The 57,671-nt window shown below is 63.9% G+C and carries 53 protein-coding genes (2 of these 53 only partly in view); 17 read left to right on the plus strand and 36 right to left on the minus strand.

All coding sequences use genetic code 11. The features are described from left to right. The 21 genes from ACS0VV_RS10270 to ACS0VV_RS10370 form a co-directional block, all read right to left on the minus strand. Positions 1-117 carry the 5' end (the start) of a tetratricopeptide repeat protein gene (locus ACS0VV_RS10270; protein ID WP_483532611.1) on the minus strand. Its footprint begins 1,533 nt before the window's first position, so the window shows 117 of its 1,650 coding nt (coding positions 1-117); its start codon is at positions 115-117; its stop codon lies beyond the left edge, outside the window. Positions 118-192: 75 nt separating this feature from the next. Then, positions 193-1,833, minus strand: coding sequence for a cell division protein FtsZ (ftsZ, locus tag ACS0VV_RS10275; protein ID WP_483532612.1), 1,641 nt, complete (start codon positions 1,831-1,833; stop codon positions 193-195). Positions 1,834-1,957: 124 nt separating this feature from the next. Then, the gene (ftsA, locus tag ACS0VV_RS10280) at positions 1,958-3,253 is read right to left on the minus strand and encodes a cell division protein FtsA (protein WP_483532613.1); all 1,296 of its coding nucleotides are present in this window, start codon (positions 3,251-3,253) and stop codon (positions 1,958-1,960) included. Continuing rightward, a complete protein-coding gene (locus ACS0VV_RS10285) occupies positions 3,253-4,164 on the minus strand; it encodes a cell division protein FtsQ/DivIB (RefSeq protein WP_483532614.1) in 912 nt (303 codons plus the stop codon). The genes ftsA and ACS0VV_RS10285 overlap by 1 nt, the downstream gene beginning before the upstream one ends. Beyond that, the gene (locus ACS0VV_RS10290) at positions 4,164-5,150 is read right to left on the minus strand and encodes a D-alanine--D-alanine ligase (protein ID WP_483532615.1); all 987 of its coding nucleotides are present in this window, start codon (positions 5,148-5,150) and stop codon (positions 4,164-4,166) included. The genes ACS0VV_RS10285 and ACS0VV_RS10290 overlap by 1 nt, the downstream gene beginning before the upstream one ends. Then, complete coding sequence (gene murB / locus ACS0VV_RS10295) at positions 5,120-6,013, minus strand: UDP-N-acetylmuramate dehydrogenase (protein WP_483533527.1); 894 nt, start codon at positions 6,011-6,013, stop codon at positions 5,120-5,122. The genes ACS0VV_RS10290 and murB overlap by 31 nt, the downstream gene beginning before the upstream one ends. Positions 6,014-6,081: 68 nt before the next feature. Next, positions 6,082-7,518, minus strand: a complete 1,437-nt coding sequence (murC, locus tag ACS0VV_RS10300) for a UDP-N-acetylmuramate--L-alanine ligase (protein ID WP_483532616.1) — start codon at positions 7,516-7,518, stop codon at positions 6,082-6,084. Beyond that, on the minus strand, positions 7,515-8,789 hold the full coding sequence (gene murG, locus ACS0VV_RS10305; protein WP_483532617.1) for an undecaprenyldiphospho-muramoylpentapeptide beta-N-acetylglucosaminyltransferase: 1,275 nt from the start codon (positions 8,787-8,789) through the stop codon (positions 7,515-7,517). The genes murC and murG overlap by 4 nt, the downstream gene beginning before the upstream one ends. Continuing rightward, complete coding sequence (locus ACS0VV_RS10310) at positions 8,786-10,015, minus strand: FtsW/RodA/SpoVE family cell cycle protein (RefSeq protein ID WP_483532618.1); 1,230 nt, start codon at positions 10,013-10,015, stop codon at positions 8,786-8,788. Before ACS0VV_RS10310 ends, murG begins: the two co-directional genes overlap by 4 nt. Further along, the gene (gene murD, locus ACS0VV_RS10315) at positions 10,015-11,394 is read right to left on the minus strand and encodes a UDP-N-acetylmuramoyl-L-alanine--D-glutamate ligase (protein WP_483532619.1); all 1,380 of its coding nucleotides are present in this window, start codon (positions 11,392-11,394) and stop codon (positions 10,015-10,017) included. Before murD ends, ACS0VV_RS10310 begins: the two co-directional genes overlap by 1 nt. Next, positions 11,391-12,461 carry a phospho-N-acetylmuramoyl-pentapeptide-transferase gene (gene mraY / locus ACS0VV_RS10320; RefSeq protein ID WP_151972201.1) on the minus strand — a complete coding sequence of 357 codons (1,071 nt, stop codon included), beginning with the start codon at positions 12,459-12,461 and terminating at the stop codon, positions 11,391-11,393. Before mraY ends, murD begins: the two co-directional genes overlap by 4 nt. Before the next feature lie 24 nt (positions 12,462-12,485). Then, positions 12,486-13,943, minus strand: coding sequence for a UDP-N-acetylmuramoyl-tripeptide--D-alanyl-D-alanine ligase (locus tag ACS0VV_RS10325; RefSeq protein WP_483532620.1), 1,458 nt, complete (start codon positions 13,941-13,943; stop codon positions 12,486-12,488). Continuing rightward, entirely contained in the window at positions 13,940-15,409 is a 1,470-nt protein-coding gene (locus tag ACS0VV_RS10330) for a UDP-N-acetylmuramoyl-L-alanyl-D-glutamate--2,6-diaminopimelate ligase (protein WP_483532621.1), read from the minus strand. Before ACS0VV_RS10330 ends, ACS0VV_RS10325 begins: the two co-directional genes overlap by 4 nt. Continuing rightward, on the minus strand, positions 15,409-17,169 hold the full coding sequence (locus ACS0VV_RS10335; protein WP_483532622.1) for a peptidoglycan D,D-transpeptidase FtsI family protein: 1,761 nt from the start codon (positions 17,167-17,169) through the stop codon (positions 15,409-15,411). Before ACS0VV_RS10335 ends, ACS0VV_RS10330 begins: the two co-directional genes overlap by 1 nt. Next, positions 17,166-17,729 (minus strand): hypothetical protein, encoded by a 564-nt coding sequence (locus ACS0VV_RS10340; RefSeq protein WP_483532623.1) that lies wholly within the window; start codon positions 17,727-17,729, stop codon positions 17,166-17,168. Before ACS0VV_RS10340 ends, ACS0VV_RS10335 begins: the two co-directional genes overlap by 4 nt. Continuing rightward, entirely contained in the window at positions 17,726-18,676 is a 951-nt protein-coding gene (gene rsmH, locus ACS0VV_RS10345; protein ID WP_483532624.1) for a 16S rRNA (cytosine(1402)-N(4))-methyltransferase RsmH, read from the minus strand. Before rsmH ends, ACS0VV_RS10340 begins: the two co-directional genes overlap by 4 nt. After that, positions 18,673-19,182: a division/cell wall cluster transcriptional repressor MraZ gene (locus ACS0VV_RS10350; protein WP_483532625.1), complete on the minus strand. Its 510-nt coding sequence runs from the start codon at positions 19,180-19,182 to the stop codon at positions 18,673-18,675. The genes rsmH and ACS0VV_RS10350 overlap by 4 nt, the downstream gene beginning before the upstream one ends. Before the next feature lie 197 nt (positions 19,183-19,379). Continuing rightward, positions 19,380-20,168 carry an ABC transporter gene (locus ACS0VV_RS10355; protein ID WP_483532626.1) on the minus strand — a complete coding sequence of 263 codons (789 nt, stop codon included), beginning with the start codon at positions 20,166-20,168 and terminating at the stop codon, positions 19,380-19,382. A 40-nt stretch (positions 20,169-20,208) separates the two neighbouring features. After that, positions 20,209-20,598, minus strand: coding sequence for a hypothetical protein (locus ACS0VV_RS10360; RefSeq protein ID WP_483532627.1), 390 nt, complete (start codon positions 20,596-20,598; stop codon positions 20,209-20,211). 18 nt (positions 20,599-20,616) lie between these two features. After that, positions 20,617-21,630 (minus strand): cysteine synthase A, encoded by a 1,014-nt coding sequence (locus ACS0VV_RS10365; RefSeq protein WP_483532628.1) that lies wholly within the window; start codon positions 21,628-21,630, stop codon positions 20,617-20,619. A 63-nt stretch (positions 21,631-21,693) separates the two neighbouring features. Further along, positions 21,694-22,011 carry a 2Fe-2S iron-sulfur cluster-binding family protein gene (locus ACS0VV_RS10370; protein ID WP_483532629.1) on the minus strand — a complete coding sequence of 106 codons (318 nt, stop codon included), beginning with the start codon at positions 22,009-22,011 and terminating at the stop codon, positions 21,694-21,696. A 76-nt stretch (positions 22,012-22,087) separates the two neighbouring features. Here ACS0VV_RS10370 and ACS0VV_RS10375 point away from each other — a divergent pair, with 76 nt between their 5' ends. Further along, complete coding sequence (locus ACS0VV_RS10375) at positions 22,088-22,705, plus strand: DNA-3-methyladenine glycosylase family protein (RefSeq protein WP_483532630.1); 618 nt, start codon at positions 22,088-22,090, stop codon at positions 22,703-22,705. Here the strand turns inward: ACS0VV_RS10375 and ACS0VV_RS10380 are convergent. The 3 genes from ACS0VV_RS10380 to ACS0VV_RS10390 are packed head-to-tail and all read right to left on the minus strand — an operon-like array spanning position 22,702 to position 27,209. Next, on the minus strand, positions 22,702-23,985 hold the full coding sequence (locus ACS0VV_RS10380; RefSeq protein WP_483532631.1) for a spinster family MFS transporter: 1,284 nt from the start codon (positions 23,983-23,985) through the stop codon (positions 22,702-22,704). The two genes, ACS0VV_RS10375 and ACS0VV_RS10380, sit on opposite strands and share 4 nt — an antisense overlap. Beyond that, on the minus strand, positions 23,982-24,839 hold the full coding sequence (locus tag ACS0VV_RS10385) for an alpha/beta fold hydrolase (protein ID WP_483532632.1): 858 nt from the start codon (positions 24,837-24,839) through the stop codon (positions 23,982-23,984). The genes ACS0VV_RS10380 and ACS0VV_RS10385 overlap by 4 nt, the downstream gene beginning before the upstream one ends. A gap of 27 nt (positions 24,840-24,866) precedes the next feature. After that, a complete protein-coding gene (locus ACS0VV_RS10390) occupies positions 24,867-27,209 on the minus strand; it encodes a TonB-dependent receptor (protein ID WP_483532633.1) in 2,343 nt (780 codons plus the stop codon). 109 nt (positions 27,210-27,318) lie between these two features. Here ACS0VV_RS10390 and ACS0VV_RS10395 point away from each other — a divergent pair, with 109 nt between their 5' ends. From ACS0VV_RS10395 to ACS0VV_RS10410, 4 genes are all read left to right on the plus strand, one after another. Continuing rightward, complete coding sequence (locus tag ACS0VV_RS10395) at positions 27,319-27,945, plus strand: TetR/AcrR family transcriptional regulator (RefSeq protein WP_483532634.1); 627 nt, start codon at positions 27,319-27,321, stop codon at positions 27,943-27,945. Between the two features lie 158 nt (positions 27,946-28,103). Then, positions 28,104-30,056 (plus strand): S9 family peptidase, encoded by a 1,953-nt coding sequence (locus tag ACS0VV_RS10400; protein WP_483532635.1) that lies wholly within the window; start codon positions 28,104-28,106, stop codon positions 30,054-30,056. A gap of 82 nt (positions 30,057-30,138) precedes the next feature. Next, entirely contained in the window at positions 30,139-31,026 is an 888-nt protein-coding gene (locus ACS0VV_RS10405) for an SDR family oxidoreductase (RefSeq protein WP_483532636.1), read from the plus strand. 161 nt (positions 31,027-31,187) lie between these two features. Continuing rightward, positions 31,188-32,018, plus strand: a complete 831-nt coding sequence (locus ACS0VV_RS10410; protein WP_483532637.1) for an SDR family oxidoreductase — start codon at positions 31,188-31,190, stop codon at positions 32,016-32,018. On the opposite strand, the gene ACS0VV_RS10415 is transcribed toward ACS0VV_RS10410, so the two are convergent. The 3 genes from ACS0VV_RS10415 to ACS0VV_RS10425 are packed head-to-tail and all read right to left on the minus strand — an operon-like array spanning position 32,015 to position 33,956. Further along, a complete protein-coding gene (locus ACS0VV_RS10415; protein WP_483532638.1) occupies positions 32,015-32,521 on the minus strand; it encodes a DUF1697 domain-containing protein in 507 nt (168 codons plus the stop codon). The genes ACS0VV_RS10410 and ACS0VV_RS10415 overlap by 4 nt on opposite strands. Continuing rightward, on the minus strand, positions 32,518-33,666 hold the full coding sequence (locus tag ACS0VV_RS10420; protein WP_483532639.1) for a hypothetical protein: 1,149 nt from the start codon (positions 33,664-33,666) through the stop codon (positions 32,518-32,520). Before ACS0VV_RS10420 ends, ACS0VV_RS10415 begins: the two co-directional genes overlap by 4 nt. After that, entirely contained in the window at positions 33,663-33,956 is a 294-nt protein-coding gene (locus tag ACS0VV_RS10425; RefSeq protein ID WP_483532640.1) for a 4a-hydroxytetrahydrobiopterin dehydratase, read from the minus strand. Before ACS0VV_RS10425 ends, ACS0VV_RS10420 begins: the two co-directional genes overlap by 4 nt. 53 nt (positions 33,957-34,009) lie before the next feature. On the opposite strand from ACS0VV_RS10425, the gene ccmA reads away from it, so the two are divergent. The 3 genes from ccmA (at position 34,010) to ACS0VV_RS10440 (ending at position 37,118) form a co-directional block, all read left to right on the plus strand. Continuing rightward, positions 34,010-34,594, plus strand: coding sequence for a heme ABC exporter ATP-binding protein CcmA (gene ccmA, locus ACS0VV_RS10430; RefSeq protein WP_483532641.1), 585 nt, complete (start codon positions 34,010-34,012; stop codon positions 34,592-34,594). Continuing rightward, positions 34,591-35,253, plus strand: a complete 663-nt coding sequence (locus ACS0VV_RS10435; protein ID WP_483532642.1) for a heme exporter protein CcmB — start codon at positions 34,591-34,593, stop codon at positions 35,251-35,253. The genes ccmA and ACS0VV_RS10435 overlap by 4 nt, the downstream gene beginning before the upstream one ends. 65 nt (positions 35,254-35,318) lie before the next feature. Next, positions 35,319-37,118, plus strand: a complete 1,800-nt coding sequence (locus ACS0VV_RS10440; protein WP_483532643.1) for a DUF885 domain-containing protein — start codon at positions 35,319-35,321, stop codon at positions 37,116-37,118. A gap of 4 nt (positions 37,119-37,122) precedes the next feature. Here the strand turns inward: ACS0VV_RS10440 and ACS0VV_RS10445 are convergent, their stop codons facing one another. The 3 genes from ACS0VV_RS10445 to ACS0VV_RS10455 all read right to left on the minus strand — a co-directional run bounded on the left by ACS0VV_RS10445 (position 37,123) and on the right by ACS0VV_RS10455 (position 39,284). Further along, positions 37,123-37,488: a c-type cytochrome gene (locus tag ACS0VV_RS10445; protein WP_483532644.1), complete on the minus strand. Its 366-nt coding sequence runs from the start codon at positions 37,486-37,488 to the stop codon at positions 37,123-37,125. 68 nt (positions 37,489-37,556) lie between these two features. After that, positions 37,557-38,384, minus strand: a complete 828-nt coding sequence (gene map / locus ACS0VV_RS10450) for a type I methionyl aminopeptidase (RefSeq protein WP_483532645.1) — start codon at positions 38,382-38,384, stop codon at positions 37,557-37,559. A 69-nt stretch (positions 38,385-38,453) separates the two neighbouring features. Continuing rightward, positions 38,454-39,284, minus strand: a complete 831-nt coding sequence (locus ACS0VV_RS10455; protein ID WP_483532646.1) for a DUF4163 domain-containing protein — start codon at positions 39,282-39,284, stop codon at positions 38,454-38,456. 49 nt (positions 39,285-39,333) lie between these two features. Between ACS0VV_RS10455 and ACS0VV_RS10460 the strand changes: the two genes are divergently transcribed. The 6 genes from ACS0VV_RS10460 (at position 39,334) to ACS0VV_RS10485 (ending at position 45,339) form a co-directional block, all read left to right on the plus strand. After that, positions 39,334-40,728, plus strand: coding sequence for a leucyl aminopeptidase family protein (locus ACS0VV_RS10460; RefSeq protein ID WP_483532647.1), 1,395 nt, complete (start codon positions 39,334-39,336; stop codon positions 40,726-40,728). 82 nt (positions 40,729-40,810) lie between these two features. Beyond that, positions 40,811-41,170, plus strand: a complete 360-nt coding sequence (locus ACS0VV_RS10465) for a hypothetical protein (RefSeq protein ID WP_483532648.1) — start codon at positions 40,811-40,813, stop codon at positions 41,168-41,170. Continuing rightward, complete coding sequence (gene argC / locus ACS0VV_RS10470) at positions 41,167-42,093, plus strand: N-acetyl-gamma-glutamyl-phosphate reductase (protein WP_483532649.1); 927 nt, start codon at positions 41,167-41,169, stop codon at positions 42,091-42,093. The genes ACS0VV_RS10465 and argC overlap by 4 nt, the downstream gene beginning before the upstream one ends. Positions 42,094-42,385: 292 nt before the next feature. Beyond that, positions 42,386-42,724, plus strand: coding sequence for a P-II family nitrogen regulator (locus tag ACS0VV_RS10475; RefSeq protein WP_483533528.1), 339 nt, complete (start codon positions 42,386-42,388; stop codon positions 42,722-42,724). Positions 42,725-42,783: 59 nt separating this feature from the next. Next, entirely contained in the window at positions 42,784-44,193 is a 1,410-nt protein-coding gene (gene glnA, locus ACS0VV_RS10480) for a type I glutamate--ammonia ligase (protein ID WP_483532650.1), read from the plus strand. Positions 44,194-44,388: 195 nt separating this feature from the next. Then, the gene (locus ACS0VV_RS10485; protein WP_483532651.1) at positions 44,389-45,339 is read left to right on the plus strand and encodes a calcium/sodium antiporter; all 951 of its coding nucleotides are present in this window, start codon (positions 44,389-44,391) and stop codon (positions 45,337-45,339) included. 80 nt (positions 45,340-45,419) lie between these two features. Here the strand turns inward: ACS0VV_RS10485 and ACS0VV_RS10490 are convergent, their stop codons facing one another. Continuing rightward, positions 45,420-46,085, minus strand: coding sequence for a hypothetical protein (locus ACS0VV_RS10490; RefSeq protein WP_483532652.1), 666 nt, complete (start codon positions 46,083-46,085; stop codon positions 45,420-45,422). Next, positions 46,082-46,303, minus strand: a complete 222-nt coding sequence (locus ACS0VV_RS10495) for a helix-turn-helix transcriptional regulator (RefSeq protein ID WP_483532653.1) — start codon at positions 46,301-46,303, stop codon at positions 46,082-46,084. Before ACS0VV_RS10495 ends, ACS0VV_RS10490 begins: the two co-directional genes overlap by 4 nt. Before the next feature lie 221 nt (positions 46,304-46,524). Between ACS0VV_RS10495 and ACS0VV_RS10500 the strand changes: the two genes are divergently transcribed. Then, positions 46,525-47,064, plus strand: a complete 540-nt coding sequence (locus ACS0VV_RS10500; RefSeq protein WP_483532654.1) for a lysozyme — start codon at positions 46,525-46,527, stop codon at positions 47,062-47,064. Here the strand turns inward: ACS0VV_RS10500 and ACS0VV_RS10505 are convergent. The 4 genes from ACS0VV_RS10505 to ACS0VV_RS10520 form a co-directional block, all read right to left on the minus strand. Further along, positions 47,061-51,293 carry a translocation/assembly module TamB domain-containing protein gene (locus tag ACS0VV_RS10505; RefSeq protein ID WP_483532655.1) on the minus strand — a complete coding sequence of 1,411 codons (4,233 nt, stop codon included), beginning with the start codon at positions 51,291-51,293 and terminating at the stop codon, positions 47,061-47,063. The two genes, ACS0VV_RS10500 and ACS0VV_RS10505, sit on opposite strands and share 4 nt — an antisense overlap. Beyond that, positions 51,293-53,449 carry an autotransporter assembly complex protein TamA gene (locus ACS0VV_RS10510; protein WP_483532656.1) on the minus strand — a complete coding sequence of 719 codons (2,157 nt, stop codon included), beginning with the start codon at positions 53,447-53,449 and terminating at the stop codon, positions 51,293-51,295. Before ACS0VV_RS10510 ends, ACS0VV_RS10505 begins: the two co-directional genes overlap by 1 nt. A gap of 4 nt (positions 53,450-53,453) precedes the next feature. Beyond that, the gene (locus tag ACS0VV_RS10515) at positions 53,454-54,305 is read right to left on the minus strand and encodes an arginyltransferase (protein WP_483532657.1); all 852 of its coding nucleotides are present in this window, start codon (positions 54,303-54,305) and stop codon (positions 53,454-53,456) included. A gap of 189 nt (positions 54,306-54,494) precedes the next feature. Next, entirely contained in the window at positions 54,495-55,715 is a 1,221-nt protein-coding gene (locus ACS0VV_RS10520; RefSeq protein WP_483532658.1) for a threonine ammonia-lyase, read from the minus strand. Between the two features lie 120 nt (positions 55,716-55,835). Between ACS0VV_RS10520 and ACS0VV_RS10525 the strand changes: the two genes are divergently transcribed. Further along, the gene (locus ACS0VV_RS10525; RefSeq protein WP_483532659.1) at positions 55,836-56,729 is read left to right on the plus strand and encodes an NAD(P)-dependent oxidoreductase; all 894 of its coding nucleotides are present in this window, start codon (positions 55,836-55,838) and stop codon (positions 56,727-56,729) included. Further along, positions 56,726-57,671, plus strand: partial view of an amidohydrolase gene (locus ACS0VV_RS10530; protein ID WP_483532660.1) — the 5' portion only. It continues 761 nt past the right edge of the window; 946 of the gene's 1,707 nt are visible here — the first part of the coding sequence; its start codon is at positions 56,726-56,728; its stop codon lies beyond the right edge, outside the window. Before ACS0VV_RS10525 ends, ACS0VV_RS10530 begins: the two co-directional genes overlap by 4 nt.

Genomic DNA, 57,671 nt, shown 5'->3' on the forward strand with positions numbered 1-57,671 from the left:
CTCGGCCGGATCGGGCAGGGCCTGCACCACTTCCTGCGCGCGGACGTCGCCAGAGGTCACGGTGATGGCGGGCATGATCGCCGCAGCAAACGCGATGGTGGGAATAGAAAACCGCATAAGGATGGGCCTATACCGGCACCGTCCGACACGGGCGAGACAGTTTGTGTCCGCCCGTGTCAATAATTGGACAGGTTACTGGTTGTTCTGCCTTCCAAGAAAGCGCGGAATCCGTACCGAGCCCCCGTCACCATCCTCGTCGTCGTCATCATCGTCGCCAGCTTTGCCTTGGCGGGAGAGATTGGCCATGCGTTCGAACAAGGTGCTGCCGCCACCCGATGCCGGAGCACTGGCAGCGGCGCCCGCAGAGCCCGCGCCGGACGCGCTGCCTTCAGCGGCCTCACCATCGCCCGCTTCCTGCGCTGCAGCCGCAGCGCCAAGCATCCGGGCACGGCGGCCACCGGCAGGTTGCACCGGTTCGTCGGCATCGGCGAGGCGTGATGCATCAAGCAGCAGTTCGTCTTCGCCGCCGTCATCCCCATGGTCCGCAGCCGCGGGCTCCTCTGCGGGTTCAGAGGTCGATGCATAGGGTTCGGGGGCAACCGCCTCCTCTCCGAGATCGAGCGCGTCCTCGTCAAAATCTTCGTCCGCAGAACCATAGCCGTCTGCATCATGGGAAGCGTAGTGCTCGTCTGCCGCCGGTTCGGGAAGCGGCTCTTCCTCGGCTGCGATGTCTACCGCGCCAAGATCGAGAGGATCATCCTCTTCATCGAGAATGTCGGGCTCGGCCGGGATCGGGATGGACGGACGCGAAGGCCCTCGCGATGCCGACAGGTCAACCGCACGGGCGGGTTCCGCCATCTGCTCGCCCGAAGACTCGATGCCGGTGGCGACCACGCTGACGCGGATCTTGCCGTCGAGTTCGGGATTGAAGGCGCTACCCCAGATAATGTTCGCCTCGGTGTCGACCATTTCGCGAATGTGGTTCGCGGCCTCGTCCACTTCGAGCAGCTTCATGTCCTCGCCGCCGATGATTGAGATGATGACGCCCTTCGCGCCATGCATCGACACACCGTCGAGCAGCGGGTTGGCGATGGCACGTTCGGCCGCTTCCAGAGCGCGGTTCTCGCCCTCGCCCTCGCCCGTGCCCATCATCGCCTTGCCCATTTCGCCCATCACCGAACGCACGTCGGCAAAGTCGAGATTGATGAGGCCCGGCATAACCATCAGATCGGTGATCGAGCGGACACCCTGTTGCAGCACTTCGTCAGCCAGCAAGAAGGCTTCCTTGAAGGTCGTTTCCGCTTTGGCGACAAGGAACAGGTTCTGGTTGGGAATGACGATCAGCGTGTCGACATTCTTTTGGAGTTCATCAATCCCTGCCTCCGCGCTGCGCATCCGGCGCGTGCCTTCGAACAGGAACGGCTTGGTCACCACGCCAACGGTCAGAATACCTTTATCGCGCGCGATCTTGGCAATGACCGGAGCCGCGCCCGTACCCGTACCGCCGCCCATGCCGGCGGCGATGAAGCACATATTCACGCCTTCCAGCGCGCGCTCGATCTCCTCCACCGTTTCTTCGGCAGCCGCGCGGCCGACTTCCGGACGCGAACCTGCGCCCAGACCCTGCGTGATATCGGGCCCCAGCTGGATGCGGTGCTCCGCCGCAGAGGTGTTCAATGCCTGCGCATCGGTATTGGCGACAATGAAATCTACGCCTTCGATTTCGGCATCGATCATGTTGGCGATGGCGTTTCCGCCCGCGCCGCCCACGCCGATAACCGTGATGCGGGGACGCAGTTCCTCCACCGAAGGCGGGCCGATATTGATGCTCATTGGTCAGTTCCCCCAGGGAGACGCGCGAAGTGCGGAGACAAAATTGTGATTACCATATGTTTTGCCATAAAGTTTCCCGCTGCGTGAACGCATTTATGACACTATCCACAACTGTGCATAAGTGTCAGAAATACTCCTTCATCGCAGTCCACACACGCATTACCGTGGCAATCGGCCCGAAACTGCCGGTTTGGGTGTAGCGCGAGCCGACCGAACGGATATCGATCGGGTCTTCGGCGGCATATAGAACAAGGCCCAGTAGCGTGGCGAAACCGGGGGCGGAATGCGCTTCGGGCAATCCGCGCAAGGCCACCGGACGGCCGATGCGCACCGGCACTCCCAGCGTGCTTTGCGCGTAATCGGCAAGGTCGGACAATTCTGCCCCGCCGCCGGTAATCACGATCTGCCGCGCGCCCGATCCGGCATTGCGGCTGATATAGCCCATATCCTCCAGCGCACTGGCGATCTCGCGCAGCAGCAGGTCGAGCTCGCCCGAGATGATCCCGATCAGTTCTGCACGCGGCACCTGGTTGCGGTCATCCGCACCGCGCGCCACCGGCCCGCGTCCTTCTTCGCCGGGGGCCGTCACCGCAATCATCTCGCGCGTGTCGCTCGCCCGCGAAATCGCTGAACCGTTGACGCATTTGAGCCGTTCGGCCTGGAACCGGCGGATGGAAAAGGCGCTGGCGATGGCGTCGGTAATGTCGCTCGACCCGCGCGGAATGGCCCGCAAGCCCACCAGCATTCCGGCGGCATAGACCGAGACGTTGGTCACTTCGCCGCCAAATTCCACCATTGCGACGCCCAGATCGCGTTCCTCTGCCGTGAGGCAGGCAAAACCCGTCGCCAGCGGGCTGGCGACCACGCCTTCGACATCGAAATGCGCGTTCTGCACCGCTTCGGTGACATTGCGGATCGGCGCGCCATCGGCCTGCATCACATGGACATCGACACCCAACCGGTCGGCATGAAGCCCCTTGGGATTGGCGACGCCATGCGCGCCGTCGAGGAAATAGCAGGCGGGCTGCGCGTGCAGGACGGTGCGGCCATCGGGCTGAATGGTATCGCGCGCGGCCACCAGCAGCGCCTCGATATCCTCCTCTTCAATCCGCCGCCCACCAATGGCGATTTCAATGGGGCGGATTTCGCTGGCGAGCCCTGCTCCCGAACAACCGATCCACACGCTGTCTACACGCGTGTTGGCGAGCTTTTCCGCACGGTCGAGCGCGTCGCGCACGGCATAGGTCGCCGCTGCCATATCCACCACATAGCCCCGGCTGATGCCCTGGCTGGCGCGGTGGCCGCTGCCAAGCACCTGCATCTCCCCATTTTCCATCAGCGCCGCGATCATCGCGGAAATGCGGAAAGAGCCGATATTGACCGCGCCAAAGACACGGGTGATGCGTTGCTGGCTGCTCATCAGCTTTCCTCCTCCATGGCGACTTCCTGCGCCTCCGACCGGCCCGGAATCGACATATACATACGCGGCGCATTGCGCAGATCGAAGCTGGCCGCCTCCCCGCCGATCAGGCGGTGCACACCATCGGCCTGTGCGAAGCTGATCAGCGCGGCGGCGGCGCGATCATCGCCCTCGGGCAGGGCGAGGCGCTGGTCGGTGGAAAAGGTGAGGTTCCAGCGGCGGTTACCGACCCATTCGGCGCCAGTGATCTGGCTTTGCAGAGCGGGGGCCGCATCAAGCAGGCGGGTGAGATCCTCGACCCGGTCTTGCGCGCCCGGCCCCTCGATACGAAGATATTCGGACGCGGCTTCGCGCGATATCGGCTCCAGCTCTACGCCGGTAGGATCAATCAGCATCAGCCGGTCGGGCCGCGCCAGCACGGCGTGCGGTTCGCGTTCGATAATGTCGATCACCAGCGTATCGGGCAATTGCCGCGACACGCGCGCATCGCGCACCCACGGCAGCTCCATCAATTCTTCGCGCAGGCCCCGCAGGTCGACATGGGTCATCGCCAGATTCTGCTGCCCGAGCGCCCGTTCGTACACGGTCTGCACATTCATCCGCTCGACCCCGCGCGGCTGGATATGCTGCACCTTGTATCCGGCATTGGACGCGATATGGGCAAAGCGTTCGGAAACAACCGTGGTGGCCCCCGAAATATTGGCGATAAACAAAGCCAGTGCTGCGGCGGCAGCCAGGATCAGGACGGTAAAGGTCTTCTGCAATTGCGCGTCGGTGAAGGGCAGCAGAGCCAGCCCGCGCCCGATGATCGACTGGCTGGTGCTGCGCACCCGGCGCGCGCGCTGGCGGGTGTCCTGTGCCCGCGCCTGTCGTCGCACGCCCTTGGTATTGCGGGTGACCTTGCGCGCCATCAGACCTTACCAAAATGCCGAAGCGCGTCGGCGACGATCATTTCGCACAATGCCGGATAGTCGATGCCGCAATACTTCGCCTGTTCGGGCACGAGGCTGAGCGGCGTCATCCCCGGCTGCGTGTTTGTCTCCAGCACGAACAGCCCCGCCTCGCCCTGCTCGTCATCCCAACGGAAATCCGTCCGGCTCGCGCCGCGACAACCCAGGACGCGGTGCGCCTGCTCCGCATAGTGGCGGCACAGCGCGGCGATGTTCTCGGGAATATCGGCGGGGAAGACGTGCGTCGTGCGCCCGTCGGTGTATTTGTGTTCAAAATCGTAGAAACCGCTGTCGATGATAAGCTCGGTCACGCCCAGCGCACGCAGCCCATCCTCGGTGGCGATCACCGCCGTCGTCAGCTCGCGCCCGCGAATATAAGGCTCTGCCAGCAGCTGCTCGAATTGCTGCCAAGGCCCCGTGGCATCGCGGCTGATCGGATTGCCGTAATTGCTCTCGTCCGTGACAATCGCGACGCCGACCGAGGAGCCTTCATTGACCGGTTTGAGCACATAGGGCCGTGCAATCGGATCGGCAGTGTAGAGTTCCTCCGACTTCACAACACGCCCGCCCGGCATCGGCACGCCGTGCGGGACGAGCGCCTGCTTGGTCAGTTCCTTGTCGATGGCAACCACCGATGTGGCAAGGCCCGAATGCGTGTAGGGCACGCCCATCAGATCGAGCATTCCCTGCACCGTCCCGTCCTCGCCCGGCACGCCGTGCAGCGCGTTGAACACGACATCGGGCGCAGCCTCGGCGATGCGCGCGGCAACATCGCGGCCCATATCGAGCCGTGTCACGCGGTGGCCCGCGCTTTCGAGCGCATCCGCCACCCCCTTGCCGGAGGCGAGCGAGACTTCGCGCTCATTCGCCCAGCCGCCCATCAGGACGAGGATGTGATATTTCTGCGAAAGTATGCTCACGGCCGGCCCACCCGCTTGATTTCCCATTCGAGGCTCACGCCCGTTTTCTCGCTCACGCGCCGCCGCACTTCTTCGCCCAGCCCTTCGATATCGGCGCTTGTCGCATCGCCGGTGTTGATAAGGAAATTGGTGTGCTTCTCGCTCACCTGCGCACCGCCCATGGTAAGGCCGCGGCATCCCGCTTCATCGACCAATTGCCACGCCTTCTGCCCCGGCGGGTTTTTGAACGTCGATCCGCCCGTTTTGGTGCGGAGCGGCTGCGATGTCTCGCGCGCTTCGGCGATGCGGTCCATTTCCGCGCCGATTGCGGCAGGATCGCCGGGTTCGCCCTTGAACCGCGCTGCAACCACCACCGCGCCATCGGTCAACCGCGAGTGGCGGTAGGAATAGTCTAGATCGCCAACCGGCAAGGTCAGCAGCGCGCCATTGGGCATCACCACGTCGCAATCGACCAGAATGTCGGCCACCTCGCGCCCGTAAGCGCCGCCATTCATGCGCACGAAGCCGCCGACCGTGCCCGGAATGCCGCGCAGGAATTCCAGCCCCGCAATCCCCGCATCGCGCGCCTTGCTCGATACCAGAATGCCCGGCGCGCCGCCGCCGCATTCGATCACGCAGTCGCGCTTAACCTCGACCGTGCTGAACGCCTTGCCGAGCCGGATCACGACGCCCGGAACCCCGCCATCGCGGATGATGAGATTGCTGCCCAGCCCCAGCGCCATTACCGGCGTGCCGGGTTCCAGCTGTGCAAGGAAAGCGCGCAAATCCTGCAAGTCAGCAGGTTCGAACAGCCAGTCCGCCGCGCCGCCGCTTTTGAACCAGACCAGCTTGGCGAGCGGCGCGTCCTTCTTCAGATCGCCGCGCACATCGGTGGGGATAAGGCCGCCCATCGAAGGCTCCTCGCCTCCACCGGGAGCGCCATTCACCCGCCGCCCTTCGCCAAATTGCAATCCGCCGCTCACGCGCCATTCTCCGCGGCCCGCCGTGCGGCGATATCGGCGGCAAGGCCGGCTGCCCATTTGGTGATATCGCCCGCGCCGAGGCACACGACCATGTCGCCGGGTGCAAGCTCTTGGACGAGTTTTTGTGCCAGATCGGCAGGGCCATCCACAGTTTCCGCATGGCGATGCCCGCGCGCCTTCAATCCGGCGAGCAGCGCATTGGAATCGATCCCCTCGATAGGGTCTTCACCAGCGGCATAGACAGGCGCTGCATAAACGAGGTCAGCGTCGCTGAAGGCACCCTGAAAGTCTTCCAGATGATCGCGCAGACGGGTGTAGCGGTGCGGTTGCGCGACCGCGATCACGCGGCCCTGTGCAGCGTCTCTGGCAGCGGAAAGCACGGCGCGGATTTCGACCGGGTGGTGCGCGTAATCGTCGATCACGATGGCCGGAGCGTCCTCGCCAAATGCGATTTCGCCCACGCGGGTGAAGCGCCGCTTCACCCCGCCGAAGCGGGCAAAGCCTTCGCGGATCGCATCGGGTGTGCAGCCCATTTCCAGCGCCACGGCAATCGCGGCGCAGGCGTTCTGCACATTGTGCCGCCCCGGCATGGGGAGCGCGATATTGTCGATGCGGGTTTCGGTTCCGTCACGGTCGCGCGACACGGCATCGAAATGCGTGACGCCGCCTTTGGGCTCGATATTCTCCGCGCGCAAATCGGCATGGGTTGAAAAGCCGTAGGTTATCACCCGCCGGTCGCGCACTTTGGCGATGACATTGCGCACTTCGTCATGGTCGAGGCACAGCACCGCCGCGCCGTAGAACGGCACGTTTTCGATGAACTGGACAAAGGCGTCCTTCACCTTCTCGAAATCGCCATAATGGTCGAGATGTTCGGGATCGATATTGGTGACGACAGCGATGGTGCCGTCGAGGCGGAGGAAGCTGCCATCGCTTTCATCGGCTTCGACCACCATCCAGTCCGACGCGCCGAGCCGCGCGTTGGAGCCGTAACTTTCGATAATCCCGCCATTGATGACCGTGGGATCAACCCCGCCCGCATCGAGCAGCGCGGCGACCATGCTGGTGGTTGTCGTCTTCCCATGCGTCCCCGCCACCGCGACGGTGCGCTTCAAACGCATCAGCTCGGCGAGCATTTCGGCACGGCGCACCACGGGGATGCGGTTTTCCAGCGCGGCGGCGACTTCGGGATTGGTGCGCTTCACAGCGGTCGATGTCACCACCACCGCCGCATCGCCCAGATTGGCGGCATCGTGGCCGATGGCGACTTTCATCCCCGCTTCGCGCAAAGCGAGCACGCGGGCGCTCTCGGCCATATCGCTGCCCTGCACCGTATAGCCGAGATTGTGCATCACTTCGGCAATGCCGGACATACCGATCCCGCCGATACCGACGAAATGGATCGTCCCGATATCGGTGCCGATGGCCTTCATTCGCTGCGTTCCTTGGCCGAGCCGTTGACGGCGGCTTCCTGCGCCTTGGCGCGCTGCGCGCCCTCGCCCACGCGGATGACGTCCATCATATCCGCACCGCCAAAGCTCTCGATCAGATCGGCCAGATCGCTCGCCGCATCGGGACGGCCGCAATTCCACGCCGCGTGCGCCGCATTGGCGAGCGTGTCCGGACGCTGCGCCATAGCTTGAATCTGGCGGCTAACATCGCGCGCCATTTTTTCCAGCGTATCGGATTGCTTCAAGCGTTCGGCATTAGCCTTCGTCGATCCATCCGCCAGATCGAGATCGGCCACCGTGCTCATCGGCTGCTTGATCGCCCGCGCGCCGCCCGCTTTCACCATTTCGCGCGCATTGGCGGTCTGGTGGTCGTCAGTTGCAATGGGAAGCGGGATGAGGATCGCGGGGCGCCCTACAGCGGTCAGCTCGGCAATGGTGGAGGCACCCGCACGCCCGATAAACAGATGCGCATCGGCAAGGCGCGCGGCCATATCTTCGAAATACGTGCCCAGCTCTGCCGGAATGTCATATTGCGCATAAGTTGCGCGCACGCCTTCCAAGTCTTCGGGACGGCATTGCTGCGTCACCTGCAAGCGGCTGCGCAAAGCGGTGGGGAGCATCGAAAGGCCAAGCGGCACAATCTGCGAGAGCACGCGCGCACCCTGGCTGCCGCCGGTCACCAGCACGCGGAACAATCCGTCCTCGGTGAAGGGCGGGAACGGCTCTTCGCGCAAAGACAGCACGCCGGGGCGCACCGGATTTCCCACCAGATGGGTCTTGCGCGAATACTTGGCATCCAATCGGCTGACTTCGGGATAGGCGGTGGCGATGGCATCTACCCGGCCCGCCATCAGCCGGTTGACGCGGCCCAGCACCGCGTTCTGTTCGTGAATGACGGTGGGGATTTTCATCGACTGCGCGCCGAACAGGGCGGGCATTGCGGGATAGCCGCCAAAGCCGATCACTGCGCTCGGCTCGAACGTCTCGAACAGGCGCTTGGCCATGCTCCGGCCCTTGAGCACCGCCTTGATCCCCGCAGGCCAGCGCAGCGGGTTCTTGCCGAAGCGGCCTGCGGGCAGAACGTGCGCGGTGAGGAAATCGGGCTTGCCCGGTATCGCTGCTCCACGATCATCGGTGATCAGCGCGACATGGTGCCCGCGCCGCTCCAGCTCATGCGCCAAAGCAAAAGCGGGCGTCAGATGCCCGCCGGTGCCGCCTGCTGCCAAGACAAAATGGCGCGATGATCCGGTCATTTCCCATCCTCACTCTCAAACGATGCTTTCAGATCGAAAGGTTCTCGTTGGAGATAGGGATTTCGGCGAGTCACTGCCAGCAGCAGTCCCACGGTGAAACAGATCGCCAATGTCGACGACCCGCCATAGCTGATCAGCGGCAAAGTCATGCCTTTGGAGGGGAAGAGCTGCAGGTTAACCAACATATTGATGAAAGCCTGCCCGCCGAACAGCGCCGTCAGCCCGCTCGCGGCGAGGATGATGAAGAGCCGGTCTTCCTCCACCATGCGCACCAGCACGCGCAGGATGATGGCGAGATACAGGATCACGATAAGCGCGCACACCACGAGACCGAATTCCTCGCCGATCACGCTGAAAATATAGTCGGTATGCGCTTCGGGCAGGCGCATTTTCTGCTCGCCGAGCCAGAAGCCGCTGCCGAACCAGCCCCCTGCTTGCAAAGTGCGGCTGGCAAGATCGACATGGTCATACGCGGTCGGTCCGCCCAGAAACGCGTCGATGCGGTTGCGGGCATTGTCGTAGAACATATAGGCAGCCGCGAGCAGCGCCACACCGCCGCCCACGAGCATACCGATGCGCTGGAGCGGCAATCCCGCCAGCATCACCATCACGAACCACGCGCCGATAAACAGGATCGCATCGCCCAAATTGGGCTGGAGCATCAGCAGCGCGCCGATCATCGCCACATAAGCGCCCGATGCGCCGATCACCGGAATCTTCGGATCGCGCACTTTCCACGAAAGGATCCACGCCATGCTGATGGCGAAAGCGGGTTTCAGGAATTCGCTCGGTTGCAGTGACATCCCGATGTTGAGCCAGCGCTTGGCACCGTTCACTTCGCTGCCGATCAAGGGCACCAGGCACATCAGGAACAGCATGATCGCCGCCAGCACGATGGAGCCGCGCCGCAAGAGGTTGAGCGGCATGAGCGAGGTGACGAGCAGAACGCACAAACCCATCAGCTGCAAGACGATGTGCGCCTGAAAGAAATACAATTCGGGCAAGGTCGTGTCGGCAGTCGACAGGCGGGCGGCACTGGCCGGAGAAGCCGCCGCAACCGCCAGCGTACCAACCAGCATCAGCGCGATGACCAGCGCCAGCAGCACGCGGTCCACCTCGCGCCACCACACGCGCAATTCGTGCTGCCAGTCGAAATTCTTGCCAGGACCGCGCGGCAGGGAAAGTTTTTCGCCGGGACGCGGAATGTAGATTTCGCCGCCACTCATCAGCCCTTGCTCCCCACATCGCCCGCCGGATCGTCCAGCCCGCACGCTTCCCTGTCCCCGTCGCAGCACAATTGCGCGACCAGTTCCTTGAAGGTGTCCCCGCGGATTTCATAATCGCGGAACTGGTCAAAACTGGCGCAGGCCGGGCTCAGCATAACGACATCGCCGGGCACCGCGTTCTGGCGCGCCTTGTTGACCGCCTGCGCCAGCAATTCGCACGGCTCTACCGGCATATGCGGTTCGAGCAGGCGGGTGAACAGCGCCCCCGCCTCACCGATCGTGTAGGCGCGCGCGACATTGCCGAAATGCGGCGCGCAATCGTTCAGATTGTCTTCCTTTGCCAGCCCGCCGCAAATCCAGTGGATGCGCCGGTGGCCCTCTTCCGGTGGGAACGCGGCGAGCGCAGGCGCGGTGGAGGCGGGATTGGTCGCCTTGCTGTCGTTCACGTAGAGCACGCCGTCGCGCGTGGTCACGCGCTCCATCCGGTGCGGGAGGCCGGGATAGGTGCGCAGGCCATTTGCGATCTGCCCGTTGGAGAGGAACAGCTCCCCGCAAATCCGTTCGGCGAAGGCGGCGTTTTCCAGATTGTGCGGGCCTTGTAGCGTCGGCCAATCCGCTTGCTGGCCATCATCAAAGTCGGGGCCGAGCCATTCGAACGGCGCTTGCACGCCTTTAAGCGCAGCGATCGGCGGCAGATGGGCGGCAGACTCGGGGAGCAGGGCGACACCGAACGTGTCGAGCATCCTCATCAGCCGCGCCTTGGCGGCGGCGTAGGCGGCGAAATTCTCGTAGCGATCCAGATGGTCGGGCGTGATGTTGAGCAGCGCGGCCACTTTGCATTTGAGCGAGTAGGTGAGGTCGATCTGGTAACTCGACAGTTCGAGCACGTACACGGGCAAGCCCGCGTCGTTAGCCTCCAGCGGCTGCTGCGCCATGATCGGCAGGCCGATATTCCCGCCCATGATCGTGGACACACCCGCCGACTTCAAAATATGGTGCACCAACGCGGTGGTGGTCGATTTGCCATTCGTGCCGGTAATGCCGACGACGTAGTGTTCGGGCAATTCCGGCTGCGCCTGCGCGAACAGCTCGATATCGCCGATCACCGGCACGCCCGCCGCCTTTGCGCGCGGCACCAGCGGATGGGTGTTGAGCGGCACGCCGGGGGAGACGACAATCGCGTCAAACCCTTCCAGCGGTATCTCCAGCGGGTCGGCGATCTCCGCGCGGCCCGCGAGCGCCTCGCGCGGTTCGAGCTGGCGATCCCATGCAGTCACCCGCGCCCCGCTCGCCAGCAGGCTTTCCACCACGGCCATGCCGCTGCGCGCCAGCCCGAGCACCATGTAGTGCTTGCCGGAAAAGGCGCGCGCGGTGATCATCGCACCTTCAACGTCGCAAGACCGATAACGGCGAGCACGATGGCGATGATCCAGAAGCGGATCACGACCTTGCTTTCGCTCCAGCCCAATTGTTCGAAATGGTGATGGATGGGGGCCATGCGGAAGATGCGCTTGCCGGTCCGCTTGAACCAGAAGACCTGCACGATCACGCTGACGGCTTCGAGGACGAACAGCCCGCCGATAATGCCGAGCACGACCTCATGGTGGCTCGCCACCGCAATCGCGCCAAGCGCGCCGCCCAGCGCGAGCGAGCCGGTGTCACCCATGAACACAGCAGCAGGCGGGGCGTTATACCACAGGAAGGCAAGGCCTGCGCCCATGATGGCTGCGCACAAAATGGCCAGTTCCCCCGCGCCCGGCACGTGCGGAATGCCGAGATATTCGGAAAAGTCGACGCGGCCCACCAGATAGCAGATCACAAGAAAAGCGCCCGCCGCGATCACCACCGGCATGGTGGCAAGCCCGTCCAGCCCGTCGGTCAGGTTCACCGCGTTGCCAGCACCCACGATCACGAAGGCGGCGAAGACGTAATAGAACGGCCCCAGCGGAATCTGCACATCGCTGAAGAATGGCACATACAGATCGGTGTTGATCTGGCTGACGATCAGATAGCTGGCGATACCCGCCACGATAAATTCGCCCAGCAGCCGGATACGGCCCGAAAGCCCGGCATGGCTGCGCTTGGTCACCTTGTCGTAATCGTCGAGAAAGCCGATCAGGCCGAAGCCCATGGTCACTGCGAGACACGCCCAGACAAAGGGGCTCGACAAGTCCATCCACAGCAGCATGGAAATCGTCAGCGCGATAAGGATCATCAGCCCGCCCATAGTCGGCGTGCCGACCTTGGCCTGGTGGCTGGCGGGGCCGTCCGCGCGGATCGGCTGGCCCTTGCCCTGCCGTACGCGGAGCATATTGATGAATTTGGGGCCGATAATCAGACCGATCAGCAAGGCCGTCATCATCGCCGCACCGGCGCGGAAAGTCTGATAGCGGATGAGGTTGAAAAGCCCCTCGAATTCAAGCATTTCGGCGAAGAAATAGAACATGGGTTAGCGCACTGGCCTTTGCTGTCAGCTTGTCCTTGCGGTGAAGTGTTCCACCACGCGGGCAAGCCCCACCGAATTGGAGCCTTTCACCAGCACCGCATCGCCGCCCGTCAGTCCGTATTCCTGCAACGCTGCGATAGCCTCACCCGCATTGGCGCAATGCGCAAAGTGGGGGGCGTTGCCAAGCGATTCCGTGTGTGCTTTCCCCATTTCCCTTGCCAGCGCGGTCATCTCCTCGCCCACCAGCACGGCGTAATCGACCTTTGCCGCGGTGACCGGCTCCAGCAATTGCGCGTGGAAAGCGGGTGCAAAATCGCCCAGTTCCTTCATGCTGCCGAGCACCGCGATGCGGCGGCTGGCGGGTGTCTGGCCGAGCTGTTGCAGGGTCGCGCGCATCGATGCGGGATTGGCGTTGTAGCTTTCGTCGATCAGCAGCGCATGGCCGCCCGGAGCCGCCACGCGGAACCGCGCGCCGCGGCCTTTCAGACCGCCCATCTCGGCCAGCGCAAGCCCCGCCGCGCCCAGATCGCCGCCTGCCGCTTGGACAGCGGCCATGACGCAGAGCGAATTGTCGATCCAGTGCTCGCCGGGTTCGGAGACGGTGTAGCACAGGCCGATTGATCCCATGCTCGCTGTAACCAGTGCGCCGCCATTGGCCTGCGGGATCGCATCGAGCAGGCGCATATCGGCGTCCGGCTTGCGCCCGAAGGAGAGCACTTTCGCCCCCTGCGCCAGCGCCGCATCGCGCAGCTGTTCGAAGTGGTCGCTATCGGCAGGGATAACCGCGATGCCGCCCTTTTCCAGCCCTTCGAAGATCTCTGCCTTGGCATCGGCAATCGCTTCCATGCTGCCGAGATTCTCGATGTGCGCGGGCGCGATGGTGGTGACGACCGCGACATGGGGTTTCACCTGCGCGGTCAGCCCGCGAATTTCGTTGGCGTGGTTCATCCCCATTTCGAACACGCCATATCGGCTGCGCGAAGGCATCCGCGACAAGCTCAAAGGCACGCCGACATGGTTGTTGTAGCTGCGCACCGAGCGATGCGCCGCGCCCCTGCTGGTGCGTTCCAGCGCGGTAAAGATCGCTTCCTTCACGCCCGTCTTGCCGACCGAGCCGGTAACGCCAATGATCCGCGCCGAAACCCGCTGGCGCGCGGCAGCAGCAAGCGCGTGGAGCGCGGCGGTGGTGTCTTCGACCAGAACGTGCGGGTAATCCACGGGGCGGTCTGTAATCGCCGCGGCGGCGCCGTTGCGGAAAGCGGCATCAAGGAAGCGGTGGCCGTCCATCGCCTCGCCCTTCAAGGCGACGAACAAATCGCCCGCCTGCACGTCGCGGCTGTCCATTTCTACGCCGCTGACCTGGAACGCGCCCGAGGCCTTGCCGCCGGTGGCCGCAGCAATCTCGTCCGAAGTCCAAAGCGCGAGGCGCGCGTTATCCGATGCGGCGCGCGGCCAGCGCAGCGTTTGCGCAAGCGCGTTCACTGTGCGCCTCCGGCCAGTTCCGCCGCGCATTCGCGGGCTACAGTCACATCGTCAAACGGCAACACCCGCATAGTCTCTCCTGCACCCACAATCTGTCCCTGTTCGTGGCCCTTGCCCGCGACCAGCACGATATCGTCCTTGCCCGCCTGCGCGATGGCAGCGCGGATGGCATCGCGCCGCCCGCCCACTTCCTGCGCGCCAGGTGCGCCTGCGAGCACGGCGACGCGAATGGCTGCCGGGTCTTCGCCGCGCGGATTGTCGTCGGTGACGATCACCACATCGCTCGCTGCCATGGCGGCTTCGCCCATAGGCGCGCGCTTGCCTGTATCGCGATCCCCGCCCGCGCCAAAAACGGTGATAAGCCTGCCCGCGACGTGCGGACGCAGTGCGGCAATCGCGGCGGTGAGCGCATCGGGCGTGTGAGCATAGTCGATATAGACCGGCGCGCCGCTGGCGGTAATTACAGCCCGTTCGAGCCGCCCGCGCACGGGTTGCAGCCGCGCTACCGCGTCGAACACTTGCGAAGGGTTCGAACCTGTCGCTAGCGCCAGACCCGCCGAAGTGAGCGCGTTCGCCACCTGATAGGCACCGATCAGCGGCAGGCGGAAGCGGTGCTCCTGCCCGTCATGCTCCAGCGTCAGTTCCTGCCCCAATGGCGTGGCAGAGCGCGCGGTCAAACGGATGTCCGCCCCGGACTCGCCCACGGTGAATACCCGCAGGCCGCGCTTTTCCGCGACCGCAATCGCGCGCGCTGACCATTCGTCATCCGCCCAGATCACCGCCGTGCCATCATCGTCGACCACTTCGGTGAACAGCCGCATCTTGGCCGCGAAATAGTCTTCCATATCGGCATGGTAATCGAGATGGTCGCGGCTGAGATTGGTGAAACCGCCCGCCTTTACCGACAGGCCTTCATTGCGGAACTGGCTGAGGCCGTGGCTCGACGCTTCGTAAGCGACATGGCTCACCCCTTCGCGCGCAAGGCCGGTCATGTTGGAAAGGAAAGTGACGATATCGGGTGTAGTGAGGCCGGTGGAGACGCTTTCTTCGGGTGTGGTAACGCCCAGCGTGCCGATGCTCGCCGCCCGCTCTCCGCACATCCGCCAGATTTGCCGCGTCATCTCGACGCAGGACGTCTTGCCATTGGTGCCCGTTACCGCGACCACCGTTGCCGGCGTAGGCTTGAAATATGCCGCCGCGATTTGCGCGAACAGGCGGCGGGGATTGTCGCTGGCGAGGTGCAGAGCGCCCTCCACCCGCGCCTCGGGCCGGGCCACCACGGCAACCGCACCGCTGGCGATGGCGGCGGGGATGAAATCCTCGCCATTTACCGCGCTGCCCTGGAACGCACCGAACACATTGCCGGGCGCGATCTTGCGGTTGTCGATGGCAAATCCGGTGATGCGCTCATCGCCGGTATCGCCCGCGTCCGCTCCGGCAATCGCTGCGCAATCGGCCAGCCGCATCAATTGCCTCCTACCAGCGGGCGCAGATCGGTGAGATCGATATCGCGGCTTTCATCGGGATAGATCCCCAGCTGGGGCCCGATGCGCGGCACCAGGCGACCGACGATCGGTGCGGCGTTCCATGCGGCGGTGCGCTGGTACGAGCTGGCAGCCGTGCCCTGCGGTTCGTCGAGCATGGCGATGATGACATAGCGCGGATTGTCCATCGGGAAGGCGGCGGCAAAGGTCGAAACCAGCGTGGTCGTGCGATAGCCGCCAGCGCCCGGCTTCTCGGCACTCCCGGTCTTGCCGCCCACGCGGAAGCCGGGCGCATCGGCATTGCGGCCGGTGCCATAGGCGGTGATCATCCGCAGCAGCTGGTTCATCCGCGCGCTGGTGCTTTCCTTGAACACGCGGCGGCCGCGCGGCGCCTGTCCCGGATCGAGCCGGTTGAGCGTCGCCGGACGCCAGATGCCGCCATTCACCATGGCCGCATAGGCGCTGGCAAGGTGCAGCGGCGTTACCGCAATGCCGTGGCCATAACCGACGGTAATCGCGCGAATACGTTGCCAGTCCCCCGCTTCCCAGATCGGAAAGCCGCGCGCGGGCAGTTCGATATAGGGGCGTTCGTTGAAGCCCAGCTCCACCATATACTGCCGCAAGGTGGCCGCACCCATTTCATCGACGATATGGCCGGTGACGATATTGCTCGAATGCATCAGCATTTCGGGCGTGTTGAGCGTCGCGCCAAGCGGGTGGCTGTCCTGGATCATGTGGCCCTGCACTTCATATGGGGTCGCGCCGAAGCGCCGCCGCATATCCACCACCGCACCGCTATCGATGGCGGCAGCCACGGTGAGCGGCTTGAAGGTGGAGCCGAGTTCATAAACCTGGTTGGTCACGCGGTTGAACGCGGGCGCGGTGATGCCGCGCGCGTGCTGCTCCTCGGTCACCCGCACATCGTCTGCCGTTACCGCATTGGGATCAAATTCGGGAAGCGAGGCCAGCGCCAGCACTTCGCCGGTGTCGACATCGAGCACAATGCCCGCCGCGCCAGTTGCATTGACCGACAGCATCCCGCTGCGCAGCTCTTCCTCGAGCGCGCCCTGCACCCGCATATCGATGCTGAGCGCCACCGGCTCGCCGCGGGTCGCGGGATCGAGCAGGCGATCGTTGAGCACTTCTTCCATGCCGACATGACCGTTTCCGTCCGACCCGACATAGCCGAGCACGTGCGCCGCCATGGAACCTTGCGGGTAATGGCGGTCTTCCTCTTGCGGCAGTTCGAGCGCGAGCTCGCCGATCTGCATCACGCGGTTCGCGTCTTCCGGCAGGATGCGGCGGCGGATATAGGCGGGCCGCCCTGCGGAAAGGATGCGCGCGGTTTCAACTTCGTCGAGATCGGGGAAAATCGCTGCGAGTTCCTGCGCGACCGCTTCGGGCGAACGTACCAGCGGCGGGCCACCATCACCGCCCTCGCTCATCGCATCGGGGTTGTACCACAGCGCATAGGCGGGAAACGCGCGCGCCAGCGGCACGCCGTTGCGGTCGGTGATCTCCCCGCGCGGCGGCAGCAGCGCATCGGCCAGACTATGTTGCGCAGGACCACGCTCGACCGCGCCGATAAAGGTCAGGCGGACCAGCGCCACAACCCCGATCAGGGTGAAGATCAGGATGACCAGCAGCAGCCGCAGCCGCGCTTGCAGCAGCGAACGGCGGCGGAAATCCACCATCCCTGCCTGGGTCGCGATAATCGTGCGGGGGGCGGCGTAGGCGCTCAATTCCCGGCGGCTCCCGCGCTGGCGATAACCGCTCCGCCTTGCGATGCGCGGTTCGCCGGTGCGGTCAGCGGATTGGAAATGACCGTCACCGCAAGGCCGCTGCCATTGTTCTCGTCGGCTTCCGCTCCTTCAAGCACGGCGGGATCAATCGGCTCGCCGGTCAGCGGCGAGACGAGTTGCGGAAATTCGGGGAGGTCCTCACCCGACCGCAGCCCTGCAAGTCGGATCGGTGCTGGTGCATCGGCCGAGCGCGGCACACCGAAGCTCGCCAGTTGCCGCGCATCATCGACGAACTGGTCGGCGCCGGGAGCCTGAAAGCCGAAATCGACGCGGTTCCATGCCGCGAGCTGCACATGGTTTGCACGGGTCAGGAATTCGGTTTCCAGCAGCAGTTTCTGCTCTTCCAGCGCCACGATTTCACGTTCTGCCTGCACCACTTCGGCGTGGACCGCGGTCACCCGCAGATGCAGCATGATATAGAGCACGAAGCAAATGCCCAGCGCGGCGATCCAGCCGATCCGGCGTACAGGTTTGGGCGGAGTGACGGGAAGCTGGCTCATGCGGCGTTCTCCCTGGCAGGAGCGGCGGTGCGGATGGCGGCGCGCAACGTGGCGGAACGCGCGCGCGGATTGCGATCGAGCTCGGCCACAGAGGGCCGGATCGCCTTGGACAGTTGCCCGAAACGCGCCGAGGGGACGGGCTGCGTTTCGGGCAGGTGTCGCGAGCTGCGGGGGTTCTGGTTCGCAGCATCGCGGAGGAAGGTCTTGACCATGCGGTCTTCAAGGCTGTGGAAGCTGACAACGGCGAGCCGCCCGCCCTCTTTGAGCAGCCGCTCGGACGCGGCGAGCGCGGCATCGAGCTCGTCCAGCTCGCCATTCACGTGAATGCGGATGGCCTGGAAGCTGCGGGTCGCCGGGTCCTTCTTGTCGCCGGGGCGGTAACGCAAAGCCTTGCGCACCACTTCGGCCAGTTCGCCCGTCGTCGTGAGCGGGCGAGCCGCCACAATCGCGCGGGCGACACGGCGCGACTGGCGTTCCTCGCCATATCGGTAGAGCACGTCGGCAATGTCGGCTTCGGCAGCTTCGTTGACGAAATCGGCGGCATTGGGGCGCGAACGGCTCATCGTCATGTCGAGCGGGCCATTGCTGCTAAAGGCAAAACCGCGCTCCGCCTGATCGAGCTGCATCGAAGACACGCCGATGTCCATCACGATGCCATCAACCTGCGCGATGCCAACCTCTGCCATTGCCTCGACAATTTCGGAAAAGCGGCGCGGGTGGAGCACGAGGCGCGGCGTATCGCCCTGCGTTTCCGGCCATTCGCTGCCAGCAGCAATCGCATCGGGATCGCGGTCAAACGCGTGCACCGTCGCGCCGCGTTCCAGAATCGCGCGGGTGTATCCGCCCGCACCGAAGGTTGCATCAATTATGCAGTCACCTTGCTGCGGGTTCAGCGCTTCCAGAACTTCATCAAGCAGCACGGGGATATGGGGAGCGGGAGCGGTCATTTGCCCTTCCCCTTGGCCGCTGCTTTCGCGCGCACTTCCTCGGCCTCTGCAAGGCAAAGCTCGTACTGGTCTTCCCAGTCTTCGCCCGCTGCGCCCAACTGGTCGAGATCCCACATGGTGATGAAATTGCCGCCGCCGAGGAAGCAGATATTGTCGCCGATCCCGCCCACTTTGCAGAATTGGGCCGGAAGGACGAAGCGCCCGCTCTTGTCGAACGGCACTTCGGTGAAGACCCACATTTTGGTGGAGCGCACTTCGCGGTTGTAATCCTGACCGCGGCGCACGGCGTTGTCTTCTTCCTTGTCGAGAATGTCCTCGAACATCTCGGTGCGGGAAAGGCCGAAAGCGCGCAGGCATTTGTAGTCGGGGTGCGTGCCGATGCACAAAGTGCCTTCGTCACCCAGTTCGGCAAAGGTTTTGCGGAAGAGCGGAGGCAGGACGAACCGGTCCTTTTCGCCGCGAAGCGAAAAGCCCTGCCCCCTGTATCCTGTCGGCCGCTGCGACACGCCTCAAATCCCCGCTCTGACTTCCCCGTGGACAGACCTCCCCCGCTCCGGGCCGCGCGCAAACGCGACCGGACCGCCCCGAAAACGAGGCGCAACACGGGCTTGTTGTCCGATGAAATGGGTGAATAACGCGGGTTAACGCGGGATGGAAGGGGAAATTGCGGGAAATTGTGGGATAGTCATGTAACTTATTGTTTTTATGGGTGCTGAATGCCTCCCATTATGGTTACCTCATCCAAGATTGAGCGTGATGCTCTATCCGTATCCGACGGGGACTCGCTGGCAAAGTGGGGAATCGGGGGCACAATTCCCGCGCTATCCCCGAATCCCGGGAAAATTGCTGTCGCCAGCGCCAAAAACGCCTCTCGCGCACCATCAATCGGGCCGTGGAAATCAAGGATGGCGGCATCGGCTACGGCCAGCACTTCGCCCTCGCCCAGCCTACAGCGGGCAATCACGGCGTGATGCTCTAGCGTGCAGCTATCTCCGGTCGCGGCGAATTCGCCAGCGAGATTGACCGGCACCCGCGTCCCGTCAAATCCCCGATGCAGCACGCCTTCGGCTTGGCTCTCGTCAAAGCGCAGCTCTAGCCCCCAATGCGCGAGAATGGGTGAGAGCAGCACGGTGTCCTGCGGACGCCTCCGGTCACCAAGGCCGAAGCGTGATTCCCCGGTCATCGCCGGGTCCGCGAACAACAGCACGCGACCACCTGCGCGCACCCAGGCATCCAGCGCCACATTCTCCTCGCCCGTTAGCCCGCGCGGCTGGGCGAGCAAGAGCATGGTGTATGGAGCGAGGGCCTCTTCCGAAAGATAATCGAGCGGTGCCAACGGCGCGTGCGCTTCTATGAGTGCGCGGGCCCAATGCGGTTCCGCCACACCGGACAGAATGTCTTCGATACCAGCAACCTCGCCCCAGACGAGCGGGATGGTGCCCATCACCGCTAGTGGCGGCGCAGCCGTATGCTCCTCCTCCTGTGCTGTCACTGGCGTCGCTGTGCACAACAATGCGGCGGCAAGCAGAAACCTACTGCAATTGCGCATTGGAAGCCGGATCAGGAACATCGCCGGTCGGCTGGGTTTGCGGGGCGGAAGATCCCGAAGGCGTGGGTGTCGCGGGCAAGGCTGGTGCGACCCCGGCTTCTACCAGCGGGTCAGCCGCCGCTGCGGGCGTCGCGCTCGCCTCCACCGTAGGCGCGGCTTCGGGAACGACACTCGCCTCGGTTTCCTGCACCCGGCTGCCGATCACGTCCGCCAGACCAATCAACAGCACCATGCCGAGAATGCCCAGCCCGCCGACCTGCAGCCGCTGCATCCGTTCGGAGCGTGAGCCGCCAAGCGGGCCGCCAGCAGGCACCGGCGCGGCCTGTGCCTGCGCGTTTCGCCGTTTCAGATAGTCTCGCGGATCAAACGCCATCTGCCGGAAGCTACACGATCAAGATGAACCTAGCCAGTCGAATACGGGCAGGTTTTTGCTTGCCAGCCATTCGGCGTTGTAGAGCGTCGAGAGATAACGGAAGCCGGTATCGCACAGGATAGTCGCGACGCGCGCATCCTCGCGCCCTTCGGCGACCAATTGCCGCCCCAATGCCACCGCGCCTGCGACATTGATGCCGCTCGACAGGCCAAGGCACAGCCCCTCCTCGCGCAGCAGCCGCGCGACCCATTCCAGCCCTTCCTCGTCGGAAATGCGGAATTGGGTGTCGATCGGCGCATCTTCCAGATTGGCGGTAATGCGGCCCTGGCCGATACCCTCGGCAACCGAACTGCCTTCGGCCTTCAGTTCACCGCAAGCGAAATAGGAATAGAGCGCCGCGCCGTGCGGATCGGTGAGCGCGATGCGGACATTCTCGTCAAAGGCTTTTAATCCCATGCCGACGCCGGAAATCGTCCCGCCCGTGCCCGCTGCGCAGGTAAAACCGTCCACGCGGCCTTCCAGCTGCTCCCAGATTTCGGGCGCGGTGCTTTCGATATGCGCGCGGCGGTTGGCGACATTGTCGAACTGGTTCGCCCAGAGCGCGTTGTCCATGTCCTCCGCAATGCGGCGGCTGGTGTGGACGAAGTGGTTGGGGTCGGCGAATTTGGTTGGCGGGACGGTGACGAGCTCCGCGCCCAGCGCGCGGAGCGTATCCATCTTCTCGCGCGACTGGTTGTCCGGCATGACGATGATCGTCTTGTAGCCGAGCGCATTGGCCACCAGCGCAATGCCGATGCCGGTATTCCCCGCCGTGCCTTCCACCACCGTGCCGCCCGGCTGCAGCTCGCCCCGCGCCTCGGCATCGCGGATGATCCACAGGGCGGCGCGGTCTTTCACGCTCGCGCCCGGATTGGCGAATTCGCACTTGCCCCAAATCTCGCACCCCGCCGCCTCGCTGGGGCCGGAGAGCAGGACGAGCGGCGTATTGCCGATAAGGTCTAAGGTATCGCTACGGACAGGGGCGTTTATCATGCGGGGAGAAGTAGGCTCCGCGCCGCGATTGCGCAACGCGAGAGGTTCTTGAGGGCGCTAAACTCAATCTTCCTCCGCAATCGTCACTTTCAATCCGCTCAGATCGTCGGTGAACGGTATCTGGCACGACAGGCGCGAGGTCGGCGCGCGGTGGTCGCTGCTGTCGAGCAGATCGTCCTCGTCCTCGCTCATCGCGGGCAGCTTGTCGGCGAAGGCCGGGTCGACATGGATGTGACACGTCGCGCACGAACAGCAGCCACCGCACAGCGCCAGCAGCTCGTCAAAGCCATTGTCGCGGATCGCTTCCATCACGGTCAGGCCGCTTTCGACCTCGATGGTGGATTCCTCGCCTGCGCGGTTGACGACGGTGAGTGTAGGCATGGGCTTGCAATTCCTTTGAAGTAACGCGACGGGGAGCTAGGCAATCGTGCCCGCAATGGCAAGGATGGACGTTGGGATGGGGCTTTCAGCTGCGCAGATCAAGCACGCGCTCGACGAAGTGGCGGCCCGCGAACCGGCTATAGCGGTTGCGCTGGAGAAGGCCGGCTACCCCGAAACGCGCATCCGGCCCACGGGCTACAAGACGCTGCTGCGCACCATTGTCGGTCAGCAAGTGAGCGTCGCTGCGGCGTCATCGATGTGGAACAAGCTGGAGGCGGAACTGGGCGAGGATTTCACCCCGTCATGCCTGCTCGAACGCGATTTCGATACCTTGCGCGCTTGCGGTCTTTCGCGGCAGAAGCAGGGTTATGCTCGCAGCTTGTGCGAGTTGGTGAGCGCGGGCGAAGTGGATTTCGACAACCTTCCTGCAGATGACGAGGAAGCGATTGCCGAGCTCACCAAGATCAAGGGCATCGGGCGCTGGTCCGCCGAGATTTATCTGCTCTTCGCCGAGGGCCGCCCGGATATCTGGCCCGCCGGTGATCTTGCGGTGATGGCAGGGATCGGGAAGATCCTCGGGCTGGAAGAACGCCCCGACGAAAAGGCCACCCGCGCGCTTGCCGAACCATGGCGTCCGCATCGCGGCGCGACGGCGATTTTCACCTGGCACTGCTACAATAATCCCGCGCTTTAGGCGGCTTCGGCCACCCAATCCTTGCGCAGCGACTTGCCAGCGAGCGCCATCAGCAGCGCGGCAATGGCATACAGCACCAGCGAATAGAGCATCGAATAGCGCAAAGCCTCGTCACCATAGGTCGGCGCGAGAAAATCGGAGAGCGCGCCCAGCGCGTAGATGCCACCGCCGAGGCCGATCAGATTGTTGATCAGCAGGAACAGCGCCGATGCGGTCGAGCGGGCGGCGGGCACCACCAGATGCTGGATCGCCGAGAGCACCGGGCCAAGCCAGATATAGGCGAGCGCTTGCGGCAGCAGGAACAGCACGAAGGCAAGTTTCCAGTCGCTGCTCGAAATCCCGGCGGCGAATAGCGGCGCGCCGAGGAAGAACGCGGTCGCGGGCACCCAAGCATAGAACGCCCGGTCGCGCCCGCCCAGCCGGTCGGCCAGCATCCCGCCGGCGAGCACGCCGATCACTCCGCCGATCAGCAAGATCGCGCCGAAGAATTGCGAGGCTTCGACCAGTTCGAAACCGAAGCTGCGCATCAGCAGGCTCGGCAGCCAGAAGGCGATACCGTAGCCGAGCATGGACGACATCGCCGCGCCGAAGGAGAGGAACCAGAAGGAGCGTTTGCGTGCCAGAATGCCAGCGGTCTCCGCCAGCTTGGGCTGGACGGGCAGCGGCGCAGGATTGTCCACGGAGACAACCGGCTTTGCCTTGTCGCGCACCAGAATCTTGAACACCGGAACGATCAGCACGCCGAGCAGACCAACGGTAAAAAAGGCCGTGCGCCAATCGACCGTCGCCGCGATATATCCGCCGAGCAGCACGCCAAGGCCGGAACCGATAGGGATACCCAGCGAATAGACCGACAGCGCGGTCGCCCGCTGCTCGCTGGGGAAATAGTCGCCGATCAGCGCGTAGGACGGGGCCACACCGCCCGCCTCGCCAATCCCGACACCCAGCCGCGCGAGGAAAATGTGCCAGAAGTTTTGCGCCAGCCCGCACAACGCTGTGAACCCGCTCCACGCGAAGAGCGAGACCGCGATCACCCAGCTGCGGCTCGTCCGGTCAGCCAGCGCCGCCAGCGGCACCGCCATGGTCGAATAGAGGATGGCAAAGGCAATGCCGCCCAGCAGCCCCAATTCGCCATCGGTCAGCCCAAGATCGGCCTGCACCGGCGCTGCAAGGATCGAGAGAATCTGCCGGTCGATAAAGTTAAAGATGTAGACCACCAGCAACATTCCCAGCACGACATTGCGGTTGGGATCGGGCCTGACGGCGGTTGCAGTGGTCATTGCGCGTGGTCTTTCAAGAAAGCGCTTATCGCGGCCAGTGCGGCTGGCTCGTCAAGCAAGGGTGCATGGCCGCGGTTCGGGACTTCGACGCTGGCGAAGGGGCCTTGGTGGCGCGTTTGCATTGCCGCCAGCGTATCGCGGCCAAGCAGATCCGACAATGCCCCGCGAATGGCGAGAACGGGCGTTTGCCCCAGCATTTCCCAAAGCGGCCACATATCGGCCTGCGGCTGGCTCTCGTCTTCGGAAAAGCCCTGCGCGATGGCGGGATCATAGGCGAAGGCGATGCCTGCGCCTGTCTCGCGGCAGGTGCGTTGCGCCCATGCGAGCCAGTCCGCCTCGGCAAAATCGGGGAAGGCCGACTGGTTGATTGCCGCACAAGCCTGCGCCGCCGCCTCCCAATCGGCGAAGACCGTCCCGCCGCCGACATAGGTCTTGATGCGATCCAGCCCTTCTTGCGACAGCACCGGGCCGATATCGTTGAACACGATCAGCGGAAACGCGCCCGGCTGCATCGCATTCATCACCATGGCGATCAGCCCGCCCATCGACGTGCCGATAATGCCCGGTGTCTCCACGCCAAGTGAGGCGAGCAGCGCGAACATATCGGCGGCGTAGATATCGGGGCGGTAATTGCCCGGATCGCTATCGTTTGCAGACAGCCCCCGCCCGCGCTGGTCGGGAACGATCAGCCGATACTGTCCCGCCAGATGCTCCGCCAACGGCTCGAAGTCGCCGCTGTTGCGGGTCAGTCCATGCATCAGCAGCAGCGGAGGGCCATCCCCCTGATAGTCGCGGGCGAACAGCTTTAGCCGTCCGTCCGCGCTATCATAATAGTGCTCAAGATAATCCATCATCGCGTTCCTGAACCGGTGCGAACCGAATCAGAATTCGATGGTGGCCGTCACATAAACCTGGCGCGGATTGCCGTAGAAGGCGGTCAGCGTGCCTTCGCGGCCCAGATTACCCGTCGGCTGGCCGCCGGTCAGGATTGGCTCACCCGTGGTCGGATTGACCGCGATGAAGGTGTAGCCCGAGGTGCGGTATTCCTGATCGGTCAGGTTGCGCCCGTACAGGCCGAGGCTCCAGCCGCTGTCATCGGTGTAAAGGATGCTGGCATCCCACAGCGCATAGCCATCCTGATCGAGGAAGGGGCTGGGAATTTCGAACTGCGTCGTGGCGCTGCGGAAGGACAGCGTGCTACCCAGATACAGCTCCCCATTGGCCAGCGGGGTCGCATAGCCAAGCGTTGCCGCGCCGCTCCATTCGGGCGTGTTCTGCACCTCGCGGAATTCGGATACATCGGTCGGTACGCCGCCGATATTGGTGATGAACTGAGTGTATTCGGCATTGATCCAGCCGAGCGCGCCCTGGAAACGTAGCTCGTCCCCGCTGCCCAGCAGATCGCGCGCGAGCACCGCATTGGTTTCGAATTCGAGCCCGTAGAACTCCGCCGCACCGGCATTCGATACCACACCGCAGAACGTCTGGATGCCGCCGACATTACAGGCGACCGAGCCCGGGATTTGCACATCGGTGTAATCGGCATAGAAGGCGGCCAGCGCGACATAGAGATCGCCGTCCAGCAGATCGCCCTTATAGCCCAGCTCGTAACTGTCGACGCTTTCCGGCGCGAAGCTAAGGAAGTCGGCGATCTCGGCATCGGTCGGCGCGCCGGGCGTTGCGGCAGGCGCGTTCACGCCGACACCGCGCGGATCGAAGCCGCCGCCTTTGAAGCCTTGCGAGAAGCTGGCGTAGATATTGTGGTCAGGCGTCGGCTGGAAGCTAAGCGAGACGCGCGGGGTGAACTTGTTGAAGTCCTCCGAACCTTCGAAATTGGTGCTCGGCGCGCCGAAAGCGATGCCCGCACCCCCGAAGACCGGCGAACCGCCGCCGAGGTAATTCTGCCGCAGAATGTCCGCCGTCCGTTCGTCCCACGTATAGCGGCCGCCGACCGAAAGGCTCAGCTGGTCGGTAATGTCGTAGGTGAAGTCGCCGAACACGGCGAAGGTCTGCGTATCGACATTGGCCTGCGTGAAGGCGGTGAAACCGGCAAAGGTGGTGAACAGGCGCACATCGAACTGCGTGTCCGCCCGCGCATCGAGATAATAGGCGCCCAGCAGGCCGGCGAACGGCCCGCCATCGTCCCACACCAGCTGGACTTCCTGGCTCAACTGTTCGTTCGAGTAGAAGGCGGGAACGTCCAGATCGACCGCGGGCAGTGCGTCGAAGTCGATGGGGCTCGCGCTTTCGTCGGCGCGATAGGCGCTGATCGAGCGCAGCGTCAGCGCGTCTGACAGGTCGAAGCGGATATTGGCGGCAATGCCCCATGCTTCCACATCCTGCGCGGGATCGACCAGCCCGCCGCGCGTGTCGAAGACATTGTCCAGCACAGGCGCACCCGAAAGCGCGCCCGGAATAAGGCGGTGGCCGCCGCGCGCATTGCTGCGGTCATGCGTGTAATCGCCCGAGATGCGCACGAAGACAGGCTCGCCGCCTCCGCCGATTTCCAGCGTGCCGCGTGCCGCCCAGATATCCTTGTTGTAGTTGTCCTCGCCCGTGGTGAGGTTTTCGCCGAAGCCCCCGCGCGAAAGGCGCGCAACGCTGGCCCCGATGCGCACCGGATCGGCGAGCGGGGCCGAAACGGACACGACACCCTCGGCCCGGTCGAACGAGCCGTAGGTTGCGCGGGCGCGGACGGTGAATTCGTCGGGCAGTTCGCGGGTCACATATTTCACCGCGCCGCCAATCGTGTTGCGGCCATAGAGCGTGCCCTGCGGCCCGCGCAGCACTTCGATCCGCTCGATGTCATAGATGTCGAGTACGGCAGCCTGCGGGCGGTTCAGATACACATCGTCGAGATAGATGCCGACGCCCTGTTCGAAGCCGGAGACCGGATCCTGCTGGCCGATGCCGCGGATAAATGCCGACAGCGTCGAGTTGGTGCCGCGCGATTCCTCCAACGTGGTGTTGGGCGTGATCTGCGCGATATCGGTGATGTCGGACGAACCGCGACGCTCCAGCTCCTCGGCCCCGAAGGCGGATACGGCGACAGGCACATCGACCAGATTTTCGTCACGGCGACGCGCGGTCACGACAATGCGGCCACCGCTGACCGTATCGTCAGCCTCGGGATCGCCTTGCGCAACCTGCGCATAAGCGGGCGTGGCAAAGGCTGTGAGCACAAGTGCGGCGGCAGTGGACTGCCAAAGAGCGGCTTTCGACATCGATACTCTCCCAAGGTGATTCTGTTCTATCAGGCGCCGATATTGAAAGTTGAACCACCTTTCAACTTTTTTCTTTGCACATAGTTCGCATTGACGGTAGCGCGGTGGTATGCCTGCAACGCCAGCCACCGCCGTTACCGATCACAAACCTCCGCGCACGGCGCGCGGGCGGGAGACTTTGCGCAAGCTGCTGGACGCGGCGGCGAAGGAATTTGGCGAGAAGGGATTTCACGAAGCCTCGATCAGCAGCATCACCCGCCGCGCGGGCACGGCGCTGGGCAGCTTCTACACCTATTTCGACAGCAAGGATGCGCTGTTCCGCGCGCTGGTGAAGGACATGAGCGGGCAAGTCGCGGCGCGAGCGCGGGAGGCGATTGCACAGGAAGACAGCGCCCTCGCCATCGAGCGCGCCGCCTTGCGCGCCTTCCTGCAATTCGCGCATGAAAAGAAGGAAATCTACCGCATCATCGACGAATCCGAATTCGTCGATCCGGCAGGGTATCGCCAGCACTACGAAGCCACCGCCGCGCGCATTCTGGAACGCCTGAAGGGGGGCGAAGCGGCAGGCGAATTCCGCGAAAACCTCGAAGAAGCGCACGCCTGGGCGCTGATGGGCATGAACGTGTTCCTCGGCCTGCGCTACGCCGTGTGGTCGGACGGCGACGAGGCGGAGCGGATTTCGGCGCTTGCTAACGAAATGCTGCGCGCGGGGATTGGTGCTCGCTCTGAAGACTAAATCAGGATACTCCCCTCCCCCTGGGGAGGGGTCGGGGGTGGGGGTTCCACGCCAGTGAGGCCGAACCCCCATCCCAACCCTTCCCCAAGGGGAAGGGCTTATCGGTTGGCAAAACAAGTGGCCCTCCCTACTTGGCAACTCACACCAAGGGAGACACCATGACCACCACCGCCGCCAGCCTCATTGCCGACACTCCGCTCATCACCCGCGATACGCTGTTCGGCAATCCGACGCGCGCCGCCGGGCGGATCAGTCCCGATGGCAAATGGGTGAGCTGGATGGCGCCGTGGGAAGGCGTGATGAACATCTTCATGGCCCCGTTCGACGATCCCGAAAATCCGCGCCGCATGACGAGCGTGACCGATCGCCCGATCCCCACCTATCTCTGGGCCCCCGATAGCCAGAGCCTGCTGTATATCCGTGACAAGGACGGGGACGAGAATTTCCTGCTCTACCAGGTCGATCTCAATGGCGAGAACGAGAAGTGCCTCACCCCCTTCGAAAACACCCGCATCCAGCTGGTGGGCGGTTCGGACACGATCCGCGACAAGATACTGGTAGGCGTAAACAACCGCGATCCGCGCTTCCACGATGTGCACCTGCTCAACCTGACCACGGGCGCGCTGGAGCTGGTGTTCGAGAACAATGAATGGGCAGGCTTCGCCGCCGATGACAGCCTGACATTGCGCTGGGCCATGCGGCAAAATGCAGCGGGCGGCACCGATATGCACGAGATTATCGATGGCGAAGTGGCTGCGACCCCGCGCGAAAGCACCGGCCTCGACGACGCGCTCACCACCGGCATGGCCGGCTACACCACCGATGGCGGCACTCTCTATTGGCTCGATAGCCGCGGGCGTGACACAGCAGCGCTCTATGCCGAGAACACCGCGACGGGCGAACGCACGCTGATTGCCGAGCATGACAAGGCCGATATCGGCGGCACCATGCGCGACACACGGACAGGCGAGGTCCAGGCCTACAGCGTCACCTATCTGCGCACCGAGCATCACGCGATCCACGAAGGCATCGGCGCCTCGCTCGCATGGCTGCGCGAGCGGCTGGAAGGCGATTTCGGCGTGCAATCGCGCACCGATGACGATCTGCGCTGGCTGGTGTGGAACGACCCGCTGACCGGCCCGATCGCCTGCTATCTGTACGACCGCGAGGCGGAATCGCTAACGCTGTTCTTCGTCACCAAGCCGGAGCTGGAAGGTGCGCCGCTCCAGCCGATGTATCCGCGTGAAATCCCCGCGCGCGATGGCTTGACCCTGCCCAGCTATCTCACCCTGCCACCGCAGGTCGATCCCGATGCGGATGGTGTGCCCGATGCGCCCGTCCCGATGGTGCTGCTGGTGCATGGCGGGCCGTGGGCGCGCGACGGATACGGGTTCAACCGCACCCACCAATGGCTCGCCAATCGCGGCTATGCGGTGCTGAGCGTCAACTTCCGCGGCTCGACCGGCTTCGGCAAAAGCTTCATCAGCGCGGGCGACAAGCAATGGTCGGGCAAAATGCACGACGATCTGATCGACGCGGTCGAATGGGCGATTGCCGAGGGCATTGCGATGCGCGACAAGGTGGCGATCATGGGCGGTTCCTATGGCGGCTATGCGACGCTTGTCGGCCTGACCTTCACGCCCGAAGTCTTCGCCTGCGGGGTGGATATTGTCGGCCCGTCCAATCTCGAAACGCTGCTGGAAACGATCCCGCCCTATTGGGAACCGCTGGTGAAGCAATTCCACGAGAGGATGGGCGATCCGACCACGGCGGAAGGCAGGCAGTTCCTGAAGGATATATCGCCCCTTTACCGCGCCAAGGATATCGTGAAGCCGCTGCTGATCGGCCAAGGCGCGAACGATCCGCGTGTGAAGCAGGCGGAAAGCGACCAGATTGTCGAGGCGATGCAGCGCGACGGCGTACCCGTCACCTACGTGCTCTTCCCCGACGAAGGCCATGGCTTTGCTCGCCCGGAAAACAACATCGCCTTCAACGCAATTGCCGAGAATTTTCTGGCCGAAGTGCTGGGAGGGCGGGCGGAGCCGGTGGGCGATGTGCTGGTCGCCTCCACCGCAGATATCCGCGCGGGCAAGGAGTATGTCGGGCTTTAGGGAATTGACAGTAATGTCAGTAGTGGTATCCGCCTAATGTCCGTCATTGCGAGCGCAGCGTAGCAATCCAGTCCCGTAAGTTGTGCTTGGCAATGACCGTTCGGACTGGATTGCCGCGTCGCCTGCGGCTCCTCGCAATGACGAAAGTTGGCAAATGAAAGACTACAAAAGCATCCTCATCACCGGCGGCGGTTCGGGCATTGGCCGTGCCGTTGCGCAGCGTTTCTCGCGCGGGGGCTGGTTCGTCGGGCTGGCCGATATCAACGATGCTAGCATGGCCGAAACCGGCGCGCTGCTGCCTGAAGGCACGTGGTCGGCACACGTGCTCGATGTGCGCGATCCGGCGCAGTGGGACAGCGCGCTGAAGGACTTCCACGCAGCCTGCGGCGGGCGCATAGATGCACTTGCCAACAATGCCGGTGTCCCGCTGGGCGGCGATCTGGCTGACCTCACAATCGAGGAAATCGACCGCACTTTGGCGATCAATCTCAACGGCGTGATCTACGGTGCGAGGGCGGTTTACCCCTATCTCAAAGCGGCAGGGCCCGGCTCCTGCCTCGTCAACACCTGCAGCGCGGCGGGGCTTTACGGCCAAGCAGGCATGACCGTCTATTGCGCCAGCAAATTCGGCGTGCGCGCGATCACCGAAAGCCTTGATGTCGAATGGGCGGCGGACGGCATTCGTGTAACCGACGTGATGCCCAGCTTCATCGACACGCCGCTGCTCGCGCAATCGAGCCATCATGGCGACAACACGCAGATCCGCGACCGCGTGATTGCCGCCAATCTCGAATTCACACCGGTCGAGGACGTCGCCGAGACCTTCTGGCGCGCGGTGCATGGTGACAAGCTCCACAACACGGTGGGCAAGACCGCGAAGAAGATCGAGACAGCGGCGCGCTGGCTTCCCTCCTACATCCGCAACAAATCGCGCGATCTGGCTGAACGCGGGCTCAAACCGATGGGTTGACGCGGAGCTTCTTTCCTCGTCATTGCGAGCGGAGCGGTTGCGAAGCACAGGCGCAGCCTGAACCAATCCAGAGAGATTGCGAACAACGGGACTGGATTGCCGGGTGTGCTCCGCACAGCTTCGCTTCCGCCTGCGGCTCCTCGCAATGACGGGAAATGGCAATGAGAACACGCAAGAGCATATTCATCACCGGTGGCGGCAGCGGGATTGGCCGCGCCATGGCACAGCATTTCGCCGCGCAAGGCTGGATGGTCGGCATTTCCGATCTCAACCAGCAGGGGATGGACGAGACCAAGGCACTGCTGCCCGACGGCCAGTGCAAAACCTACAAGTTCTCCGTCACCGATATCGCTGCGTGGGACGATGCCCTCGCCGATTTCACTCGCATCACCGGCGGCAAGCTGAACGTGCTCGCCAACAATGCCGGCCTGCCATCGGGCGGCCCGCTGACCGAAGTGACGCATGACGAGCTCGACCTGCTGATCGATGTGAACCTGCGCGCGCTGTTCTACGGCGCGAAAGCTGGTTTTCCCTACCTCAAGGCCGCCGCGCCCGATGCGTGCCTGCTCAACACCGCGAGCGCCGCGGCGATTTACGGCATGGCGAACCAGAGCGTCTACGGCGCGACCAAGGCCGGGGTGCGCAGCATGACCGAGAGTCTTGATGCCGAATGGTCGGCCTACGGAATCAAAGCGCGCTCCATTATGCCGAGCTTTATCGATACGCCGCTCCTCCAGAACCCGCCCAACCGCAGCCGCAACACGCCGATCCGCGACAGCGTGGTGAAAGCGGGGCTGGAATTCACGCCGGTCGAGGAAGTCGCGCAGGAAGCGTGGAACGCGGTGCATGGCGACAAGGTGCATATCCTTGTCGGCAAGACCGCGCGCAAAATGGGCTTTATCGGCAAATGGTTCCCCGGCAAGCTGCGCCAGCGCGCCAAGACGCTGGCAAAGGCGCATGAGGCAAGCGAGGGACGGCCGGCGAACGCTTAGGGGGCCGCCGCCGCCATCGCCGCCAGCTTTCGCACCGTATTCATATTGCGGCCCGTTCCCGCCTTTGCCGCAGGCACAACCAGTTTGGACTGGGCCATTCCGCTTGGGTGATTGACGAAAATCTCGCGCTCACCCAGCGCCAGTTCTTCGTCCGACTGATGCCGCACGCCTTCCAGCGACGGCGCTTCATCGGTGAACAGGACCAGCAATTGACTGCCTACCGCATCGGGAAAGGGATTGCGTGCGATCACCGCCGCCATCTCGGCTCCGGTGCGCAACAGGATGGCAGGAGATGCGCCGAACTCTGTCTCAATCGCACCGGTTAGCGTCGCGCGCACCGCCGCCGCATCATCCGGCCCGGTGAACACCAGATTACCGCTGGCGATATAGCTTTGCACATCGTCAAAGCCTGCCGCCGCGACCGCCGCGCGCAGGGGCGCCATCGCGATTTTGCCCGTCCCGCCGACATTCACCGCGCGCAGCAGCGCGATCCAGCGGGTCACTCTGCGCTGGTCATCGACAGCCGCACTGCCTGCCCTTCCAGCGTCAGGAACGGCTCCGCATCGGCCCATGGCAGCACGATGGTTTCCGCGCAGACCGAGACGACGTGTGGCAGGATCGGAATCATCGCGATTCCTTCGCGCGCCAGCCCCACATTCCAGCTGCTTGCGGACAGCTGTACGTCGTCGCATTCCGCGCCAATAGCCGAACCGGCATATGGGCGCAGGGCAGCCAGAAAGCCCTCGGTGGCGGTGCGGTAGACATAGCTATCCGCCCCGCTCTCAACGAGCTCGCTCATCAACGCCGCTTCGTTGAGCCAGGTTTCGGCATCGACCTCTTCGCCCGAATTGCGATCAAACACGCGGCGCTCGTTCCAGTAGGAGCCATGCGCACCGCCGCAATAGACGCCGTTCGATTCCATCGCCACCAACCAGCGGCTGGTCAGCAATTCCGGCTCCAGATGGCGGCCATATTCGCCGTTCATCGCACGGTCGACGACCATCGCCATACATTCGGCATGGGCATCGCCCATATTGCCCGCTGGCAGAACCGCCCGCAAAGCGGCGTTGATCGAATTGTCGTAATAGAGCTGCGGTGCGATGGCGAAGGTTGTGATCTCCACCGCATTATAGCCGCCATTCGCCTCCTCGCGAAGATGCGCGGGAGCGATATAGGTATATTGCACAATGCCGGTGCCTTCGAACACCGCCGCATTTTGCGCGACTGTACCGCCCTGCAAGCGCGGGGCCATGAAGGCCTCGCTCGAACAGGGGCTGGCATATTCGTCTGTCAGGACGACCTCGCGCGGTGATAGGCGTATGTCCCGCCGCGCGCCGCCCTCCCGCCAGCTGCCGGTAAGGCCTCCGTCGGCAGCGGCCGATATCTGCCACACGGGCAGCTGCTCCTCACCGAGTTCGCCGGCGTTCGGCACCATTTCTAACCAGCCGCCATCCTCTTCGATCAGCATGGTCAGGCGCATATCGTCCATGCGGTAGAACACGCCATTGCCGTTAAAGCAGGCGAGGATCGGGCTGTCCCCCAGCGTGCCTTCCCACACGCCATGCAGCGGTTCCCCGTCAGACTGCGCCGCTGCCGGGGTGGAAACCAAAGCGGCCAAGCCGATTGCGGCAACTCTCCAGACGTTCATGCCAGCACCTCCTCGATAGCCTGCGCCAGTTTGATATCCCGCATGGAAAGCCCCCCTGCATCATGTGTTGTCAGTTCGATCTGCACCTTGTTGTACACGTTCGACCATTCGGGATGGTGATCGTGCTTCTCCGCCAGAATCGCCACTTGCGTCATGAAGGCAAAAGCCTTGCTGAAATCGCGGAATTCGAACGTGCGCCCGATCGCCTCGCCGTCGCGAGTGAAGTCCCACCCGTCCAATGCGCCCACCAGCGCTGCGGCCTCGCTCCTGTCCAAAGCTTCAACGGTCATGCTGTGTCCCCCTGCTTGCGTGTTCGCCCCTTCATGCCCTAACGCTTCCCGCAATGGAACCATGTCGATTAGCCGCGAGTGACCTTGCCTGCCGCCGCGGCGACCGTGTGCTGTTTTCCGGCCTCTCGCTGACGTTGCAGGCGGGAGAAGCGTGCCATGTGACCGGCCCGAACGGCATCGGGAAAAGCTCGCTGATCCGCATTCTTGCAGGCCTGATGCGGCCCTTTGCTGGCGCGGTGGAGCGCAGTGGCACGATGGGGTTGGTGGACGAGCGACTGGCGCTGGACGAGCATTTGCCGCTGGGCAAGGCGCTCGGCTTCTGGGAGGCGCTCGACGGCTGTTCGGACGCGAGCCGCGCGCTGGCGGTGATGCAGATCGACCATCTACTCGACGTGCCGGTGCGCTATCTTTCAACTGGACAGAGGAAACGCGCCGCGATTGCGCGGCTGCTCAATGGCGGGCGGCAGATCTGGCTGCTCGACGAGCCGCTCAACGGGCTGGATACCGAGGCAAAGCAGGCGGTCGAGGCGCTGGTTGCGCTGCATTGCGGCGGCGGCGGGATTGCGCTGGTGGCGAGCCATCAGGACTTTGCCGTGCCGGATATCCGCAAGTTGCATCTGCCGGAGTTCACCGCATGAGCGTGCTCGGCACCCTCCTCCGCCGTGACCTCGCCGCGCTGATGCCCGGCAGTTCGCGCGGCAATTCGCTGCTGCCGCTGCTGTTCTTCCTCGCGGTGGCGATGCTCTATCCCTTCGCCGTGGGGCCCGATGCAGAGCTGCTCGGCGCGACCGGCGGCGGGATGATCTGGGTGGCGGCGCTGCTCGCCGCGATCCTGCCGCTTGACCGCCTGCTCGCGCCCGATCTCGAAAGCGGGTTTTTCGACCAATGGGCGCTGCGCGGCGTGACCGAGGAAGTCATCATCGCCGTGCGCCTGCTCGCCCACTGGCTCAGCTTCGGCCCGTTCATCCTGCTGGCGAGCTTTCCGGCAAGCGCACTGCTGGGCATTGACGGGGCGACCTTGCATACCGTGCTGCTCGGCCTGCTGGCGGGAACGCCGGGACTGGCAGCCATCGGCATCATCATCAGCGCGGTGACGGTAGGCCTGCGCAGCGGCGGCGCGGCATTGTCCGGCCTGCTGATGATCCCGCTCGCCGTGCCGCTGCTGATTTTCGGCGCAGGCGCGCTCTCGACCGGCGGCGAAGGCGGCCTCGCACTGACCGGAGCGATCAGCCTGGTGCTCGTGGCAATAGCCCCCTTTGCTGGTGGCGCAGCGATACGGGCTGCGCGGGAGGGGTAAACCCGCTTTACCGTCGGCATTATTGCCCGTAGCCTTCCCGCCGATGGTCTGAGGGAGGAAACGCCATGCTACGTCTCGCACTTGCCGCGCTCGCCGCGACAACCGCTATCACCGCCGTTCAGCCGCAACAAGTCGCCGCGCAGCAGCTCGCTCTGCCGACGGGCCGCGTTGACATGATGATGGCGCAACAGATGCTGATGTTGCTGTCCGAAGACCCTGAAACCATTGCGATGCTCGGCATCATCCCACCCGGCGGCCCCAATTCTCCCTATGCGCAGCTTACCTCGCAAAGCGGCGATCAGGTCGAAAGCTCGCAGGTCATGTTGCGCCGGTTTTACGCGCAGGCGAGCGCGCTCGACCGCAGCACGCTGGACGAAGACCAGCTTCTCTCGCTCGATATCTGGCTCGCTTATCTCGGTGCCGAAATCGCGGTTGCCGATGCGGGATTGAATGGCTCACCCTATGTCGTCGACCAGTTCTGGGTGCAGAATATGCCCAGCCTGTTCCTGCGCACGCACCAGCTCAATTCGCCCTTTATGGCCCGCGCCTGGGTCGAGCGGATGGAGCAGGCAGGCGAAGTCATCGCAGAGCGCGAAGCATTGTTCGAGGAGGAGACGGCGCGCGGCGTGCTGCCACCGCAGATCATCATCGACAATGTCATTGCCGATATCGACGCGGTGCTCGCGCCCTCGCCCGAACAGCATCCGATGTATCTGCGTTTCGTCGCCGAAATGCCTGCGGACGTGCCTGCCGAAGAGGCGGAGGCGCTGCGCGCCCGCGCCCTCGCGGCGATCACCGACGGGTTCTACCCCGCCTACCGCTCGCTACAAGCCGCCTTGCAGCGGCACCGCGACCATGCGCGCACGGAGAATGTCGGCATTCTCGGCCTGCCCGATGGCGAGGCGCAATATATCGCGCTCGCCCGCCGCTGGACGACCGTCGATATCAATCCCGCCGCAGTCCACCAGCGCGGGTTGGAGGAAGTCGCGCGCATCAGGGGCGAGATGGACCGGCGGCTGACCGAACTGGGCTTCACCGAAGGCAGCTTTGCCGAGCGGTTGGCGGCGGCGACACAGGCGGCCAATTACGGCTATCCCAACTCGCCCGAAGGGGCCGCAGCCGTGCTCGCGCGCACCGAGACGATGATCGCCGATGCGCAGCGCATCACCGCACCCTATTTCACCCGCTTCCCCGAATCGCCGGTGGAAACGATTCCCGTGCCCGTGAGCGCGCAATCGAGCGCGCCCAACAGCTATTCTCCGCCCGCCGCCGACGGCACGCGGCCCGGCGTGTTCAACATCAATCTCGTCGATCCGTCGAGCTATGGGGACATTTCCTATCCCAGCCTCGTTTATCACGAGACGATCCCCGGCCATCACTACCAGATCGCGCTGCAGCAGGAGACCGATCTGCCGATTGTCCGGCGCTTCCTGCCCTTCTCCGCCTATTCCGAAGGCTGGGCGCTGTATGTCGAGACGATTGCCGAGGAAATGGGCCTGTACGAGGAAAACCCCATCGGCGTTTTGGGCGCGCTGTCGGGCGAACTTTTCCGCGCGGCGCGGTTGGTGGTCGACACCGGCATCCACCACCAGGGCTGGAGCCGCGAACAGGCGCAGCAATATATGCTGGAAACGGTGGGTGACCCCTCGACCCGCGAGATCGACCGCTACATCGTCATTCCCGGACAGGCGCTCGCCTACAAGACCGGCCAGCTCGTCATCGCCGATCTGCGCGCCGATGCCGAAGCGCGGCTGGGCGCGGATTTCGACATTGCCGCCTTCCACGACGAAATCCTGCGCGAAGGCGCGATGCCACTAAGCGTGCTGGAAGCGCGGCTGGAAAGCTGGGTGGCAGCGCAGGAGTGAGAGCTTACTCCACCGGCCGGTAATCCGCCCGCCGCAACGTCAGCATATAGTCAACCAGCAGTTCCACCTCGTCCTCTTCGAGATAGAAATCCATCTGTTCGGGGTAATTGTGCGCTTCAACCAGCCAGCCGGTCAGGCTCTCGCGCGTCAGGCCCGGCGTGTTGGCGATGGCTGCCCATTCGGGCGCGTTCGGATTGGGCGAGAGGCCATAGGGTTCGACCGAGTGGCACTGCGCACATGCCGCTTGCGCCAAAGCGTGCGCCTCGCTTCGGGCTTGCGGATTTGTCGCCGCTGCGGTTTCGGGCGCGGTGTGCTGGCATGCGGTGAGCACCATTGCGCCAGCTGCAAGAAGTGCGAATCGGTATTGCATCGTCGGTCTCCCTCACCCTGTTGGAAGGGAGCTATACCAGCAGAAGCCGCGCGCGAATTTGCGCCAGATCAAATATAGGGCGGCTGGTGCAGACCCTTGGGCGAAGCGGTGAAAATCTCCGCGCCGTCTTCGGTGATGCCGATCGAGTGTTCGAATTGCGCGGAGAGCGACTTGTCCCGCGTCACCGCAGTCCAGCCGTCATTGAGCAATTTTACGTGCGGTCGGCCGAGATTGATCATCGGCTCGATGGTCATGAACATCCCCGCTTTCAGCTCCGGCCCGGTACCCGCGCGCGCGGCGTGGACGACTTCGGGCGCGTCGTGGAACAGGCGACCGAGGCCGTGCCCGCAGAAATCGCGCACCACGCCGTAGCGGTGGCTTTCCGCGTGCCGCTGGATCGCCGCGCCGATATCACCCAGCCGCGCGCCGGGGCGCACCTGCGCGATGCCGATCATCAAACATTCGTACGTAACCTCGACCAGCTTCTTCGCCTTGAGCGAAGGCTCGCCAACATAGAACATCCGGCTTGTATCGCCGTGCCAGCCGTCGAGCAGCGGGGTCACGTCGATATTGACGATATCGCCGTCTTTCAGCCGCTTGTCCGACGGGATGCCATGGCACACCACATGGTTGATCGAGATGCAGCAGCTATGCGTATAGCCGCGATAGCCTAGCGTTGCGGGCACGGCGCCGCCATCCAGCGTCATTTCGCGCACCACGCGGTCAAGCTCTTCGGTGGTGACACCGGGCTCCACCCGCTGCGTCAATTCATCAAGTATCTGCGCCGCCAGTTGTCCGGCCTTGCGCATTCCTTCAAAGCCTTCCGGCCCGTGGAGCTTGATCGTGCCGTCGCGATAGACCGAGGTGTCGGCAGTTACGTGCTGATATTGCGTCATGCGCGACTATATAGCGGCGGAGCGGGCAAATTGCGAGGCGGGCTTTCGCCCCGCCACTCACGCCGCCGCTTACTCGGCGCCGGCAAAAGCGGAACGGTATTGCGGCTTCACCGCCGCCAGCACCGCTTCGTCCACCGGGAAGGTGAATTCATACGCTCCCTCGGCATAAGGCCCTGCGACATAGGGCGCGATCTGCACGCCGATCCGGTTGAAATTGCGCCGGTTGCTCGAACCGAGCAGGACATTGGTGTCTTCCAGTGCCACGCAGCTTTCGTAGGCCTCGCCCGCCTCGGGATCGACCGGCTGCCCGCGCCGCTCCGCCCGCTCGGCATTCAGCGCTTCGCACAGCCGTTCGCCCAGCGCGGCATCGAGTGCCTGGGCGGACGTAAAGAGCGCTAGCGGTTCGAGCGCGCGCCGGTTTTCGCGATCCCAGACAATCGAATCGAATCCATAATTGGGATGCGCGCCGCCGTAATAGGTATCGAGCGCGGCAGAGAGGCTGAGCCAGCCGGGCAATTGGGCCACCACTTCCCACGTCGTGCTGCTGGAATATTTGTTGAACGGAAAGCCGTTGTCGCGCGCCTGCTCGCGCCCTTCCATCGCTTCACGCTCCAGCGTGGCGCGTTGGCGTTCCATCCGTTCGTCGAGCCAAGCGGCAAGCCCGGGTTCCTCGCCCGCTTCCTGCGGATAGGCGTATTCGAACAGGAAGGTGTCGGTTTCCTCGGTCACTTGCCGTGCGCCACCGGTGGTCGTTTCGGGCGGAGGCGTGCCGCTGGAAGAGGCGCTTGCGCTGGGCGCGGGCGTGGCCGGGGGATCCGGCGGCGTCTCCTCCCCGCCCAATGCGTCGCAACCCGCCAAAGCGAGCGCCGGAACCGCAAGGCACAGGAATCGTCGTGTCATCACGCGCGCAGCCTTTCCAAACGCGAGCGAAAACGGCAAGCGTTATTCTATGAGCATAGCAACAGATCTGATCCAGCCCGATCGCGGGCAGGATGCCATCGCCATCCACCTCGTCAGCAAGTCCGGCTTCGAGGAATTTGCCAAAACCCTATCCGGCCCGCAACGCGCTGCTTTGGCGGCGCAAAAGTTCAACGGAAGCGGCTACCAAGTAGGTATTGTGCCCGCCCGCGACAGCGGCGACGAAAGCTGGTTCGCGGTGGGCGGGGTTGCCAATCCGGCAGAGCTTTCCAGCTGGTGCCTTGCGCGCCTGGCAGAAGTCTTGCCCGCTGGCACCTATCGCCTGCATGGCCTGTCGCCCGGCCCCGCGCTGTTCGGCTGGCAAAGCGCGCAATACCGCTTCACCCGCTATCACGATGATCCCGAAGCCGAGGGACCGCGTATCCTGTTGACCGAGGATGTGGCCAAGATCGACCTCGCTGTGGCCGAGGCGCAGGCCTGCGCGCTGGTGGCAACGCTAGTGAATACGCCTGCCGAAGATATGGGCCCAGCCGCGCTGGAGGCCGAGGCCGAACGGATCGCCAAGGCGCACAAGGCAGAGCTTGAGGTCATTCGCGGCGACGCGCTCGAAACCGGCTTCCCGATGGTGCACATGGTGGGCCGCGCCGCCGCGCGCAGCCATGCGCCACGGCTGATCCGCTTCACCTGGGGCAATCCGGCGCATCCCAAAGTGGCGATTGTCGGCAAGGGCGTGTGTTTCGATTCGGGCGGGCTCGACATCAAACCGGCGAGCGGAATGCTGCTGATGAAGAAGGATATGGGCGGCGCTGCGCACGCACTGGCGCTGGCCGAGCTGGTGATGAAAGCGGGCCTCAAGCTGCATCTGCACTGCATCGTTCCGGCGGTGGAGAATGCGATTGCAGGCAATGCCTTCCGCCCCGGCGACGTGCTGCAAAGCCGCAAGGGCCTGACCGTGGAAATCGGCAATACCGATGCCGAGGGTCGCCTCATTCTTGGCGATGCGCTGACGCTGGCGAGCGAGCACGAGCCAGAGCTGGTGATCGACTTTGCCACTCTGACGGGCGCTGCCCGCGTGGCGGTGGGGCCGGATTTGCCCGCGCTCTTCACCCGCCGCGACCAGACCGCGGAGCAGTTGATCGCCGCAGGCAAAGCGCATGATGACGAACCTTGGCGCTTGCCGATGTGGGAGCCGTATGGCGAATGGCTGAAATCGGACATCGCCGATATGAACAACACCCACACCAACGGCTTTGCCGGCGCCAGCGTTGCCGCCAGCTTCCTCGACCGGTTTGTTGGCGAAGGCATCGACTGGGCGCATTTCGACACCTTCGCCTGGCGGCCCGTGCCCAAACCCGGCAGACCCAAGGGCGGCGCGGCGCTGGGCCTGCGCGCAGCCTTCCATATGCTGCGCGGGCGCTACGGTTAACGCACCGCTGTTCGGGCAACTTGCCCAAAGCGCGCGACGCGGCTAAGCGCGCCACGTATTTTACTGGAGAGGACATCTCGGGTTGCCATCGGGTGATGCACAGCAAGCGGGCAGCAAGCCGCAGGGGCCGTTCGTCCTTGCGGGGCCGGTTGCACGCCCTGATCCCGCATCGGTGCCTCTGCGCGGCGATCTGGCGCATATCGCACTCGCCGGGCGCTACTTCGTGCCGCATTACGCCGTCCCTCAACCGCGCGCGGTGCTGCCCGGCGGCGCACCGTTGCTGCGCGAGAACCGCGACAATGCCGAGGAATTGTGCGTGCTGATGGAAGGCGACGGTTTCGAAGTGCTCGATGTCACCGGCGACTGGGCGTGGGGCTGTCTCGGCGTTGACGGGCCGGTGGGTTATGTCCGGGCGGGCCTGCTGGAACCGCTCATCGCATGACGCACACGGTATTTATCGACGGTGCCGAAGGAACTACCGGGCTTGAGATCGCGCAGCGGCTGGAAGGCCGCGCGGAGTTCGATCTCATCCGCCTGTCCGATGCCGAGCGCAAGGACCCCGATTGCCGCCGCACGTCGCTCAATTTCGCCGATTTCGCCATTCTCTGCCTGCCCGATGATGCTGCGCGGGAAGCGGTGGCGATGCTCGATGCGGACAGCGGCACCCGCGTGATTGATGCCTCCACCGCGCACCGCACCGCGCCGGGCTGGATTTACGGCTTCCCCGAACTGGTCGGGCCGAGCGTGATTGCGGGGGCCAAGCGCGTCGCCAATCCCGGCTGCTACCCCACCGGCTTCCTCGCTCTGCTCGCGCCGCTGGTACGCGCCAAGCTGCTGCCGCGCGACTGGTCGTATTCGGTCAATGCGGTGTCGGGTTATTCGGGCGGCGGCAAAGGCCTGATCGCCCGCTTCGAGGAAGAAAGCGATATCGCCTTCCGCTCCTATGGCATGAGCCTCGATCACAAGCATCTGGCGGAAATGCAGAAAAATGCCGGATTGCAGTATCCGCCCGTTTTCGCCCCCGCCGTAGTACCCGCCTTTCGCGGGATGCTGGTGGAGATACCGCTCGGCCTCTCCGCCATGCGCACCGCTGCTTCGGCGGACAAGCTGCGCGCCGAACTCATCCGCTATTACGCCGATGCGCCGCTCGTCACCGTCAACGAAGACCGGCCCGCCGAACTGCTGCTGCGCGCGGACGAACCCGCTTCCGACCGGATCGACCTTTGGGTGATGGCAGACGAAGCGGGCACCAGCGCGCGGCTGGTGGCGCGGCTGGACAATCTCGGCAAAGGCGCTGCAGGCGCGGCGGTGCAATCGCTCAACCTGATGGCCGGATGCGATCCGCTGGCGGGCTTAAGGGTCTGATCGACACCGCCTGTTAGAGCGCATTACTGCCCAGCTTTTGGGCACACCTGCCTGCTAATTCACCACCCAAAGCGAATCCCGCGCAGCCGTTTTGCGCAAGCATATTCCGCGTACGCCGTGCTGCGCTGCGCAAATGTTGCGAAAGCGCCCTTTCGCACCCGCACACAAACCGCTAGGCCTGCTGGCATCAGCTTTGGCACGATTCTTGAGTTGCATGAAGCGAAACAGGTGGCCGCCTGATGCCGATAGAGCCACCGAGCCGGAAGAGAATTACGAAGGACGGGCAAACCCTGTGAAGAAGATCGAAGCCATCATCAAACCCTTCAAACTCGACGAAGTGAAGGATGCGCTGCACGAAGTCGGCGTTTCGGGCATCACCGTGACCGAGGCGAAGGGCTTCGGGCGGCAGAAGGGCCATACCGAGCTGTATCGCGGCGCCGAATATGTCGTCGATTTCCTGCCCAAGGTGAAGCTCGAGGTGATCGTGCCCGATACGCTCGCCGAACAAACGGTGGAAGCGATTGCCAACGCTGCACAGACAGGGCGGATCGGGGATGGCAAGATCTTCGTGTCCGACATCGCCACCGCCATCCGCATCCGCACCGGAGAGCGCGACGACGACGCCCTCTGATCCCCTTTTTGCATACCAACTTACCCAACGCCTATTTTACCCCAGGAGGATAATCCAAAATGGCAACCGCAGCAGATATCGTGAAGCAGATCGCAGACGAGGAAATCGAATGGGTCGATCTCCGCTTCACCGATCCCAAGGGCAAGTGGCAGCACCTGACGATGGTTGCCAGCGCGCTCGATGAAGACCAGCTTGAAGAAGGCCTGATGTTCGACGGTTCGTCGATCGCCGGTTGGAAGGTCATCAACGAATCCGACATGATCCTGAAGCCCGATCTGGACGCGACCTATATGGACCCGTTCAGCGCCACGCCGATGATGGTCATCTGCTGCGATATTGTCGAGCCGAGCACCGGCGAAGGCTATAACCGCGACCCGCGTTCGACCGCGAAGCGCGCCGAAGCCTATCTCGCCACCACCGGCATTGGTGACACCGTCTATGTCGGCCCGGAAGCCGAATTCTTCATGTTCGACGATGTCCGCTTCGAAGACGGCTATGCCGGATCTGGCTACCAGATCGACGATATCGAACTGCCGACCAATACCGGCGCCGAAATCGAAGGCGGCAACATGGCGCACCGTCCGCGTGCCAAGGGCGGCTATTTCCCTGTCGCTCCGGTGGACAGCGCAGTCGACATTCGCGGCGAGATGGTCTCGACCATGCTCGAAATGGGCCTGCCGTGTGACAAGCACCACCACGAAGTCGCCGCTGCCCAGCACGAACTGGGCCTGACCTTCGGCACGCTGGTGGAAACCGCCGACCGGATGCAGGTGTACAAATATGTCGTGCACCAGGTCGCCCATGCCTATGGCAAGACCGCGACCTTTATGCCCAAGCCGATCAAGGAAGATAACGGTTCGGGGATGCACACGCATATGTCGATCTGGGCCGATGGCAAGCCGACCTTCGCGGGCAATGGCTATGCCGGTCTGTCGGAAACCTGCCTTTATTACATCGGCGGCGTGATCAAGCACGCCAAGGCGCTGAACGCCTTCACCAACCCGACCACCAACAGCTACAAGCGGCTGGTGCCGGGCTTTGAAGCGCCTGTGCTGCTCGCCTATTCGGCGCGCAACCGTTCGGCATCGTGCCGCATTCCCTACGGTTCGGGCGAGAAGGCGAAGCGCGTGGAATTCCGCTTCCCCGACGCGATGGCCAACCCATACCTCGCCTATGCCGCGCTGCTGATGGCGGGTCTGGACGGCATCCAGAACAAGATCCATCCGGGCGAAGCGATGGACAAGAACCTCTACGATCTGCCCCCGGCAGAGCTCGCCGAAGTGCCGACCGTGTGCGGTTCCCTGCGCGAGGCGCTGGATTCGCTGGCGGCCGACCACGACTTCCTGCTCAAGGGCGATGTGTTCTCGAAGGACCAGATCGAAGCCTATATGGAGCTGAAGTGGGAAGAAGTTATGCGCGTCGAAACGACACCGACTGCTGTTGAGTTCGACCTCTATTACAGCGCCTGATCCCACGGTCAGTTTGCAATGAAAGAGCCGCCCGGAGCGATCCGGGCGGCTTTTTTTCGCCCTCCACATTCCGCTTGAAAAATCCAACGCTCCAGCGCAAATCCTGCGCCACCACCGGGCCCCTCTGGCGTGTCGCAACCGGAGCGCGCGCGATGTCGGCGGGATTGCTTTTGTGATCCGGTGGAAACACATCGCATGACTGCAGTGCTTATTCTGGGCGGGCTTGCCCTGCTCGCTATCGGCGGGGAACTCCTTGTGCGCGGCGCGGTTGGCCTCGCCGCGATCCTGCGCATTTCGCCATTGCTCGCTGGCCTGACCATTGTCGGCTTCGGCACCTCGACGCCCGAACTCGCGACCAGCCTGCAAGCGGCGTTCGCCGGTTCGCCGGGGATCGCGGTGGGCAATGTCGTCGGCTCCAACATCGCCAACATACTCCTTATTCTGGGCGTGAGCGCGCTCATCATGCCGCTCGCCGTGCGGCCCGATGCCTTCACCCGCGACGCCATTGCGCTGGCGGGATCGACCGTGCTGTGCATTGGCGCGGTAATGCTGGGCACGATTGGCGCGCTGACCGGCGCGGTGCTGCTGGTGGCGCTGGTGGCCTATGTCGTGTGGGCCTACCGCTCCGAGAAGGATAGCGGCGGCGCGGAGGAGGAACGGCACATTGCCGAGGCCGCAGACACCACACCAAAGACGCACAGCACACCGATCCTGCTCGGCATGATCGTCGCGGGACTTGCCGCTGCGATTTTCGGCGCGGGTTTTCTGGTCGATGGCGCGGTGATCCTCGCGCGCAGTGCGGGTATGTCCGAAGCGGTGATCGGCCTCACCATCGTTGCCGTGGGCACTTCGCTTCCCGAGCTGATTGCCTGCCTCGTCGCGGTCTATCGCGGCCATTCGGAAGTGGCGCTGGGCAATGTCGTCGGTTCGAACATCTACAATGTGCTCGGCATTCTCGGCATCACCGCGATCATCCACCCGCTTGATGTGCCCGCAGAGATCGCCGCGTTCGACGTGTGGGCGATGGCGGGCGTCACCGCCGCGCTGCTTGTGATGCTGCGCACGGGATGGAAGATCACCCGCACCGAAGGGGCGGTGTTGGCGGCGGCCTATGTCGGCTACACCGCCTTCCTGCTGATGCGGTAGCGGCCAAGCGGATACGAAGACGCGGCGGAAAGCTTGGAGCCTTCCGCCGCGCCTTGGGACAATCGTTTTGGATCGCTCGCCTAGCGGGGCTTGAGCAACCCACGCTTGCCGGTCGACCAGAAGGCGGCGATCAGCAGGAAGCTCGCGAACATCGTTATCCAGTCGAGCATCGCGGGGCCGGCGGTATATTCCAGATGCGCCAGCATCGCCCAGCCGCCGCCGAAAAACATGATCAGATAGAACGCGGTAGAGGCGCATTCATAGCTCACCTGCCGCATCATCTCGTCCATATGCGCCCGCTGGCGGTGACCCATCCACCATGCGGCGAAGAAGGTGAACACTGTGGCACCCATCGCCAAACCCGCGGGCACCGGGCCAAGGGGTTGCGCAAGGGCAAGCAGCATCAACACAGCACCCATCAGAACCATGCTAACCGCCGAGTAAGTGAGCATCTTGCGCTGTTCCATCAACTCTTCCGGGTCTTCGACATTGAGGAACTTCGCCCCCACCTTGGGGCTAACCACGCCGATGCCGACAAAGCCGCCGGTCACCACGTAAAGCAACCCGATCAGAGCCGCGATTTCGCGCGATACGTCCAATGCACCAAGGGCGCCGCTATCGACCAACCGCAACAGGCCGAATGCACCGACAAAGCCGACCACGGCACCAATTCCCATCGACGTCAGCAGCTTGCGCCACTTGATGCCTTCCTTCGCTTCGTTCTGCTCGATAGACATATCCATCACTCCGAACCTTCCTGTGTCTGGGGTTCCCAATCGTCGATAAACAGTTCCGGCACGCTCACGCCGAACAGCTTCGCCATACGCAATGCCAGCGGCAGCGAGGGATCGTATTTGTCGGTCTCCACCGCATTGATCGTCTGCCGCGACACGCCGAGCCGCCGGGCAAGCTCGCCCTGGCTCCAGCCATGAATCTCGCGGTGTTCCTTCAACCGGTTCTGCACCGAATCACCTTTCTGCCTGACAAGAGCTCTTTACTGACAAGAGGTCTTTACAGTCAAGAGCTCTTGTCACCCTTTCCTACACGCGATCTGTCGCCCTAGCCCTCGCTGCCTCTCCCCCAAGATGCGAGGAAACTGTTATGACCTATGCCGCCATGCTCGAATTTTTCCGCAAGCTGCGCCGCCACGCCTCCCCCCGGCCTGTCCTTCAGGGAGCCGCCCGAATGCACACGGATTTTTCCGCTCAGGACAGTGTAACAGGTGTAACAGGTTCGGCGCCAAACCCCTCAAAGATCGGGGAAAAGGGCATTGCGCTGATCCAACACTTCGAAGGCTGTGCGAAGAAGCGGGCGGACGGGCTGATCGAGGCCTATCCCGATCCCGGCACGGGCGGCGATCCGTGGACAATCGGCTGGGGCGCTACGGGCAAGGACGGGTTCCATGGTGGTCGCATCGCCAAAGGGACGGTGTGGACGCAGGCGCAATGCGATGCGCGGTTGGAGGCTGATCTGGCGCGCTATGCCCGCGAAGTTGCCCGCGCACTGGGCGATGCGCCGCGCTCGCAGAACCAGTTCGATGCGCTGGTCAGCTTCCACTACAACACTGGCGCCATCGGCAAGGCGACGCTGACGCGCAAGCATATAGCGGGCGACCATGCAGGCGCGGCGCGCGAGTTTGACCGGTGGGTCTATGCCGGAGGGCGCGTGCTCAAGGGCCTCGTCCGGCGGCGCGCGGCGGAAGCGGCGCTGTATCGGGAGGGCTAGTAGTCCCGCCGGTATTCCAGCGCGGCGCTGTGGCGGCCTATCGTGCTCACCGTCGCCAGCAGGTTGAGCCAGTTGGAAATGCGGAACTCGGCATTGGTAGCGGAATAGCCCGCGCCGTCAGTGATGATCTCGACATAGAAGCGGTTGGCGAATGTCCGCCCCAGCGCAATCGCGGTGCCGCGCCCCAGTGCAGTGTCGGCAGGGACAAGCCGCAGCCGGTCGAGCCCGATGGCATCGCGCAGCTGGTTGATCGGGTCGATCCCCGCCCCGCCGCGCAGGCTCGCCACCGCCGCGCCCAGTTGCAGCGCATCGGTGGCGGAAAGGTTGGAGATCGATCCGCCGAACAGCAGCCGCGCGAGCAACTCCTCCTGCGGCAGCGAGGGGTTGGAGGTGAAGCTGATTTGCGGCTGGCTGGCGCGCCCGACAATGTCGACCGACACCGCCAAACCGTCTACGCGGGTTTCGGCCACCAGATCGATCTGCGGATCAAGCGCCTCGGCCGCACTGAAGCGGATGATACCTTGGGTGATCGCAAACTGGCGTCCGGCGAAGGAGTAGAAGCCCTGCCGCGGCACCACTTCCACCGTGCCGCCCAGCCGTGGATCGGCGGTGGTGCCGCGGATTTGCAGGCTTTCGGTGCGCCACTGGCTGTCGAGCCCCAGCCCGTCCACCTCGATGCCGCCCGGCGCGCCGACATCGATCAGGTAGCGCCAGCGGCCCGTGGTTGTGGCAATGGGCGCGATATCGCCGGGGACGTTCCGCTCGCGCGTCAGCACTTGCGGCAATTCGGCAATCGCCTCTGCCGCCGCGCCCAGCCGCCAGCGCGCGCTATCGGCGGTGAGGCGACCGGCAATCGTGCCGCCCCGCCCGTCGGAGATGATGCGCATTGGCCCGCTGATGACCGCGCCCATATTGGGCAGGTCGAGCAGCTCCGCCCTGCTTGCTGCGATACGCAAATCCATGCTCGGCCCGCGCGTGCGGCTGATGTTCGACAGGTCGATATAGCCGCTGCCGCTCACGCTGCCGCCATTGGGCGCGGTGCCGCTGAAGCGCGTGAGGTTGAAGCGCGAACCCGTGAAGCGACCGGCGGCGGAAACATCGCTCAGATCGGTGCCGATCAGCCCGCTGCGCACCCGCAAGCCGTCGCCCGCGAGCGAACCCACCACGCGCGGGTTCTCCAGCGTGCCGCGAATGTCGGCGGCAACCGCGACATCGCCGGTCACATCGAGCAGGCTGATCGCCGCCAGCCGCCAGAGCGCAGCGGAGGAGCCGTTATAGCGCAGCTGCGCGAACAGGTTGCCGCGATAGAGCCGCTCGGTCAGCGTACCGCTTGCGGGGAGTCCGGCAATCCGTGCCTGCAAGCGCCCGTCGAGCCCGTTGCCGTCATCCATCACCGCGCGCGCCTGGAACAGCGTTTCGGAAAGGTCCGCTACCAGTGCAATGTCCATCGGCTCCGATGTCAGCAGCGCGCTCGAACGGGTCAGCCCCTCGATCATCAACCGCGCCTCGCCTGTCGGCAGGCTGCCGCGACCGGCGGTGATCTCGGCAACGCCCGACACGGTGCCACCCACGCCCAGCTCGCCGGTCAGCACATCGGAGAGACTCAGCGGCATATCGACGAGCGAGAGCGTGCCCTGCATCGGCAAGCCGCCACCGAAACGCCCGCTCGCCAGCACGAAGCCGTTGCCGAAGGAAAGCTGGCTGCGCTGCAATTCCCAGCCGCCATCCTCCAGCGGCAGCAAGACCGCGCGGCGCGGCATGGAAATGCGGCGGTTATCGTAGGAACCGTCCACCGCCACCGCAATCCGCTCGGCACTGGCATCGCCCGTCACGCGCAGTTCGAAGCGGCTGCCGCGCCGCCCGGTCAGCGCGGCGTTGAAGCGGCCGACATTGTCCGTCACCTGCGCCCGCGCCGCGAGGCGGCCGATGAAGATCTGACCATAGCTGAGGCCGGTGAGATTGGCGTTGCCATTGAGGCTCACCGCGCCATCGGCAAACACCCCCGCCGCGTCAATCGTGCCGCTGTTGATGAGCAGCGGCGTCGTGCCATCAAAGCGAGCATTGCGCGCGGTCAGGTCGATATCGAAGCCCTGCCCGCCAGCGCGCACCGCCAGCGCAATCGTCCCGTCAAGCCCGCCGCGCCCGACATTGAGATTGCCCTCGACCCCGCCCTCGACGAGCGTCAGCACGCCCGCCAGCTGGGTTGCGGACACGGTGAAGCGTGTGATGTCGAACGTCGTCGTCCCGTCCCGCGCGATGTTGAGCAGCAGTTCACCATCAAACGCGCCGAGCAGCGATCCGCCTTCGGTTGCGATCCGGAACCCGTCATCGGTAGGCGCGAGCGCAACGCGGACGTCGCGCAGACCCGCAGCAGGCAACGGGTTGGCGAACACCAGCACCGCGCGCGGGCCGTCATCCGCCAGCTCCGCCTCCACGGTGAACGGGCCGTATTCGACATGGCGTCCGCTTCCCGCCAGCGTTGTGGTTCCGCCATCGATATCGCCCGAGAGGATGGCATTGGCCTTGGTCGATACGACGCTGAAGCGGTCAAAGGCGATGGGCGTGCCCTCGCCCAGACGCACGCCGCCGCCGAAGCGGATATTGCCGCCCGACAGATTGGCGAGCGTCGCATTGGTCACCCGCGACACCACGCCGCTGACATCGGCTTCCAGCTGCCACGGATTGCCGCCGCCGATCACGAAGCGGATTTGCGCACCGCCATCGATTTCGCCAATCCCGTCGAACAGCAAGTCCTGCATATCGACAGGCCCCGTCACCCGCGTGACGCCGGTGTTGAAGTCGCTGGAGAGGCCAAGCTGCGCGCTCAGCCGCTGGAACTGCACATCGAGATCGTCGGAGGTGAGCGTGCCGCCTGCCAGCACAACATTGCCGCGCACGCGCCCGTCCACCAGCCGCGGATCGGCGAGCTCGATGCCGCTCACCACGCGCCCGATTGCGGCATCGAGGCTGGAGGTGAAGCGGGCTCCGTCGTAGGCCAGCGTGCCGCGCTGGAGGACATTGGTGACAATCGTGCCCGCGAGATCGATCTCGGCAACGCGCAATTCGTGCGGCATCGCAAAATCGCGGAAACCGCCCGACAGCGTCCCTTCAATGCTCGCGCCATTCAGGGCAATCGTCTCGCTGAACAGCAGCGGGTCGAGCAGCTGCGCGCCAATCACAAGGTCTTCGAACCGGTTATTGGCAAGGTCGATACCGCCCGCCCCGTCGGCATTTACGCCGCGCCCACGAAGCACGAATTCGCCTTCCGCCACGCTATCTTCGAGCGTGCCCGATGCGGTGAGCATCACCGTGTCGCCCAGCGCCCTTGCGGCGAGACCTTCGACATAGGCAAGCGGGTTGATGCGGGCGACCAGCCGGTATTCGCCGCTTTCATTGAACAACTGTCCTTCGACCAGTTCCTCCCCGCCTTGCAGCGCGAGTATCTCGCCCTCCCAGCGCGACCAGCTGCCATCACCTTCAACCTGCAGCGCAAGATCCTGCTCCGCACCGACAAGCTCGGCCAGCACTCCGCCTGCCGGAGCCTGGTAATCGACCGCGATATCGAACACGTCGCCATCGGGCTGCACGTCGATCAGCGCGGTAAAAACATCCGCCCCGCCCAGATCGCCGCCCGCATCGAGGAACACCCGCCCGTCGCGAATATCCGCTTCGGCCGCGAAGCTCACGATCCGCTCCTCGCCGATCAGCCCTTCTGCGATGGTCAGATTGTCGATGGCAAAGCGGTCTATGCGGATATCGAAATCGGGCAGGATCGGCGCATCGGGATCGCCTTCCAGCAGCTCCGGCGCGGCATAGAGCGTGCCGTCGGTCAGCACGAGATGCCGGATATCGAGCCCGCTGACGAACCACTTCAAGGGCCGCCAGTTGAGGTCGACCGTGGGCACTTCCAGAAACAGCGTGTCATTCGCATCGCGGAGTTCGACATCGTGCAATGTCGCGCTCCACAGGATCGAGCCGTCGATTTCGCCAATATCGATCTGCAAACCGGATTCGAGCTCCAGTTCCTCGATCTGGTCGATAACGAATTGGCGGCCCGGCGCCGTGTGCAGAAAGGCGATGAAGAGCAGCAACAGCAGGAACAGCGCGAGCAGCGTGTAGACAATCCAACGCACCGCGCGAAAAGCCCAGAAATCGCGAAATGTCGAGGAGACGGGAGCAGCGGGCGCTGGCACCTCGGTCTCGTTCTCTGTCGCCGGTGTTTCCGCCATCAGAACGCCTGACCCAGCCCGATATAGACCGCGATCCATTCATCGTTCGGCCCCCGGTTTAGCGGCACCGCCACATCCAGGCGCAATGGGCCGAAGTCGGTTTCGTAACGGACACCCACGCCCGCGCCGAACTGGATATTGCCGAAATCGGGCAGCTCGTCCTCGCCAACGGAGCCTGCGTCGATGAACGGCACCACGCTCAGCGCACCATCGAAGAAGGGCGTGCCGATCCGCGCCTCTGCCGACACCTCGACAAGGCTGCGCCCGCCCGCCGGATCGCCTTCATCGGTGCGCGGGCCGATCTGGCGGTAGCCATAGCCACGCACCGATCCGCCGCCACCGGCATAAAGCCGCCGTGACGGGGCAATCCCTTCTAACTCGCTGCCCGGCGTACTGGCCAAACGCAGCCGCCCGGCCAGCACCGTATCGTCGCCCACTTGCTGGTAATAGGAAAAGTCCGCCTGGCTGCGCAGGTAGAAGCTCTGCACCCCGTCATTGTCCGAGGCTTCGGGCGAAAGGCGCAAGGATGCGCGCCAGCCCTCAGTGGGATCGAGCAGGTCGTCTGTTTCGTCGATCTGGCCGAACAGCGGCAGCGCGGCGATGAAATAGTCCTCGCTCGGCAATTCGACGCGGTTTACGTCAAACTCGCTTTCACGCGTGGCCACCAGTTCGATGCCGACAGACCAGCTATATTCCTTCTGGAACAGGAGGTTGCTCACCCGCTCGAAACTGCCGGTCAGCGAAAGCGTGCGGGCATCATAGGCTTCGTAATCGATGGTGCTGGCGAAGGCATCCACCGTCAGGATACGGTCGCGCCCGGTGAAATTGGCGCGGCGGAACGTCACCCCCGCCAATTGTTCCTGCGTGCCGAGAATGCCGCGTACGCGCAGCAGGCCTTCGGGCGGGAAAAGGTTGCGGTGTTCCCACATCCCTTCGATCCGGATACCTTCCTCGGTGCCAACACCGATGCTGCCCGCCAGCGTGCGCAAGGGTGCGGGCGTAAGCGATGCGGCGATGTTGACGATGCCGGGTTGATCCCCGTCAGGCTCTGCCACCACCACCGGCTGGAGATCGACCGAGCCGACAATGCCGGTGGCCAGTATCGCGCTGCGCAGATCGACCACGTCGCTGCGCATATAAAGATCGTTGGGATCCCACCGGGCAATGCGGGTGAGGTGTTCGCTGGAGAGGAAATCCTCGTTCTCGCTCACCACTTCGCCCATGACGAAGACGCCACCCGGCTTCACCTGCATGGTAAGATCGCCCTCGTCGCGGGCGTGGTCGATATCGAGTTCGGGATCGCGCACAACGGCGAAGGGGAAGCCGCCTTCGGCCAGTCCTTCTTCAAGGGCTGTGCGCCCGTCGGTCACCGCGTCGAGCGAGATGAAATCGCCCGGATAGACGCCGAAGGCTTCGCGCAGTTCGTCATAGGCCGCGCCCGCCAGCACCAGATTGCCCAGATCGACCGCGCCAAAGCGGTAACGCGGGCCGGGGATGATATCGAAGCGCGCGGCCGGGATATCGACATCGCTCTCCACCCCGTCATCGACATTTCCTACGCTGCGGATCACCTGTGCATCGTAATAGCCGTAAACGCGCAGCAGCTCGTTCAGCAGCGCCTCGTCATCGCGTGCCTGCGCAGCCAAGCGGGCGAGATTGTCGTCATCGTCCAATTGTTCGATGCTGGACAAGGCCTCGAAACGGGCGAGGAATTCGTCGCGTTCGGGGAACAGCGCATTTTCGCTGGGAAACACCAGTACCAATTCGTCCGAAATCCGTTCCTCGCTGCCGGGCGGCAGCGGCGGGATTTCTTCGTCGAAGGCGACGAATTCGATGGGTTCCTCATCCGGCGCAAGCGGCGCGAGCTGCGGACGCTCCAAGGCATCGGGCCAAGGAAGGGTTATCTCGGGCAAATCGGCGAGCGGAGAGTTGGCATCGATCCTCGGCAGAGACAAAAATTCGTCCAGGCCCACCTGGAGTTCGGCATCGGGCACACCTTGCGCCGCCCACGCCTCCGGATCGGCCACCGCTGCATCGGGGATCAGGTCTTCAAGCGAGCGATCTTGCGCCCTGCCTTGCGTGTCCTGCGCAAAGGCAGGCTGCGCGGCGAGGCTGCACGCGCCCAGCGCCGCCAGCACGGCAGCACGACGAAGCACGCGCTCAGGCGAGCTTATACTCGGCTTGCAGGCCCGGCGTATTGTCTTTTGATCCGCCATCGGGAGCAGGTATCCTTTCGCCCCCGTCGCGCGTGAATTTGTCGATAAGCGCGCGCTGTTCGTCATCCCCCAGACGCCGCCAGCCCTGCGGTCCAAGCACTTCCAAGGGGCGGAAGCGCACCTTGTATTGCATCCGCGCGCTGCCTTCGACCCAATAGCCGAGATAGACGAAAGGCAGCTTCCCGCGCGCAGCACGGCGAATATGGTCCAGAATGACATAGGTACCAAGCCCGCTGCGATCCTTGTGGTCTGGGTCGAAGAAACTGTAAATCATGGACAAACCGTCCGCTTGCCTATCCATTAGACACGCTGCGACCAAACGTCCAACGCCGCCGGTGGGCGACGGCTCCCTGTACTCCACCACAAAACTCGAGACGGCGGTGTGTTCCACCATGTCGGCATAATCGACCTCGTCCATCGCCGCCATGCCCCCGCCGGGGTGGCGATGCTCAAGATAGCGTTGCAGCAATTCAAACTGCTCTGCCGTTGCCCAGGGCTTGCATTCGGTGGCGACCAGATCCGAATTGCGCTTAAGGATACGCTTTTGCGATGCCGATGGCCGGAAATCGAAGGCAGACACGCGCACCGAAACGCAGGCGCGGCAATCGGCGCAGGACGGGCGATAGGCGACCGTCTGGCTGCGGCGGAAACCGATGCGGCCCAGCGCATCGTTCAGTTGTTCGGCGTGCGGGCCTTTGAGCTCGGTAAAGACTTTGCGTTCGGTCTTGCCCTCAAGATACGGACAAGGCGCGGGGCTCGTGACGAAGAATCGGGGGAAGCGAACGGGGGCCGTCACGGTCTTGGTCGATCCTCTCGAATTCAGCACATCCCGCGCCACCAAGGCGCGTCGAACGGGCGATTGCAACTGCCGCCTGTGTTGCACGGCTGAATCGCCCGTAGAACCATGTTAACCAAAAAAAGCCGCTTGGGGAGGAATAATTTCCACAAGTCCCTTGCCCATGCAGGCAAAGCATCCCGTATCGGGTCAGTTCAATTCGACCTGGCTAACGGCATATCCCTTGGCGGTGAGCGCCTGTACCAAAGCGTCGAGTTGCGCCTTGTCGCGCGCTTCGCACTCGATATCGGTCACCAGCCCCTTGGCGGGCAGATTGGTGAAAATCCGCTGGTGATAGATCTCGATGATGTTGACGCTGTGCGCATCGAACTCGCGCATCACCTTAAACAGCGCGCCGGGGCGATCCTGCAAGGTAATCTGCAAACGGGCAAGACGGCCCGAGCGGGCGAGATCGCGCAGCAGCACATTGGCGAGCAAGCGGGTATCGATATTGCCACCGCACAGCACCAGTCCGATGCGCTTGCCGCGGAAGCGTTCGGGGTAGGAAAGGATCGCCGCCAGCCCCGCCGCGCCCGCGCCTTCCACCACCGTCTTCTCGATCTGCAACAGCAGGCTCACCGCTTCTTCCAGATGCGGCTCGTCCACCAGCACGATATCATCGACCAGCCGGTTGATGACCACTTGGGTGAATTTGCCCGGCTGCTTGACTGCAATCCCTTCGGCCAGCGTGTCGCCGCCGCTCGGCAGATCCTCGCCCTTGAAGGCATTATAGGAGGAGGGGAAAAGCTGCGCCTCCACTCCGATCACTTCGACCGGATCGGGCATCGCCTTGGCCACGGTCGCCATGCCCGAAATCAGCCCGCCGCCGCCAATAGGCACAACGATGCAATCGAGATCGGGCGCATCGGCAAACAGTTCGAGTGCCGCCGTGCCCTGCCCTGCGGCAACTTTGGGGTCGTCGAAGGGATGGACGAAAGTGAGGCCCAGTTCCTGCTCCAGCGTACGTGCATGGGCGCTCGCTTCGTCGAAGGTCTCGCCCTCCAGCACGACATTGCCGCCCACCGCCTCGGTCTGCATCACTTTCACCACTGGCGTGGTGCGCGGCATGACGATGGTGACCGGCACGCCTAGCCGCGTGCCGTGATAGCTAAGGCCCTGCGAATGGTTGCCCGCGCTCGCCGCAATCACACCGCGCGCACGCTGCTCGTCGGTCAGTTGCAGCAGCGCGTTCAACGCGCCGCGTTCCTTGTACGCAGCGGTGAATTGCAGGTTTTCGAATTTGAGCCAGATTTCCGCGCCGGTAATCTTGGAAAGCGTTTGCGAATACATGGTGGGCGTGCGCACCACTGCACCTTCAATCCGCTGTGCGGCTGCTTCGATATCGGCGAGGTTCAAAGTCGGCTCGGTCATGGGGAAGGTCGCCTAGCCGCTGGAACGGCGAAGGGGAATAGGGTGCAAACTATCGCCCCCTGAAAGATTGCCTTTCAGACGCATTGCCTTTGGCATGAGAACACGGCACCTATCCGCGCCATGACAGCAATCGCTTTTCTGGGCCTCGGCGTAATGGGCGCGCCGATGGCCGGACATCTGGCCCGCGCCGGGTTTGCCGTAACCGGATACAACCGCACCTTCGCCAAGGCGCAGGCGTGGGAGAAGGCGCTGGCGGACGAAGGGCTTGCGGTGAGTGTCGAAAAGAATGCCGCGCAAGCTGCTACGGACAAGGACGTGGTACTCGCTTGCCTCGGCAATGATGACGACGTTGCATCGGTGCTGTTCGGAGAAGCCGGGGTGCTGGCGGCGATGAAGCCGGGCGCGACCTTTGTCGATCACACCACCGTCTCCCCCGCTCTCGCCCGCCGGATCGACGAAGAATGCAAGCGGCTGGGCCTCCACGCGGTCGATGCGCCGGTGTCGGGCGGGCAGGCTGGGGCGGAAAACGGCCGGCTCGCGATCATGTGCGGGGGATCGGACGCGGCGATGGCGAAGGCCACACCGGTCATGGACAAATATGCCGCAAGGATCGTGCATATTGGCGGGCCGGGCGCAGGGCAGGCATGCAAGGCGGTCAACCAAGTGTGCATCGCAGGCGTGCTCGCGGGCCTCTCCGAAGGTGTGCGACTGGCACAAGCGACCGGTGTGGATACGGACAAGGTGCTGGAAGCGATCAGCGGCGGCGCGGCGCAAAGCTGGCAGATGGAAAACCGCTGGCAAACGATGGTGCGCGGCGAATTCGATTTCGGTTTCGCCATCGACTGGATGCGCAAAGACCTTGCCATCGCCTTGGGCGAAGCGAAAGCGGAAGGCCTGTCGCTCCCCGTCGCCGCGCTCGTCGATCAATTCTATGCGCAGGTGCAGGCTGCGGGCGGCGCCCGGCAGGATACCAGCGCGCTCATCCGCCATTTGCCGGAGGTAAAATCCAAGTGAAGTTACTCGCCACTCTGGCAGCCAGTGCTGCCCTCCTCACGGCCACACCCGCCTTTGCACAAACATGGATCGACAATGTCGACGGCATTTCCATCGACCGTGAAGGTAATGTCGACCGCTTTGTCGGCATAGTGATCGATGCTGACGGGCGCGTCGTGGAACTGCTCGATTTCGGCGACGATCCTTCCATCACCGTGCAATTCCGCGAAGATCTGGAAGGCCGCGTCATCGTGCCGGGCTTTATCGACGCGCACGCGCATCTCATGGGGCTGGGGCTCGGCACCATGGTGCTCGACCTGTCGGGTACGCGTTCGCTCGACGAGGCGCTCGCCGCCATCGCCGCCTACGCCGAGGAATATCCCGACCGCCCGTGGATTATCGGGCGCGGGTGGAATCAGGAAATCTGGGGTCTTGGCCGCTTTCCTACCGCTGCCGAACTGGACGCGGTGGTGTCTGACCGGCCCGTCTGGCTCGAGCGGGTTGATGGCCATGCCGGCTGGGCCAACACGCTGGCTTTGCAGGCGGGTGGCGTCACAGCCGCTTCGCAAGACCCATCCGGCGGGCGAATCGAACGCTTGCCCGGCAGCCGCGCACCGGCGGGCGTGCTGGTCGATGCAGCCATGCCGATGGTCGGCGCACAAGTGCCGCCGCCGCGCGCGCGCGACCGCGAACAGGCGCTCTACAACGCGCAGCAATTGCTGCTGAGCTATGGCATTACCGCAATGGCCGACATGGGCACGACGCTGGAAGACTGGATGACGATCCGCCGCGCGGGCGATGCCGGTTGGCTCTCGGTGCGGGTGATGGCCTACGCCGATTCGGTCGAAACCATGCTGCTGATCGGCGGCGAACGCCCGACCGACTGGCTCTATGACGATATGCTGCGGCTTAACGGGGTGAAGCTGTATCTCGATGGCGCACTGGGTTCGCGCGGCGCGCTGT

The organism is Aurantiacibacter sp. KMU-128, from assembly GCF_056933515.1.

Coding starts and splice junctions, on each gene's coding strand:
- ftsZ (WP_483532612.1), bottom strand. CDS start 1,833: ATGAGCATCAATATCGGCCCGCCTTCGGTGGAGGAACTGCGTCCCCGC.
- ftsA (WP_483532613.1), bottom strand. CDS start 3,253: ATGAGCAGCCAGCAACGCATCACCCGTGTCTTTGGCGCGGTCAATATC.
- ACS0VV_RS10285 (WP_483532614.1), bottom strand. CDS start 4,164: ATGGCGCGCAAGGTCACCCGCAATACCAAGGGCGTGCGACGACAGGCG.
- ACS0VV_RS10290 (WP_483532615.1), bottom strand. CDS start 5,150: ATGGGAAATCAAGCGGGTGGGCCGGCCGTGAGCATACTTTCGCAGAAA.
- murB (WP_483533527.1), bottom strand. CDS start 6,013: ATGGGCGGCCTTATCCCCACCGATGTGCGCGGCGATCTGAAGAAGGAC.
- murC (WP_483532616.1), bottom strand. CDS start 7,518: ATGAAGGCCATCGGCACCGATATCGGGACGATCCATTTCGTCGGTATC.
- murG (WP_483532617.1), bottom strand. CDS start 8,789: ATGACCGGATCATCGCGCCATTTTGTCTTGGCAGCAGGCGGCACCGGC.
- ACS0VV_RS10310 (WP_483532618.1), bottom strand. CDS start 10,015: ATGAGTGGCGGCGAAATCTACATTCCGCGTCCCGGCGAAAAACTTTCC.
- murD (WP_483532619.1), bottom strand. CDS start 11,394: ATGATCACCGCGCGCGCCTTTTCCGGCAAGCACTACATGGTGCTCGGG.
- mraY (WP_151972201.1), bottom strand. CDS start 12,461: ATGTTCTATTTCTTCGCCGAAATGCTTGAATTCGAGGGGCTTTTCAAC.
- ACS0VV_RS10330 (WP_483532621.1), bottom strand. CDS start 15,409: ATGCGGCTGGCCGATTGCGCAGCGATTGCCGGAGCGGACGCGGGCGAT.
- ACS0VV_RS10340 (WP_483532623.1), bottom strand. CDS start 17,729: ATGAGCCAGCTTCCCGTCACTCCGCCCAAACCTGTACGCCGGATCGGC.
- rsmH (WP_483532624.1), bottom strand. CDS start 18,676: ATGACCGCTCCCGCTCCCCATATCCCCGTGCTGCTTGATGAAGTTCTG.
- ACS0VV_RS10360 (WP_483532627.1), bottom strand. CDS start 20,598: ATGGCGTTTGATCCGCGAGACTATCTGAAACGGCGAAACGCGCAGGCA.
- ACS0VV_RS10365 (WP_483532628.1), bottom strand. CDS start 21,630: ATGATAAACGCCCCTGTCCGTAGCGATACCTTAGACCTTATCGGCAAT.
- ACS0VV_RS10370 (WP_483532629.1), bottom strand. CDS start 22,011: ATGCCTACACTCACCGTCGTCAACCGCGCAGGCGAGGAATCCACCATC.
- ACS0VV_RS10375 (WP_483532630.1), top strand. CDS start 22,088: ATGGGGCTTTCAGCTGCGCAGATCAAGCACGCGCTCGACGAAGTGGCG.
- ACS0VV_RS10380 (WP_483532631.1), bottom strand. CDS start 23,985: ATGACCACTGCAACCGCCGTCAGGCCCGATCCCAACCGCAATGTCGTG.
- ACS0VV_RS10385 (WP_483532632.1), bottom strand. CDS start 24,839: ATGATGGATTATCTTGAGCACTATTATGATAGCGCGGACGGACGGCTA.
- ACS0VV_RS10390 (WP_483532633.1), bottom strand. CDS start 27,209: ATGTCGAAAGCCGCTCTTTGGCAGTCCACTGCCGCCGCACTTGTGCTC.
- ACS0VV_RS10395 (WP_483532634.1), top strand. CDS start 27,319: ATGCCTGCAACGCCAGCCACCGCCGTTACCGATCACAAACCTCCGCGC.
- ACS0VV_RS10400 (WP_483532635.1), top strand. CDS start 28,104: ATGACCACCACCGCCGCCAGCCTCATTGCCGACACTCCGCTCATCACC.
- ACS0VV_RS10410 (WP_483532637.1), top strand. CDS start 31,188: ATGAGAACACGCAAGAGCATATTCATCACCGGTGGCGGCAGCGGGATT.
- ACS0VV_RS10420 (WP_483532639.1), bottom strand. CDS start 33,666: ATGAACGTCTGGAGAGTTGCCGCAATCGGCTTGGCCGCTTTGGTTTCC.
- ACS0VV_RS10425 (WP_483532640.1), bottom strand. CDS start 33,956: ATGACCGTTGAAGCTTTGGACAGGAGCGAGGCCGCAGCGCTGGTGGGC.
- ccmA (WP_483532641.1), top strand. CDS start 34,010: ATGGAACCATGTCGATTAGCCGCGAGTGACCTTGCCTGCCGCCGCGGC.
- ACS0VV_RS10435 (WP_483532642.1), top strand. CDS start 34,591: ATGAGCGTGCTCGGCACCCTCCTCCGCCGTGACCTCGCCGCGCTGATG.
- ACS0VV_RS10440 (WP_483532643.1), top strand. CDS start 35,319: ATGCTACGTCTCGCACTTGCCGCGCTCGCCGCGACAACCGCTATCACC.
- ACS0VV_RS10445 (WP_483532644.1), bottom strand. CDS start 37,488: ATGCAATACCGATTCGCACTTCTTGCAGCTGGCGCAATGGTGCTCACC.
- map (WP_483532645.1), bottom strand. CDS start 38,384: ATGACGCAATATCAGCACGTAACTGCCGACACCTCGGTCTATCGCGAC.
- ACS0VV_RS10455 (WP_483532646.1), bottom strand. CDS start 39,284: ATGACACGACGATTCCTGTGCCTTGCGGTTCCGGCGCTCGCTTTGGCG.
- ACS0VV_RS10460 (WP_483532647.1), top strand. CDS start 39,334: ATGAGCATAGCAACAGATCTGATCCAGCCCGATCGCGGGCAGGATGCC.
- argC (WP_483532649.1), top strand. CDS start 41,167: ATGACGCACACGGTATTTATCGACGGTGCCGAAGGAACTACCGGGCTT.
- glnA (WP_483532650.1), top strand. CDS start 42,784: ATGGCAACCGCAGCAGATATCGTGAAGCAGATCGCAGACGAGGAAATC.
- ACS0VV_RS10485 (WP_483532651.1), top strand. CDS start 44,389: ATGACTGCAGTGCTTATTCTGGGCGGGCTTGCCCTGCTCGCTATCGGC.
- ACS0VV_RS10500 (WP_483532654.1), top strand. CDS start 46,525: ATGCACACGGATTTTTCCGCTCAGGACAGTGTAACAGGTGTAACAGGT.
- ACS0VV_RS10505 (WP_483532655.1), bottom strand. CDS start 51,293: ATGGCGGAAACACCGGCGACAGAGAACGAGACCGAGGTGCCAGCGCCC.
- ACS0VV_RS10520 (WP_483532658.1), bottom strand. CDS start 55,715: ATGACCGAGCCGACTTTGAACCTCGCCGATATCGAAGCAGCCGCACAG.
- ACS0VV_RS10525 (WP_483532659.1), top strand. CDS start 55,836: ATGACAGCAATCGCTTTTCTGGGCCTCGGCGTAATGGGCGCGCCGATG.